The organism is Streptomyces armeniacus (genome assembly GCF_003355155.1).
Lineage (GTDB): Bacteria > Actinomycetota > Actinomycetes > Streptomycetales > Streptomycetaceae > Streptomyces > Streptomyces armeniacus.
The window spans coordinates 344959-402629 of record NZ_CP031320.1 but is presented as its reverse complement, the minus strand read 5'-3'; the positions used below and the strand labels follow the sequence as shown (position 1 = coordinate 402629).

47 protein-coding genes and 1 tRNA gene (2 of these 48 only partly in view) are annotated in these 57671 nt (G+C 73.4%); 32 read left to right on the top strand and 16 right to left on the bottom strand.

Annotated elements, in window-relative coordinates; all coding sequences use genetic code 11:
* The 7 genes from DVA86_RS01730 to moeZ all read left to right on the top strand — a co-directional run.
* A protein-coding gene (locus DVA86_RS01730; protein WP_208875153.1) for an alpha/beta fold hydrolase crosses the window boundary here: on the top strand, positions 1 to 889 show its 3' portion. 119 nt of this gene lie to the left of the window's left edge; the window shows 889 of its 1008 coding nt (coding positions 120-1008); the start codon falls outside the window, past its left edge; its stop codon occupies positions 887 to 889.
* Positions 889 to 2499 carry a DUF3152 domain-containing protein gene (locus DVA86_RS01725; RefSeq protein ID WP_208875152.1) on the top strand — a complete coding sequence of 537 codons (1611 nt, stop codon included), beginning with the start codon at positions 889 to 891 and terminating at the stop codon, positions 2497 to 2499. Before DVA86_RS01730 ends, DVA86_RS01725 begins: the two co-directional genes overlap by 1 nt.
* Positions 2500 to 2775: 276 nt before the next feature.
* A complete protein-coding gene (locus DVA86_RS01720; RefSeq protein WP_208875151.1) occupies positions 2776 to 4746 on the top strand; it encodes a DUF3492 domain-containing protein in 1971 nt (656 codons plus the stop codon).
* Complete coding sequence (locus DVA86_RS35110) at positions 4743 to 6758, top strand: hypothetical protein (protein WP_245996248.1); 2016 nt, start codon at positions 4743 to 4745, stop codon at positions 6756 to 6758. The genes DVA86_RS01720 and DVA86_RS35110 overlap by 4 nt, the downstream gene beginning before the upstream one ends.
* Positions 6759 to 7174: 416 nt before the next feature.
* A complete protein-coding gene (locus tag DVA86_RS01710; RefSeq protein ID WP_208875150.1) occupies positions 7175 to 8098 on the top strand; it encodes an NAD-dependent epimerase/dehydratase family protein in 924 nt (307 codons plus the stop codon).
* Entirely contained in the window at positions 8086 to 8838 is a 753-nt protein-coding gene (locus DVA86_RS01705; RefSeq protein WP_208875149.1) for a spherulation-specific family 4 protein, read from the top strand. Before DVA86_RS01710 ends, DVA86_RS01705 begins: the two co-directional genes overlap by 13 nt.
* A gap of 65 nt (positions 8839 to 8903) precedes the next feature.
* Positions 8904 to 10082 carry an adenylyltransferase/sulfurtransferase MoeZ gene (gene moeZ, locus DVA86_RS01700; protein ID WP_208875148.1) on the top strand — a complete coding sequence of 393 codons (1179 nt, stop codon included), beginning with the start codon at positions 8904 to 8906 and terminating at the stop codon, positions 10080 to 10082.
* A gap of 127 nt (positions 10083 to 10209) precedes the next feature.
* Here the strand turns inward: moeZ and DVA86_RS01695 are convergent, their stop codons facing one another.
* Entirely contained in the window at positions 10210 to 11832 is a 1623-nt protein-coding gene (locus DVA86_RS01695) for an alpha/beta hydrolase (protein WP_208875146.1), read from the bottom strand.
* Between the two features lie 203 nt (positions 11833 to 12035).
* Complete coding sequence (locus DVA86_RS01690) at positions 12036 to 14792, bottom strand: lysylphosphatidylglycerol synthase transmembrane domain-containing protein (protein WP_425470739.1); 2757 nt, start codon at positions 14790 to 14792, stop codon at positions 12036 to 12038.
* A gap of 194 nt (positions 14793 to 14986) precedes the next feature.
* On the opposite strand from DVA86_RS01690, the gene DVA86_RS01685 reads away from it, so the two are divergent.
* From DVA86_RS01685 to nudC, 5 genes are all read left to right on the top strand, one after another.
* Positions 14987 to 15397 carry an MGMT family protein gene (locus DVA86_RS01685; RefSeq protein ID WP_208875144.1) on the top strand — a complete coding sequence of 137 codons (411 nt, stop codon included), beginning with the start codon at positions 14987 to 14989 and terminating at the stop codon, positions 15395 to 15397.
* Positions 15398 to 15576: 179 nt separating this feature from the next.
* A complete protein-coding gene (locus tag DVA86_RS01680; protein WP_208875143.1) occupies positions 15577 to 18975 on the top strand; it encodes an ATP-dependent helicase in 3399 nt (1132 codons plus the stop codon).
* 149 nt (positions 18976 to 19124) lie between these two features.
* Complete coding sequence (locus DVA86_RS01675; protein ID WP_208875142.1) at positions 19125 to 22628, top strand: ATP-dependent DNA helicase; 3504 nt, start codon at positions 19125 to 19127, stop codon at positions 22626 to 22628.
* Between the two features lie 10 nt (positions 22629 to 22638).
* Positions 22639 to 24042 (top strand): dipeptidase, encoded by a 1404-nt coding sequence (locus tag DVA86_RS01670; protein WP_208875140.1) that lies wholly within the window; start codon positions 22639 to 22641, stop codon positions 24040 to 24042.
* Between the two features lie 73 nt (positions 24043 to 24115).
* On the top strand, positions 24116 to 25054 hold the full coding sequence (nudC, locus tag DVA86_RS01665; RefSeq protein ID WP_208875138.1) for an NAD(+) diphosphatase: 939 nt from the start codon (positions 24116 to 24118) through the stop codon (positions 25052 to 25054).
* A gap of 73 nt (positions 25055 to 25127) precedes the next feature.
* Here the strand turns inward: nudC and DVA86_RS01660 are convergent, their stop codons facing one another.
* Positions 25128 to 25748 carry an NAD(P)-dependent oxidoreductase gene (locus tag DVA86_RS01660; protein WP_208875136.1) on the bottom strand — a complete coding sequence of 207 codons (621 nt, stop codon included), beginning with the start codon at positions 25746 to 25748 and terminating at the stop codon, positions 25128 to 25130.
* A 99-nt stretch (positions 25749 to 25847) separates the two neighbouring features.
* On the opposite strand from DVA86_RS01660, the gene DVA86_RS01655 reads away from it, so the two are divergent.
* Positions 25848 to 26273 (top strand): winged helix-turn-helix transcriptional regulator, encoded by a 426-nt coding sequence (locus DVA86_RS01655; protein WP_208875135.1) that lies wholly within the window; start codon positions 25848 to 25850, stop codon positions 26271 to 26273.
* An 83-nt stretch (positions 26274 to 26356) separates the two neighbouring features.
* On the opposite strand, the gene DVA86_RS01650 is transcribed toward DVA86_RS01655, so the two are convergent.
* Positions 26357 to 26614, bottom strand: a complete 258-nt coding sequence (locus DVA86_RS01650; RefSeq protein WP_208875133.1) for a mycoredoxin — start codon at positions 26612 to 26614, stop codon at positions 26357 to 26359.
* A gap of 231 nt (positions 26615 to 26845) precedes the next feature.
* On the opposite strand from DVA86_RS01650, the gene DVA86_RS01645 reads away from it, so the two are divergent.
* The 4 genes from DVA86_RS01645 (at position 26846) to DVA86_RS01630 (ending at position 30306) form a co-directional block, all read left to right on the top strand.
* Positions 26846 to 29053: an ATP-dependent DNA helicase UvrD2 gene (locus DVA86_RS01645; protein WP_208875132.1), complete on the top strand. Its 2208-nt coding sequence runs from the start codon at positions 26846 to 26848 to the stop codon at positions 29051 to 29053.
* 147 nt (positions 29054 to 29200) lie between these two features.
* Complete coding sequence (locus DVA86_RS01640; RefSeq protein ID WP_208875130.1) at positions 29201 to 29488, top strand: hypothetical protein; 288 nt, start codon at positions 29201 to 29203, stop codon at positions 29486 to 29488.
* A gap of 132 nt (positions 29489 to 29620) precedes the next feature.
* Positions 29621 to 29983, top strand: coding sequence for a WhiB family transcriptional regulator (locus tag DVA86_RS01635; RefSeq protein WP_208875128.1), 363 nt, complete (start codon positions 29621 to 29623; stop codon positions 29981 to 29983).
* Positions 29980 to 30306 (top strand): hypothetical protein, encoded by a 327-nt coding sequence (locus DVA86_RS01630; RefSeq protein WP_208875126.1) that lies wholly within the window; start codon positions 29980 to 29982, stop codon positions 30304 to 30306. Before DVA86_RS01635 ends, DVA86_RS01630 begins: the two co-directional genes overlap by 4 nt.
* Positions 30307 to 30515: 209 nt before the next feature.
* Here DVA86_RS01630 and DVA86_RS01625 read toward each other — a convergent pair whose 3' ends face one another.
* Both DVA86_RS01625 and DVA86_RS01620 read right to left on the bottom strand, forming a co-directional pair.
* Positions 30516 to 31916: an ABC1 kinase family protein gene (locus DVA86_RS01625; RefSeq protein WP_208875124.1), complete on the bottom strand. Its 1401-nt coding sequence runs from the start codon at positions 31914 to 31916 to the stop codon at positions 30516 to 30518.
* Between the two features lie 72 nt (positions 31917 to 31988).
* Positions 31989 to 33110, bottom strand: coding sequence for a ThiF family adenylyltransferase (locus tag DVA86_RS01620; RefSeq protein WP_208875122.1), 1122 nt, complete (start codon positions 33108 to 33110; stop codon positions 31989 to 31991).
* A gap of 152 nt (positions 33111 to 33262) precedes the next feature.
* Between DVA86_RS01620 and DVA86_RS01615 the strand changes: the two genes are divergently transcribed.
* The 4 genes from DVA86_RS01615 to DVA86_RS01600 all read left to right on the top strand — a co-directional run bounded on the left by DVA86_RS01615 (position 33263) and on the right by DVA86_RS01600 (position 37099).
* The gene (locus DVA86_RS01615; RefSeq protein ID WP_208875121.1) at positions 33263 to 33814 is read left to right on the top strand and encodes a M48 metallopeptidase family protein; all 552 of its coding nucleotides are present in this window, start codon (positions 33263 to 33265) and stop codon (positions 33812 to 33814) included.
* 70 nt (positions 33815 to 33884) lie between these two features.
* Entirely contained in the window at positions 33885 to 35633 is a 1749-nt protein-coding gene (locus tag DVA86_RS01610) for a TerD family protein (protein WP_208875119.1), read from the top strand.
* 10 nt (positions 35634 to 35643) lie between these two features.
* The gene (locus DVA86_RS01605; protein ID WP_208875117.1) at positions 35644 to 36327 is read left to right on the top strand and encodes an AIM24 family protein; all 684 of its coding nucleotides are present in this window, start codon (positions 35644 to 35646) and stop codon (positions 36325 to 36327) included.
* Between the two features lie 16 nt (positions 36328 to 36343).
* Entirely contained in the window at positions 36344 to 37099 is a 756-nt protein-coding gene (locus DVA86_RS01600) for an AIM24 family protein (protein WP_208875116.1), read from the top strand.
* A gap of 76 nt (positions 37100 to 37175) precedes the next feature.
* Here DVA86_RS01600 and DVA86_RS01595 read toward each other — a convergent pair whose 3' ends face one another.
* Positions 37176 to 37703, bottom strand: coding sequence for an NUDIX hydrolase (locus tag DVA86_RS01595; protein WP_208875114.1), 528 nt, complete (start codon positions 37701 to 37703; stop codon positions 37176 to 37178).
* On the bottom strand, positions 37700 to 39223 hold the full coding sequence (locus DVA86_RS01590; RefSeq protein WP_208875113.1) for a zinc-dependent metalloprotease: 1524 nt from the start codon (positions 39221 to 39223) through the stop codon (positions 37700 to 37702). Before DVA86_RS01590 ends, DVA86_RS01595 begins: the two co-directional genes overlap by 4 nt.
* Positions 39224 to 39356: 133 nt before the next feature.
* Between DVA86_RS01590 and DVA86_RS01585 the strand changes: the two genes are divergently transcribed.
* The 4 genes from DVA86_RS01585 to DVA86_RS01570 all read left to right on the top strand — a co-directional run bounded on the left by DVA86_RS01585 (position 39357) and on the right by DVA86_RS01570 (position 42588).
* A complete protein-coding gene (locus tag DVA86_RS01585) occupies positions 39357 to 40451 on the top strand; it encodes an SDR family oxidoreductase (RefSeq protein ID WP_208875111.1) in 1095 nt (364 codons plus the stop codon).
* A 119-nt stretch (positions 40452 to 40570) separates the two neighbouring features.
* Positions 40571 to 41029, top strand: coding sequence for a molybdenum cofactor biosynthesis protein MoaE (locus DVA86_RS01580; RefSeq protein WP_208875109.1), 459 nt, complete (start codon positions 40571 to 40573; stop codon positions 41027 to 41029).
* 169 nt (positions 41030 to 41198) lie between these two features.
* Positions 41199 to 41462 (top strand): hypothetical protein, encoded by a 264-nt coding sequence (locus DVA86_RS01575; protein WP_208885611.1) that lies wholly within the window; start codon positions 41199 to 41201, stop codon positions 41460 to 41462.
* Positions 41463 to 41487: 25 nt separating this feature from the next.
* Positions 41488 to 42588, top strand: coding sequence for a YlbL family protein (locus DVA86_RS01570; protein ID WP_208875108.1), 1101 nt, complete (start codon positions 41488 to 41490; stop codon positions 42586 to 42588).
* 132 nt (positions 42589 to 42720) lie between these two features.
* On the opposite strand, the gene DVA86_RS01565 is transcribed toward DVA86_RS01570, so the two are convergent.
* Positions 42721 to 43284 (bottom strand): PPA1309 family protein, encoded by a 564-nt coding sequence (locus DVA86_RS01565; RefSeq protein ID WP_208875106.1) that lies wholly within the window; start codon positions 43282 to 43284, stop codon positions 42721 to 42723.
* A 133-nt stretch (positions 43285 to 43417) separates the two neighbouring features.
* On the opposite strand from DVA86_RS01565, the gene DVA86_RS01560 reads away from it, so the two are divergent.
* The 3 genes from DVA86_RS01560 to DVA86_RS01550 all read left to right on the top strand — a co-directional run bounded on the left by DVA86_RS01560 (position 43418) and on the right by DVA86_RS01550 (position 48458).
* Complete coding sequence (locus DVA86_RS01560; protein WP_208884295.1) at positions 43418 to 46291, top strand: UPF0182 family membrane protein; 2874 nt, start codon at positions 43418 to 43420, stop codon at positions 46289 to 46291.
* Positions 46292 to 46475: 184 nt separating this feature from the next.
* The gene (locus DVA86_RS01555; protein WP_208875105.1) at positions 46476 to 48275 is read left to right on the top strand and encodes a tetratricopeptide repeat protein; all 1800 of its coding nucleotides are present in this window, start codon (positions 46476 to 46478) and stop codon (positions 48273 to 48275) included.
* A 109-nt stretch (positions 48276 to 48384) separates the two neighbouring features.
* Positions 48385 to 48458: transfer RNA gene (locus tag DVA86_RS01550), tRNA-Met, on the top strand.
* A gap of 110 nt (positions 48459 to 48568) precedes the next feature.
* On the opposite strand, the gene DVA86_RS01545 is transcribed toward DVA86_RS01550, so the two are convergent.
* Positions 48569 to 48997 carry a Fur family transcriptional regulator gene (locus tag DVA86_RS01545; protein ID WP_208875104.1) on the bottom strand — a complete coding sequence of 143 codons (429 nt, stop codon included), beginning with the start codon at positions 48995 to 48997 and terminating at the stop codon, positions 48569 to 48571.
* Between the two features lie 151 nt (positions 48998 to 49148).
* Between DVA86_RS01545 and DVA86_RS01540 the strand changes: the two genes are divergently transcribed.
* A complete protein-coding gene (locus DVA86_RS01540) occupies positions 49149 to 50600 on the top strand; it encodes a catalase (RefSeq protein WP_208884293.1) in 1452 nt (483 codons plus the stop codon).
* A 126-nt stretch (positions 50601 to 50726) separates the two neighbouring features.
* Here DVA86_RS01540 and DVA86_RS01535 read toward each other — a convergent pair whose 3' ends face one another.
* Together DVA86_RS01535 and hisN are read right to left on the bottom strand one after the other, a co-directional pair.
* Positions 50727 to 51170, bottom strand: coding sequence for a CBS domain-containing protein (locus DVA86_RS01535; RefSeq protein ID WP_208875099.1), 444 nt, complete (start codon positions 51168 to 51170; stop codon positions 50727 to 50729).
* Between the two features lie 149 nt (positions 51171 to 51319).
* Positions 51320 to 52114 (bottom strand): histidinol-phosphatase, encoded by a 795-nt coding sequence (gene hisN / locus DVA86_RS01530; protein WP_208875096.1) that lies wholly within the window; start codon positions 52112 to 52114, stop codon positions 51320 to 51322.
* Between the two features lie 134 nt (positions 52115 to 52248).
* On the opposite strand from hisN, the gene DVA86_RS01525 reads away from it, so the two are divergent.
* Entirely contained in the window at positions 52249 to 52848 is a 600-nt protein-coding gene (locus DVA86_RS01525; protein ID WP_208875095.1) for a TetR/AcrR family transcriptional regulator, read from the top strand.
* 5 nt (positions 52849 to 52853) lie between these two features.
* Here the strand turns inward: DVA86_RS01525 and DVA86_RS01520 are convergent, their stop codons facing one another.
* The 4 genes from DVA86_RS01520 to DVA86_RS01505 all read right to left on the bottom strand — a co-directional run bounded on the left by DVA86_RS01520 (position 52854) and on the right by DVA86_RS01505 (position 56441).
* A complete protein-coding gene (locus tag DVA86_RS01520; protein ID WP_208875094.1) occupies positions 52854 to 53177 on the bottom strand; it encodes a DMT family transporter in 324 nt (107 codons plus the stop codon).
* A 134-nt stretch (positions 53178 to 53311) separates the two neighbouring features.
* Positions 53312 to 54319: a ribosome small subunit-dependent GTPase A gene (gene rsgA, locus DVA86_RS01515; RefSeq protein WP_208875093.1), complete on the bottom strand. Its 1008-nt coding sequence runs from the start codon at positions 54317 to 54319 to the stop codon at positions 53312 to 53314.
* 13 nt (positions 54320 to 54332) lie between these two features.
* Positions 54333 to 55688 (bottom strand): 3-phosphoshikimate 1-carboxyvinyltransferase, encoded by a 1356-nt coding sequence (gene aroA, locus DVA86_RS01510; protein ID WP_208875092.1) that lies wholly within the window; start codon positions 55686 to 55688, stop codon positions 54333 to 54335.
* A 39-nt stretch (positions 55689 to 55727) separates the two neighbouring features.
* Positions 55728 to 56441, bottom strand: coding sequence for a M50 family metallopeptidase (locus DVA86_RS01505; protein WP_208875091.1), 714 nt, complete (start codon positions 56439 to 56441; stop codon positions 55728 to 55730).
* Positions 56442 to 56528: 87 nt separating this feature from the next.
* On the opposite strand from DVA86_RS01505, the gene DVA86_RS01500 reads away from it, so the two are divergent.
* Positions 56529 to 57356, top strand: a complete 828-nt coding sequence (locus DVA86_RS01500; protein ID WP_208875090.1) for an SOS response-associated peptidase — start codon at positions 56529 to 56531, stop codon at positions 57354 to 57356.
* 124 nt (positions 57357 to 57480) lie between these two features.
* On the top strand, positions 57481 to 57671 hold the 5' end (the start) of the coding sequence (locus tag DVA86_RS01495) for an alpha/beta hydrolase family protein (protein ID WP_208875089.1). Its footprint extends 517 nt past the window's final position; the window shows 191 of its 708 coding nt (coding positions 1-191); the start codon lies at positions 57481 to 57483; its stop codon lies beyond the right edge, outside the window.

Sequence of the window (57671 nt, the reverse complement as noted above, 5' to 3'; positions counted from 1 at the left end):
CAACGTCCGCGCACGCGCCGCCAGGCGGGACGGACTGCCGCCCGCGCTGTACGTACACGGACTCGGCGGCTCCTCCCAGAACTGGTCCGCCCTGATGGAGCTGCTCGACGAGACCGTCGACGGCGAGGCCGTCGACCTGCCCGGCTTCGGCCACTCACCGCCGCCGGACGACGGGGACTACTCCGTGACCGGGCACGCCCGGGCCGTCATCCGGTATCTGGACGCCGCCGGCCGCGGCCCCGTGCACCTCCTGGGGAACTCGATGGGCGGCGCCGTCTCCACCCGGGTCGCCGCCGTACGGCCCGACCTCGTGCGCACGCTCACCCTCGTCTCGCCCGCCCTGCCCGAGCTGCGTCCGCAGCGCACCGCGCTGCCCACCGCGCTGCTCGCGTTCCCCGGAATCGCCCCGCTGTTCGGCCGCCTCACCCGGGACTGGACGGCGGAGCGCCGCACCCGCGAGGTGCTGGCGCTCTGCTACGGCGACCCCGGACGCGTCTCGCCCCAGGGCTTCCGCGCGGCGGTCGAGGAGTACGAACGGCGGCTCACGCTCCCGTACTTCTGGGACTCGCTGGCCGGCTCCGCACGCGGCATCGTCAACGCGTACACCCTGGGCGGCCAGCACTCGCTGTGGCGGCAGGCGGAACGGGTGCTCGCGCCGACGCAGCTCGTGTACGGGGGACGGGACCTGCTGGTGTCCTTCCGTATGGCCCGGCGGGCGAAGGCGGCGTTCCGCGACTCGCGGCTGCTGACCCTGCCGGAGGCGGGGCACGTGGCGATGATGGAGTATCCGGAGGTGGTCGCGGGCGCCTTCCGCGAGCTGCTCGCTGAGGCCGGCCGCAGACCGGACCGGACCGCCATGACATCCGAGACCCTGATGAGGGGTGCCTAGTGGGACGCCACAGCCGCAAGCGGCGCGGTGGGAGCTCCGCGAGCTCCGACACTACGGAGGGCGCCGCCGGCGCCGACGGGGCGCCGCGCGCGCCCGGCGCGGGACCGGCGGGCGCGCAGCGCCCGTCCGGGGCCCAGCGCCCCCCGGGCGCGCCGCAGCCGCCGGGACGCGGAGGGTCGCCGCGGGGCGCGACGTACGGCGGTGCGCCGTACGGGGGCGCGCACGGCGGTCCGTACGGGCCGGGGCAGGCGTACGGGCCCGGCCCGGGCGGCAGGCGGACGGGGCCCGGCGCGGGTCCGGGCGGCAGCCGGGGCGGGCCGCCGGCCGAAGGCCCGGGGACGCCCGCGCACGGCTCGAACCTCTTCGGCGGCCCGGGACCCGGCACACCGCCCGGCGGCGTACCGGGTGTATCGCCCGCCCGCGGCGGACACCCCCAGCACCGCGAACCGGGCGGCGGCTGGGGCGCGAACGGCGCGGGCCAGGGCCCGCCGACCGGCGGCCTCCCGCGGGTGGGGCCGGCGCCGGGGCAGGGGCCGCCGTCCGGTCCCCGGCAGGAATATCTGGACGCCTTCGACGACACCTCGGACGACGTCTTCGCCGCGGGCGCCCCCGAGCCGCGCATACCGGGACAACGGCGCGAGCAGCGGCACGCGCCGTCCGAACACGGCGACGAGCGCGCCGTACACCCGCTGGACGAGCGTCCGCCGTCCGGACCCGTGCGCGGCGGCCAGGCGCCGCCCGACCGCGACGAGCCGTACGCGCCGCTCGCGCCCATCGGCCCGGGGGAGGAGAAGGGCGGCCGTACGCGCACCCTCACCGGGGCGGCGGCCGCCGCCGTCACCACCGTGCTGGCCGTCGTGATCGCCGGGCAGGTCATCGGAGGCGACCCCGGCCGGGACACGCGCGCCGCGAGCACCGGGGTGGACCGCGGCTCGGACGAGGACGCCTCGCGCTCGGACGACCGCCCGGACGACCCGGCGGAGCGCCCGTCGAAACCCGCCGCACCGCGTACGTACGAGGACAAGATGGCCGCGGTCGTGCCGCTGGACCCCAAGCTCAAGGGCCCCGGAAGCTTCGCGGCGGTCCCGGGCCGGCAGAAGGGCGCCGAGGGCGGCGAGGTCATGCGCTACCGCGTCGACGTGGAGAAGGAACTCCCGCTCGACGCCGAGCTGTTCGCACAGGCAGTGCACACCACCCTGAACGACGAGCGCAGCTGGGCGCACGACGACGCCCGCAGCTTCGAGCGGGTGTCGTCCGGCGACGCCGACTTCGTCATCACCTTGGCCAGCCCCGGCACGACCGCCGAGTGGTGCGCCAAGTCCGGCCTGGACACCCGGGACCAGAACGTCTCCTGCGACTCCGCCGCCACCGAGCGGATCATGATCAACGCGTGGCGCTGGGCGCGCGGCTCGAAGACCTTCGGGGACGAGCTGATCGCGGAGTACCGGCAGATGCTCATCAACCACGAGGTCGGCCACCGGCTCGGCCGCGACCACCTGGGCTGCGACAAGCAGGGCAAGCTGGCGCCCGTGATGATGCAGCAGACGAAGTCCCTGACGACGGACGGCGAGACCTGCCGCCCCAACCCGTGGCCGCACCCGCGGGGATAGTCGCGGCGGGCGTGCCGGGCACCGTGCCGTGCGGCGCGGTCACCCGTACGGCCGCACCCGTGCGGGCGGGCGCCGGACGCACGCGCGCCGCGTGTCCGTACGCCTAGCCGCCCGGAACGCGTAACCGCAGGGAAAGTCACGGCTGTTCACCCCTTCCGGTGGTGCGACGGACAACCGTCCATCACGGTCGGGGGCCACGCGCATACGGTCAGTCGCATCACACCACTGCGGACAACCGACAGTGGCCCATGGAGACGACGGACCGGGGGTGCGCCCGTGCGCGTTGCACTGCTTACGGAGGGTGGTTACCCGTCTGCGCGCGGTGAGTCGGTGCTGTGGTGCGACCGGCTGCTGCGGGGGCTGGACAGCCACGAGTTCGAGATCTACGCGCTGACCCGCAGCGCCCGCCAGGAAGAGGCCGGGTGGTGCGATCTGCCGCGCAACGTCGCGCGCGTGTCCATCGCGCCCCTGTGGGGCGGCGCCCCCGCGGCGGAGACGCCGGCCAAGGGCGGCGGGCGCGGCGTGCACGGGCGGCGCGAACGGCGCCGGTTCGAGGGCCACTTCAAGGAGCTGGCCGACGCCGTCTGCTCGGCCGATCCGGACGACGGTTCGACGGCCCTGGCGGACCGTTTCGCCTCCGGGCTGTACGGTCTCGCCGACCTCGCCCGGCAGCACCGCGGCCTCCCCGCCGCGCTCCGCTCCGAACTCGCCGTCCGCATCCTGGAGTCCGCCTGCCGCGCCCCCGGCGCGCTGCGCGCCGCCCAGTCCGCGAAGGTCCCCGACCTGCTCGCCGTCGTGGACCGGCTGGAGCGCGCGCTGCGCCCCCTGTCGCTGGACTGGTACGGCGAGGCCGACGGCGACAGCGGCCTCGCCGCCGCCGACCTGTGCCACGCGGTGGGCGGCGGCACGGCCGCGCTCGCCGGACTGCTCGCGGCCCGCTCGTACGGCACTCCGCTGCTCGTCACCGAGTACGGCGTGCGGCTGCGCGAGCACTACCTCGCCAGCGCCGCGGACGCCGTCGCACCGGCCGCGGCGGGGGCGCCCGTACGCGCGCTGCTGGCGTCGTTCCAGGGGCGGCTGGCCCGCGAGACGTACGCGCAGGCGCAGCTGATCACCCCCGGCAACGCGCACGCCCGGCGCTGGCAGGAGCGGTGCGGAGCGCGCCGCGAGCGGCTGCGCACGGTCTACCCCGGCATGGACGCGGCGCCGTTCGCGGCGGTCGTCGAGGAGACGGCGGAGGCGGCGCCGCGCGGCGGCAGCGGCGGCGGGACCGTCCTGGTGTGGGTGGGGCGGATCGCGCCGGCGAAGGACCTCGTCGCGCTGCTGCACGCGTTCGCCGAGGTCCGCAAGGCGGTGCCGCGCGCGCGGCTGCGGATCGTGGAGACACCGGGCGCCCGCGATCCCGCCGCCGACGACTACGCGGCGCACTGTCGCGAACTGGCCGCGCAGCTCTTCCCGGACGGCGTCGCCGACGGGCGTCCCGGCCGGGCGGCGGGGCGCGCGGGCGGGCGTACGGCGGCCGGGCGTACGGGCGGGGGCGCGCGGTCCGAGGAGGCGCCGGTCACCTTCGAGGAGGTCGGCAGCCCGGCGGTGCCGACGCTCGCGGACGCGTACGCCTCGGCCGGAGTCGTCGTCCTGTCGAGCGTGGTGGAGGGCTTCCCCGTATCGCTGGTGGAGGCGATGTTCTGCGCCCGCGCCACGGTCTCGACGGACGCCGGCGCCGTGTGCGAGGTCATCGGCGGCACAGGCCTCGTGGTGCCGCAGCGGGACCCGCGCGCGCTGGCGGAAGCCTGCGTCGCGCTCCTGCGCGACCCCGCGCGCCGCGCGCGCCTGGGGGCGGCGGCCCGCGCGCGTGCGCTCGAACTCTTCACCGCCGAGCAGAACATCGAGGCCTTCCGCGGCATCTACCTCGAGCTGATGTCGCACTGCCCCGTGCGGCGCGAGAGCGCCGGCACGGCGGGCGAGGACGGCGACGCGCGCCGCCGCCTGCCGTTCGCGCGCCCCGCGGAGGCCCACGTGCCCGGCCGCTGGGCGGGCACCACGCGCGCGCAGGCGGGCCAGTCCGGCGGCGCGGTGGGGCCCTCCGCCGGGGGCCACCGGCCGAACGCGCGCACCGAACCCCAGCCGGGCGCTCCCCGCCCCGGCACCGCACCCAGCTGGGCGCGCCGTTCGGGGCGCGGCGACGCCGTACGGGGCGCCGCGCCGCCGCGGGTCGGCGTCCGGCACGGAAAGGAGGACCCGAAGTGACCCCCCACTCACCCGGCACCCCACCGCAGCCCGCCGAGTCCGCCGCGCCGGCCTCTGGCCCGCCCGTGGGGGGCGGCCCGGAAGACGCCGGCGCGGCGGGCCCGACGGGCGCAGCAGGCGGGACGCACACGGTGAGCGGCGGGCCCGCGGGCGCCGGCACGGCCGAGGACCGTTCCGGGGCGCCGGGGCCGGGAGCCGCGGCGGCGCCCGTGAACCCGGGCGCCTGGGACGCCCGTTCGTGGGTCCTCCTCGACGGCTCCGAGGTGCCGTCCGGACCGGTCACGGGCGCGGACCGGGGGCGTACGGGCGCACAGCCCGCCGCGGTCGCCCCTTCCGCCGCCTCCTCCGCCGCGGTGCCGGAGGGCGCCGCTCCGCGCGCGGGCGCCGCGGACCGTACGCACGGCAGGCCCTGCGCCGCCCCCGGAGAAGGCGCGGCAGGCCGTGTGCCCGAGGAGGCGCCGGAGCGCGGTCCGGGGCCCGAACGGCACGGCGTCGCGCCGCGCGTGGTCTGGCCCGAGGCGGGCCGGGCCGACGACATGGCGGCGTTCGACGCCGCGGGGGTGCCCGCCGTGGAGCAGACCGGCGTGACGGGACACACACCCGTACGGCCCCCCGAGTCCGGCACCGGCGCCCCGTCTGAGTCCGACGTCCGCGCCCCGTCCGAGCCCGGCACCGGCGCTGCGGACGAGGCGCGCGCGGGCGCCGCCGGGCACGCGGCCGGGCAGGGGCACGCCCCGCGCGTACGCGCTTCCGCGGACCCGGTGCGCGCGCTCATGCACCAGTACCGCGAGCTGTGCGAACAGGCCGTCGACCCGCTGGAGATCGCCGCCGGCCTGGAGGCGCGCGGCGTGACCGACCGTACGGCGACGCGCTTCCGGCACCGCGACGTTTTCTCGCTCGCCGAGGAGCTGTACGCGCGCGTGCCCCGCGCGGAGAGCACGGACGGCGGCGGCACGGGGCGTACGGGCGCCGGGCCGGGCGGAGTTCCGGGCGCACCCGGCGCTCGCGGCGGGCAGAGACGCCCGTCCGCGCCGGGTTCCGGGCGCCCTGAGCCCGGCGCGGAGCGCCTCCGCCACCGCCTCGCCGCCGCGCTCCGGCTGACCGCGGCCCGGGTGGCCGTGCCGCTGCTGCCCGGGGTGCTGTGCTCGGGCGCGTTCGCCGCGCTGGCGCTGCTGCCGGACCTCCCGGCACCCGCCCGCCAGGGCGTGGCGGTGCTGGGCACGGTGGCGACGCTCGCCGCGATGTGGTGCGCCGTACGCCCGTGCCTGCGCGGTGCCGCCCTGCCCGCCGGCTCCGTCGAGACCGGGGCCGCGGGGCCGCCCCCGGACGCCCCGCAGCCGCCGCTCCCGGTCTGGCCCGCGCTCTCCCTCTGCGCGCTGGTCGGCTACGCCCTCTACGGCGACTGGGTGCTCACCGCGCTGCTCGCGGGCGGCCCGGACCTCACCGACGCGGAGCCCACCGCCGCGTGCCGGTGCGTGCCGATCGCCCTCGCGTGCGCCGTGGCGCCCGCCGTCTGGTGCGCGCGGTTCTTCGCCGTACGCGCCCGGCGGAGGCTGGCGCGGAGCCGCAGCCTCGCCGAGTTCGCGGCGGGGGTGCGGCCGCTGCTGGCCGGTGTGGTCGCCGTGTTCACGGTGCTGCTGCTGGCCGTGCAGTCCGCCGCGGGTCTCGTGGTCGACGGGCGGCTCCCGGCCGCCGCGACACAGGCGGCGACCGGGGCGCTGGGCGTGCTGCTGTTCGTGGCGTTGCTGCTGGCCGCGCACGGGTTCCCGGAGGCGGCCGCAGGCGGGCTGGCCACCGCGTGCCTGCTGGAGGTGTTCGCGCTGGGCTCCGTGCCCGCCGCGCGGCTGCCAGGCCTGGACGTGGTGGGGGAGCCGGTGGGGCGGACGGTGGCGGAGTTCGGTCCGTCCGCCGTTCCGGCGGCGGTCTGCGCGGCCGTCACGCTGACGCTCCTGGTGTATGCCGCCCGCGCGCTGACCGGCGCGTCAGCCCACCACGGGACGGCCGCCCCGTGACGCGCGGCAGCCGCACCCGGCGGCCGGCGCGCGGCCGCATACCCCGCGCGGGGCCCGCGCCGTACGCGCACGGGCCGCCGTACGGGCACCCGCGCCTGTGCGGCGACGCGCGCCCGTACGCGTACGCGCCGCCCGGCACGCGTACGCCGCCCGGCGTGCACTGGCGACGCCGCGCACGGTCCGTCCGGCCGCCTGCCGTACGCGCCGCCCGCACGCGGACTCCGCCGGCGCGCCTCCGCGACGCCGCACCGTCCGTGCCTGCCGCGCGGCCCCGTTCCGTATCACCGTTCGACACCGTTGAGGAGCACACGTCCCATGATCGCTGAGCCGTCAGAGAGCGCGCAGGGCTCACCGAGCCCGCGCCGCTCCACCGCATCCACCGCACCCGCCCACCCCCACCAGCAGGAGGCCGCACGATGAGAGTGCTGCTGCTCGGTGCCCACGGCTACCTCGGCCGCTTCGTGGCCGACCGGCTGCTCGCCGACCCCGCCGTGACCCTCACCGCGCTCGGCCGGAGCGACGACTCCGACGTACGGTTCGACCTGTCCGCAGGCAGTCCCGGCGCGCTCACGCGCTTCCTGGACGCCGTGCACCCCGGCGTCGTCATCAACTGCGCGGGCGCGACCCGCGGCAGCGCCCGCGATCTCACCCGGCACAACACGGTCAGCGCGGCCACCGTCTGCGAGGCGCTGCGCCGCAGCGGCTGCGGCGCGCGGCTCGTGCACCTGGGCTGCGCCGCCGAGTACGGGCCGTCCCCCTCCGGTTCGTCCACGGCGGAGGACGCGCTGCCGCGCCCCGGCGGCCCGTACGGCGTGAGCAAGCTCGCCGCCACCGAACTGGTGCTGGGCTCGGGCCTGGACGCGGTGGTGCTGCGCGTGTTCTCGCCGGTCGGTCCCGGTACGCCCGCCGGTTCGCCGCTGGGGCGGCTCGCGGAGGCGATGCGCCGCGCGCTCCAGCAGGGTGACAGCGAGTTGAAACTGCCCGGGCTGGGCGTGCAGCGCGACTTCGTGGACGTACGGGATGTCGCGCGCGCCGTGCACGCGGCCTCGCTCTCGGCCGCGCAGGGCGTCGTCAACATCGCCACCGGCCGGTCCGTACGCCTCCGCGACGCCGCCTCCGTGCTGGCCCGCGTCTCCGGCTACACCGGCGCCGTGCACGAACTGGACACGCAGGCCGCCGGCCTCACCGGCGCCTCCGGCGCGTACCCGTATCCGGACGGCTGCGGCAGCTGGCAGCAGGCAGACGTGCGCACCGCACGCGACCGGCTCGGCTGGCGGCCCCGCATCGGACTGGAGGAGTCACTCGCCGACATCTGGATGGAGGCCGCATGCCGCATGTGATGACACCGGGCGTCGCGCGCCCCGCGAGCGGCACGGACGGGCGGCTCGGCTTCGGCGTGCCCGGCTACGCGCATCCGCTGCTGGCACCCCTGGAGTGGGCCGAGCTGGCCCGGCCGGGCATGTCCCTGCACTGGGCCGTGCTCAACGTGGCCCAGGGTCCCGGCGCGCGCCCCGACCCGTACTGCAGGGAGGCCGTCGACCGGCTGCGCGCGGCGGGCCGCCGGGTGCTGGGCAGCCTGGAACTGCGCCGCGGGTGCCGCCCGTTCGGCGAGCTGGTGTCGGACGCGCACCGCTTCCTGGACTGGTACGGGGTGGACGGCTTCTATCTGGCCCGCTGCCCGTGCGAGCCGGCGTACCTGCGCGAGACACGGCGTACGGCGACCACGCTGCGCGCCCTGTGCGGCGGCGGGCTGCTCGTCTTCGGGCACGGGCGGCACCCGTATCCGGGGTACGCCGAGTGCGCCGACCAGCTGGTCACCTTCGCGGGCGGCTGGCCCGACTACCGGTGGTCGCAGGCGGCGGAGTGGACCGCGGAGCTGCCGCCTGAGCGGTTCTGCCACCTGGTGCACGGGGTGTCCCGTACGCATCTGGACGAGGCGCTGCGCATCGCGCGCTGGCAGGGCGCGGGCACGGTGTGGTTCACGGACCGTACGGCGGTGGGCGGAGCGAACCCGTGGGAGGGGCTGCCCGGGTACTGGGACGAGATCGTCTCGCGCCTCGGACCAGGTGTCTCGGAATGAAAGAGCGCGTGGCAGTGTTACGAGAACATCCGTACGCCTACCGACCAACCCTTGTTGAGGTCTTCGTGTCGCTGCCACCCCTGGTCGAGCCGGCCCCCGAGCTCACCGTCGACGAGGTCCGCAGGTACTCCCGTCACCTGATCATCCCCGATGTCGGGATGGACGGTCAGAAGCGGCTCAAGAACGCCAAGGTGCTCTGTGTGGGCGCCGGCGGACTGGGCTCGCCCGCGCTGATGTACATGGCCGCGGCCGGTGTCGGCACGCTCGGCATCGTGGAGTTCGACGAGGTCGACGAGTCGAACCTGCAGCGCCAGATCATCCACAGCCAGGCGGACATCGGCCGGTCCAAGGGGGCCTCCGCGAAGGACACGGTCCTCGGCATCAACCCGTACGTCGAGGTGCGGCTGCACGAGGAGCGGCTCGACTCCTCGAACGTCATGGACCTCTTCGCGCAGTACGACCTGATCGTCGACGGCACCGACAACTTCGCCACCCGCTACCTGGTCAACGACGCCTGCGTGCTGCTCGGCAAGCCGTACGTCTGGGGCTCCATCTACCGCTTCGACGGCCAGGCGTCCGTCTTCTGGAGCGAGCACGGGCCGTGCTACCGCTGCCTCTACCCCGAGCCGCCGCCGCCCGGCATGGTGCCGAGCTGCGCCGAGGGCGGCGTGCTGGGCGTGCTCTGCGCGTCCGTCGGCTCGATCCAGGTCAACGAGGCCATCAAGGTGCTGGCCGGCATCGGCGACCCGCTGGTCGGGCGCCTGATGATCTACGACGCGCTGGAGATGACGTACCGGCAGGTCAAGGTGCGCAAGGACCCGGACTGCGCGGTCTGCGGCGAGAACCCGACGGTCACCGAGCTGATCGACTACGAGGCGTTCTGCGGCGTCGTCAGCGACGAGGCGCAGGAGGCGGCGGCCGGCTCCACCATCACTCCGAAGCAGCTCAAGGAGTGGATGGACGACGGCGAGAGCATCGACGTGATCGACGTCCGCGAGCCGAACGAGTACGAGATCGTCTCCATCCCGGGCGCGCGGCTGATCCCGAAGGACGAGTTCCTGATGGGGAACGCGCTCGGCGGCATGCCGCAGGACAAGCGGATCGTCTTGCATTGCAAGACGGGTGTCCGGTCCGCGGAAGTGCTCGCGGTGTTGAAGAACGCGGGCTTCGCGGACGCCGTCCACGTGGGCGGCGGCGTCATCGGCTGGGTGAACCAGATCGAGCCGGACAAGCCGGTCTACTGACAGGCCGCTGACCGCTCACTGACGGCTGGCAGCTGACGGCGGGCGATTGACAGTTGGCAGTTGGCAGAGCGTTCGGGCGGGCGCGGGGCGTACGAGCCTCCGCGCCCGCCCCTTCGCGTCCCCGCGGTCAGCCGCAGCTCTTGCCGTCCTCCGGCACCTTCCCCCGCAGCAGGTACGCGTCGACGGTGCCGCGTACGCACCGGTCGCCGCTCTCGTACGCGCCGTGCCCCTCGCCCCGGTAGGTGAGCTCCACGCCCACGCCCGCGCCCAGCCGGTCCTTCATCCGCCGCGTGCCGCCGTACGGTGTCGCCGGGTCGCCCGTCGTGCCGACGAGCAGCACGGGCGCGGCGCCCTCGGCCGAGACGTCCGGGCTGTTCCAGCGGCCGTCGACGGGCCAGCCGTCGCAGGCGCTCAGCGCCCACGCCGACGTGGGCCCGAAGACGGGCGAGGCGTCTCGGAAGCGGGGGAGCGCGGTGCGTACGTCGTCAGGCCCGTACCGCTGCCGCTCGTCCGCGCAGCCGATGGCGAGCAGCGACGCCTGGAGGGTGTCGTAACGGCCGCCCGCGTCCCGCCCGTTCATCGCGTCCGCGAGCATCAGCAGGGTGCGCCCGGTGCCGTCCCGCTCGGCCTCCTTCAGGCCGCCGGAGAGGTGGTCCCACAGGTCGGGCGAGTAGAGGGCCTGCGCGATGCCGGAGGCGGCGAGCGACTCCGTGAGCTTGCGGCCGCCGCCGGCGGGCAGCGGCTTGGCGTCGAGCCGCCGGAGCAGCGCGGCGATCCCCCGCTCGGCGCGGTCCGGGTCGGTGCCGAGCGGGCAGTCGGCGCCCTTCTCCGCGCAGTCGGCGAGGTAGTTCCCGAGCGCCAGCTGGAAGCCCTTCACCTGGCCGAGCGCGCTCTCCTCCGGCGACTTCGCCGGGTCCACGACGGCGTCGAACACGGCGCGGCCCACCCTGCGCGGGAAGAGGTGGGCGTAGACGGCGCCGAGTTCGGTGCCGTACGAGAAGCCGAAGTAGTGCAGCTTCCGGTCGCCGAGCACGTGCCGCATCAGGTCCATGTCGCGGGCGGCGTCGAGGGTGCCGATGTGCGGCAGTACGCGGCCGGAGTGCCGCTCGCAGCCGTCGGCGAACCGCTGCTGGCGGCTGAGCAGCCGCCGCTCCTCGGCCTTGGTGTCGGGCGTCCAGTCGGCGGCGAAGTACGCGTCGAGGCTCCGGTCGTCCAGGCAGGTCACGCCCGCGCTGCGGCCGACGCCGCGCGGGTCGAAGCTCACGAGGTCGTAGCGGGCGCGCAGCTTGTCGTAGCCGGTGCCGAAGGCGGGCAGGGCGGTCACGCCGGAGCCGCCTGGGCCGCCGAAGTTGAAGAGGAGGGAGCCGGCGCGCGGGCCGCCGCCGCTGCCGCGCCGTACGGCCGCCGCCCGCACCATCGCGAGGTCGATCGTGCCGCCGCGCGGCTCGGCGTAGTCCAGCGGCGCCTTCAGCGTCGCGCACTCCCACGGCGTGCCGTCGGGGAGGGGCGGCGGCGCGGCGCCCTCCGTACCGGCGCGGCCCTTGCAGGGCGCCCAGTCCAGCCGCTGCCCGGTGAACTCCGCCGGGAGCCGCGCGGTGGACCGTACGGCCGGTGCTTCGTCACCGGCCGGGTCCAGCGGCTCCCCGCCGCCGTCGCCCCCGGAGCCGCCGCACCCGGTGAGGGCGGCGGTCGCGGCGAGCAGGGCCGCACAGGTCAGGGCGGAGGTGCGGACGGCGGCGGGACGGAGCATGCGGCGACTCCCGGGCGCGGGTAGAGGGTGGGCGCCGCCCGCGTACGTGCCGGGTGGCCAGGAGTGTCATCCTGCGCGCCGGTGCGCCCCGCGGCGCGCGGTGTGGTGCGTACGGGTGGCGGCCCGCGCGGCCCCCGCCCGTACGCGCCCCGTGCGCGCCGCCGCCCGTACGCGCTCCCCGACCGCTACAGCGCCCCGGACCGCTACAGCGCGCCCTTCCGCGTCAGCTGCGTGAACGAGATCCAGCCCGGCAGCACCGGCAGCCAGAACGTCATCAGCCGGAACAGCAGCACCGCCGGCGTCGCGATCTCCTTCGGCACCCCGAACGTGATGAGCCCCGCGATCAGTGCCGCCTCCACCGCGCCCAGACCGCCGGGGGTGGGCGCCGCCGAGCCCAGCGCGTTGCCCGCGAGGAAGACGACGGCGACGGTCGCGTAGCTCATCTCGTTCCAGCCGAAGGCCCGTACGGACGCGTCCAGGCACATCACGAACGCCAGCGACAGCAGCAGCGTGCCGCCCAGTCCCGACAGCAGCTGCTTCGGCCGCTGCACGACGTCCAGCATGCGCGGCACGACCCCGGCGAACAGCGACCGCACCCGCTCGGAGACGAACTTCCGCAGCGACGGCACGGCCGTGACGATCAGCACCAGCACCGCCGCCGTCAGCAGCCCCGCGATGACCGTGCGGGACGGCGAGAACGTCGGCGTGTGCTCCGTGCCCGTCAGATAGCCGAAGATCATCAGCAGGACGACGTTGCTGCCCAGCCCGAACAGCTGCGACGCCCCGACGCTCGCCACCGCGTGCCCGGGCCGTACGCCCGCCCGCTGCAGGAAGCGCGTGTTGAGCGCCACACCGCCGATCGCCGCGGGGGCGACCAGCTTCACGAACGAACCGGCCACCTGCGCCAGCACGGTGCGCAGGAACGACACCTTCTCGGGCACGAAGCCGAGCAGCGCCGTCGCCGCCGCCACATAGGTGAGCGAGGAGAACAGCAGCGCCATGGCCACCCAGCCCCACTGCGCCTGCGCCACCACCTGGTCGATCTGCACGTGGCTGAGCTGCGAGAACAGGAAGTACGCGGCGAGCGCGCCGGCGATGAAGCTGACCAGGGTGCGCGGTTTGATGCGTTCGAGCCGCGCGGGCTCTATCGGGGCCTGCGGGCGGATCAGCAGCACCTGCTGCCGGATCTGTACGAGCAGATCCTCCTCGCGGGCCTCCTCCAGCGCCTCGTCGATGGCCTTCTTCTGCGCCCGCTGCTCCGCGCGCAGCGACTTGCGGTCGCTCGCCGAGCGCGGCCCGACGCTGCCCTTCGCCTCCTTCTGGCTGCGGGACGCCTCCAGGACGGCCTCCCGCTCGCGCTGCGCGCGGTCCCGGGACAGCTTCCGCAGCGTCTGCCGGGTGCTGCGGCTGAGCGCGATCGGCTGGAGCAGCGGAAGGCTGTCCGCGATCGCGTCCGGGCCGAGCACGCTGACGGCCGCCGCGACCGCCCGTTCGGCGCCTGCCCTCAGGCCGAACACCGTCAGCAACTGCGCCACGTCCATCCGCAGCAGCAGATCGCCCGCGGCGATCTCGCCGCCGCGCAGGTCCGTGAGGATGACCGTGCCGGAACGATCCACCAGCAGTGCTTCCCCCGTCAGCCGCCGGTGTGCGATGCGCCGCGACTGGAGCGCCTCGACCTGCCGCCAGGCGCGGCACATCAGCTCGTCGGTGATCTCGTCGTCCGGGAGCGAGTCGAGGCTGCGGCCGCCGGTGTGCTCGTACACCAGCATCACGGCGTCCGGGCCGAGTTCGGAGGTCGCGATGAGGCGCGGCGCGTTGGCCCCGGCGGCGATGGCGGCGTACGCGAGCAGCGCCTCCTGCTCCAGCGCCTGCCGCAGCGACTGGAGGCTGCGGCGCTGGGTGAGGCCCCGCAGGGCGAGCCGGCGCCACACGCGGTAGAAGTAGCCGTGCGCCTGCCGCTCCCGGTCGACGACGGTGACGTCGAGCGGCGGCCCGTCCTCCAGGGTGACGCGGTAGCCGCGGCCCCGGTCGTTCGTGTCGGGCTGCTCGGTGTCGGCCTCCTCCACGCGCAGCGCGCTGACCGGGTGGAACCCGACGCGGCGCAGCCCGGCGAGCAGGTTCTGGCCGGTGGGCCGCACGTTGGGGGAGCCGACGGCGTACAGCGTCGCGTACGCCACCGTCCAGCCGATCAGCACGGTGACGGTGATCGAGAAGGGCGTGGAGTAGCCCGCGATGAGCACCGCGAACGAGTCCAGCAGCAGCACGCCCCACAGCAGCACCCGCCAGCGCGGGCGGCGGGCCATGCCGACGGCCGTCATGTACGCGATGACCGGCGCCAGATAGCTGTGTACGGGTGTGGTGACGGCGCCGTCGGAGAGCGGCTTGGTCAGCGCGTCCTGGATCGAACGCGGTGCCACCTCCGTCACCCACAGGTCCGTGGCCAGCGAGATGCCGTGTGCCAGGACGGCGGCGAGCACGCCGTCGGCGATCCGCAACCCGTCCCGTTTGACCAGCCGTTCGACGGCGAACGCGACCGGGACGAGCAGGACGGCGACGCTGGCCGCCAGCCCGGTGAGGCTGATCAGCAGGGCGGGCGCCTGCTCGGTGCCCTTCTTGACGTCGTCCTCGAGACCCGCGGTGGTGCCGTGCGCGAACGCAGCGATGGTGAGCACGATGGCGATGCCGAGCAGCCCGAGCACCATCCGCATGAGGTCCGACGGGCGGTGCACGCGGGCGGGGAGCAGCGGCTCGTCGCTGTCGATGTGGTCGCCGCCGCCGCCGGCGCCGTCCGGGCCGCGGGCGCCGTCGCGGGCGCCGTCACCGTCTGCGGCGTCGTCGCGCGCGGCGTTCCCGTGCCCGTCCTGAGCGTCGTCTGCGTCCCGCGCGCGCTCGTGGGGTGCGCGCTCCTCCGGCTCGTTCAGCCGCTTCTCCCCGTGCTCGGACGTGCCGACGGCCGGCAACGCCCCCTCGTGCTGAGGCTCTGTCCCCCGCCGCGGCCCGGTCGCCGTCTCGTCCTGGTCTCGTATCACTCGTCACCGCCGGGAAGATGGTGGCACGCCCGTGCGGCCAGAGGGGGCAAGAGGGCGCATTCCGGCGGCGCGAGATTCCTAACACCGCGCCGGCGCTGTCGGTGCCGTACGGCACCATGTCCGCCATGCGAGCAAGCGAGCCGCCGGAGCCGGCCGGGCTGCCGGAACTGCCGGAACCGCCGGAACTGCCCGAGTACGCGGAACGGGTCCTGGACGTCGCCGAACAGGTCCCGCCGGGCCGCGTGCTGACGTACGGCGACGTCGCCGAGTGGCTCAGAGACGAGGACGAGGAGCGCGACCGGCGCGGCACCGGCGGCCCGCGCCAGGTGGGCCGGGTGCTGGCGCTGTACGGCGGCGCGGTGCCCTGGTGGCGGATCGTGCGCGCCGACGGCGTGCTGCTGCCCGGCCACGAACTGGAGGCCATGGAGCGGTACCGCGCGGAGGGCACACCGCTCCGCGGTGCCGGGCGCACGACGGAGGGCCACCTCCCGCGGCTCGACATACGCCGGGCCCGGTGGGACGGCGCGCACCACTGACCGCCGGTTTGGCCTGCTCACAGATACCAGCTTCCGTCATGACGCACGGACGCAGCCAGCGCGCCGCCCGTACGGGGGACACGCGTCACGCGGGGGACCCGGGGAACGCGCTGCGACTCGTGCGCACGCTGGCGTAGCGTCTGCACCACGCAGCACAGACCCTCCCCTAGGCGACCCACGTGAGCTCCTCCATCCCGTCCACGACGCACCGGCCCGCGCCACGGGCCGGCGCGTACCGCCTGGTGCGTACGCCTCCGGAGCCCGTGGATCTCCCTGCCTTGGACGCACGCCAGCGTGCGGTGGTTGACCACCGGGAGGGCCCGCTGCTCGTCCTCGCCGGGCCGGGGACGGGCAAGACCACCACGCTCGTGGAGGCCGTCGCCGAGCGCGTGCGGCGCGGCGGCGACCCGGAGCGCATCCTGGTGCTCACCTTCAGCCGCAAGGCGGCGGTCGAGCTGCGGGACCGCATGGCCGCCCGCGTCGGCGCCCCGGGCGCGCCGCAGGCGACGACGTTCCACTCGTACTGCTACGCGCTCGTACGGGCGCACCAGGACGCCGACCTGTTCGCGGAGCCGCTGCGGCTGCTGTCGGGACCCGAGCAGGACCTCTACATCCGCGAACTGCTCGCCGGGCAGCTGGAGCTGGAGGCCGGCGACCGCGCCCGCGTCGCCTGGCCGGACGAGCTGCGCGCCTGCCTGACCACCCGCGGCTTCGCCGACGAGGTGCGCGCGGTGCTCGCCCGCAGCCGCGAACTGGGCCTGGGCCCGGACGCGCTGGGCGCGTTCGCCCGCCGTACGGGCCGGCCCGACTGGGTGGCGGCGGCGGACTTCCTGGCCGAGTACCTGGACGTGCTGGACGCGCAGGGCGTCCTCGACTACGCCGAACTCGTCCACCGCGCGGTCCTCCTCGCCGCCCGCGAGGACGTCGCGCGGGAGCTGCGCGGCGCGTACGACGCGGTGTACGTCGACGAGTACCAGGACACCGACCCGTCCCAGGTACGGCTGCTCCGCGCGCTCGCGGGGGACGGGCGGACGCTGACGGCGTTCGGCGACCCGGACCAGTCGATCTACGCGTTCCGCGGCGCCGACATCAACGGCATCCTCGACTTCCGTACGAGCTTCCGCCGCCCCGACGGGCGGCCGGCACCCGTCGAGGTGCTGGAGACCAACCGGCGCTCAGGCGAGGAACTGCTCAAGGCCACCCGCGAGATCACCCGCCGGATGCCGCTGACCCGGCTCCCCGCCGACGCCGTACGCGCCCACCGCGCGCTCAGGCCGGTGCACGAGGGCGGCCGGGTCGACGCCGTGACCTGCCCGACGGCGGGCGCGGAGCTGGACACGATCGCCGACCTGCTGCGCCGCGCGCACCTGGAGGAGCGGGTGCCGTGGCGTGAGATGGCGGTGCTCGTGCGGGCGGGCGGCCGCTCCATACCGTCCGTACGGCGCGCCCTGACCACGGCGGGCGTGCCGCTCGCGATCGACGGCGACGACCTCCCGCTGCGCCACGAACCGGCCGTCGCCCCGCTGCTCACGGCGCTCCGTACGGCGGCGCGTGCGGCGTCGGCGGCACAGGGGGAGACGGCGCAAGGGGAGACGGTTCAGGCCGCGGACGGTGACGGTGACGGTGACCAGCCTGCCGCCGGTCCCCTCGACACCGAGACGGCCCTCACCCTCCTCACCTCACCGCTCGGTGGCATGGACGCCGCCGACCTGCGGCGCCTCGGCCGCGCGCTGCGCGACGAGGAGCGGGCCGCGGGCCACGCCGTGCCGCGCCCGTCCGACACGCTGCTGGCCGAGGCGCTCGCCGAACCGGAGCGCCTCGTCGCGCACGACCCGGCGTACGCGCGCGGCGCGCAGCGCCTCGGGCTGCTGCTGCGCGAGGCGCGCGACCTGCTCGCCGCGGGCGGCACCGCCGAGGAGGCGCTGTGGCGGATCTGGGACGGTACGCCCTGGCCGCAGCGGCTGGAGCGGGCGGCGCTGCGTGGCGGCGCGGCGGGGCGCAACGCGGACCGCGACCTGGACGCCGTGTGCGCCCTGTTCGCCGCCGCGTCCCGTGCGGAGGCGCGCACCGGCGGCCGGGGCGCGCTCAACTTCCTGGAGGAGATCGACGCCCAGGACATCGCCGCCGACACGCTCGCCGCACGCGCCGTACGCCCCGACGCCGTACGGCTGATGACCGCGCACCGCGCCAAGGGCCTGGAGTGGCGGTTCGTCGTCGTCGCCGGCGTACAGGAGGGCCTGTGGCCGGACCTGCGGCGCCGCGGCTCGCTGCTGGAGGCCGACCGCATCGGCCGGGACGGGCTGGCCGAGCCGCTCACCCCGGCGGCGCTGCTCGCGGAGGAGCGGCGGCTGTTCTACGTCGCGGCGACCCGTGCCAGGGAGCGGCTGGTCGTCACCGCCGTACGGGCGCAGGCGGACGACGGCGACCAGCCGTCGCGTTTCCTGACCGAGCTGGGCGTGGAGCCGCGCGCCGTCACCAGCCGGCCGCGCCGCCCGCTGTCCGTGGCGGCGCTCGTCGCCGAGTTGCGTGCCACGACCGTCGACCCCGCGGCGTCCGCCGCGCTGCGCGAGGCGGCGGCGGAGCGGCTGGCGCGGCTGGCCGCGCTGCGCGACGACGAGGGGCACGCGCTCGTACCGGCGGCGCATCCGCAGCGCTGGTGGGGCCTGTACGAGCCGACGCGCTCGGAGGTGCCGCTGCGCGACCGCGAGCAGCCGGTGGCGCTCTCCGGGAGCGCGCTGGAACAGCTCGCCCAGACCTGCTCCCTCCAGTGGTTCCTGGGCCGCGAGGTGAAGGCGGACGCGCCCGCCAGCGCGGCGCAGGGCTTCGGCAACGTCGTGCACGTGCTCGCCGACGAGGTCGCCTCCGGAGGCACGCCCGCCGATCTGGCCGTCCTGATGGAACGGCTCGACTCCGTCTGGGACGGGCTGGCGTTCGACGCGCCGTGGAAGTCCCGGCAGGAGAAGGAGAGCGCGCGTGCCGCGCTGGAACGCTTCCTGCGCTGGCACGTCATGGAGCGCGGTGAGGGCCGCCGTACGGTCGGCAGCGAGCACGGCTTCGACGTGACGCTGGAGGCGGGCGAGTTCGCCGTCCGCATCCGCGGCAGCATGGACCGGGTGGAGAGCGACGCCCAGGGGCGGGCGTACGTCGTGGACTTCAAGACCGGCAAGGCCAAGCCCAGCGCCGCCGAGATCGAGCACCATCCGCAACTGGCCGTCTACCAGCTGGCCGTACGCGAGGGCGCCGCGGACGGGCTGTTCGGCGACCGCCGCCCGGAGCCGGGCGGCGCCGAACTCGTCCACCTGCGGCTCGGCGCCCCCCGCCGGGAGGGCGGCGACGAACTGCCCGCCGTCCAGCGGCAGGAACCTCCCCCTGGGCCTTCGGCCCGGGAGGTGCCCCCGCCTGGGCCTTCGGCCCGGGAGGTACCCCCGGACGGCGACCGGATCGGCGAGCTGCTCGCGACGGCGGCGGGACGCGTCCTGGACGAACGGTTCGTCCCGACCACCGGCGCGCACTGCACCTTCTGCACCTTCCGCGGCGCCTGCTCGGCGCAGCCGGAGGGCCGCCAGATCATCGAGTGAGCGCCGTACGCCGCCGGGCGGGCGGGGCGCGAGCGGGGGCGCGCGGGGCTCAACTCCCCGCCCCGTGAACCCCGTACGGAATCCGGGCGAATCACCTGGAAACGCCACTCCCGCGCCCCTTGTCGGTGCCGACCGCTAGCGTCTCGTGTGTGCCCGTACAGCTCAGCGACCCCGAACAGCTCAAGGAACTCCTTGGCATCCCGTTCACCCCTGAGCAGACGGCCTGCATCACCGCACCCCTCGCACCGCAGGTCATCGTCGCGGGCGCCGGGTCGGGCAAGACGACCGTGATGGCCGCCCGCGTCGTCTGGCTGGTCGGCACCGGACAGGTCGCCGCGGACCGCGTGCTGGGCCTGACCTTCACCAACAAGGCCGCCGCCGAGCTCGCCGAGCGCGTGCGGTCGGCACTCGTACGGGCGGGGGTCACCGACCCCGACCCGGCCGACCCCGACCACGCGCCCGGCGAGCCGCAGATCCTCACGTACCACGCCTTCGCCGGCCGCCTCCTCAAGGAGCACGGGCTGCGGCTCGGCCTCGAACCCGGCGCCCGGCTGCTCGCCGACGCCACCCGGTTCCAGCTCGCGGCGAGCGTGCTGGCCGCGGCGAGCGGCCCGTTCGAGGGGCTGCGGAACGCGCTCAGCACGCACGTACGCGACCTCCTCGCGCTCGACGCCGAGCTGTCCGAACACCTCGTGCCGACGGGCCGCCTGCGCGCGTACGACCGCGAGCTGCTCGCCGCGCTGGACGACGCCGAGCTGACCAACAGCGACCTGCGCAAGATCCCCCAGGCGGCGCTCGGCCGCACCGAACTTCTCGGCCTGGTCGAGGAGTACCGCGCCCGCAAACGGGAGCGCGACCGGCTGGACTTCGGCGACCAGATCGAGCTGTCCGCCACGCTCGCCCGCGACGTGCCGGAGGTGGGACAGGCGCTGCGGGCGGAGTTCGGGGTGGTGCTGCTGGACGAGTACCAGGACACGTCCGTCGCCCAGCGCGTCCTCCTGGCGGGCCTCTTCGGCAACCGCACCGGGCACGCCGTGACCGCCGTCGGCGACCCGTGCCAGGCGATCTACGGCTGGCGCGGCGCCTCCGTCGCCAACCTCGACCACTTCCCCGGCCACTTCCCGCACGCCGACGGCCGCCCCGCCCCCCGCCTCGCGCTGAGCGAGAACCGGCGCAGCGGCGGCCGGCTGCTCCGCCTCGCCAACGGCCTCGCCGCCCCGCTCCGCGCCCGCCACGAGGGCGTCCAGGCGCTGCGCCCGGCGCCCGGCGCCGAGCACGCCGGGCGGGTCCGCTGCGCGCTGCTGCCGACGCACGCCGAGGAGCTGGACTGGCTCGCCGACTCGGTCGCCCACCTCGTCCGTACGGGCACGCCGCCCGGCGAGATCGCCGTCCTGTGCCGTACGGGCGGCGACTTCGCCGCGATCCAGGGCGCGCTGGTGGCCCGCGAGGTGCCCGTGGAGGTGGTCGGGCTGTCCGGGCTCATGCACCTCCCGGAGGTCGCCGACCTCGTCGCGATGTGCGAGGTGCTGCAGGACCCGACCGCGAACGCCCCCCTCGTACGCCTGCTGACCGGCCCCCGCTGGCGCATCGGCCCCCGCGACCTGGCGCTGCTCGGGCGGCGCGCGCGGCTGCTCGTACGCCGCCCCGACGAGGGGGAGCAGGACCGCGAACGGCGGCTCGCGGCGGCGGTCGAGGGCGTCGACCCCACCGAGGTGATCTCGCTGGCGGACGCGCTGGACACGTTCCTGGCCGGGGAGGGCCGTGACGGATACGGCGACGAGCTGCCGTTCTCGGCGGAGGCACGCGTCCGGTTCGCCCGTTTCGCGGCGGAGATACGGGAGTTGCGGCGCTCCCTCGCCGACCCGCTGATGGACGTGCTGCACAGGGTGCTCGCCGTCACCGGGCTGGAGGTGGAGCTGTCCGCGTCACCGCACGCGCTGGCCGCGCGCCGCCGGGAGACGCTGAGCGCGTTCCTGGACATCGCCGCCGGATTCGCGGGACTGGACGGGGAGGCGACGCTGCTCGCGTTCCTCGGCTTCCTGCGGACGGCGGCGCAGTACGAGAAGGGCCTCGACGGTTCGCTGCCCGGCGGCGAGAACACGGTGAAGGTGCTCACCGCCCACAAGGCGAAAGGGCTGGAGTGGGACGTCGTGGCCACCCCGGGACTGGTGTCCGGGCACTTCCCCAGCGAGCAGTCCCGCGACTCCTGGCTCACCCGCCCCGGCGTCCTCCCGCACCCGCTGCGCGGCGACGCCGGCACGCTGCCCCGGATCGAGGAGTGGACGGCGAAGGCGCGCAAGGACTACGACACCGAGCTGCGCGCACACCAGGCCACCGAGGAACTGCGGCTCGGCTACGTCGCGTTCACGCGCGCCCGTTCGCTGCTGCTCGGGTCGGGGCACTGGTGGGGGCCCAGCCAGAAGAAGCCGCGCGGGCCGTCCGGCTTCCTGGAGGCGCTGCGCGCGCACTGCGAGGAGGACCCGGCGCACGGCGAGGTGGAGGTGTGGGCGGAGCAGCCCGCGGAGAGCGCCACGAACCCGGCGCTGGACGAGCCCGCAGAGGAGCGCGCCTGGCCGATGCCGCTGGACCCCGCCGCGCTCTTGCGGCGGCGTGAGGCGGCGGGGCGGGTGCTGGCGCGGCTGGAGGGGCTGGATCCGGACGCGGACGCGGACTCGGGCTCGGGGGAGGAGGCGCAGGCGGGTGCCGTGCCCGCGCCGGAGCCCGCGCCCGTACGCGCGCCGGAGCCCGCCGCCGTACGCTCGCCCGAGCTCACACCCGAGGAGGCGCGGCTCACGGGGTCCTGGGACCGCGACCTCGACGCGCTCGCGGCCGAGCTGCGCCGGTCCCGCGCCACCGTGCACGACGTGCCGCTGCCCGCGTCGCTGTCCGCCTCGCAGCTGCTGTGGGTGGCCGCCGACCCGGACGGCTTCGCGCGCGAACTGGCCCGCCCCATGCCGCGCCCGCCGCAGCCCGCCGCCGCGCGGCGCGGCACGCGCTTCCACGCCTGGGTCGAGTCGCGGTTCGAGGAGCTGACCCTGCCGATGCTCGGCCCGGACGAACTGCCGGGCGCGGACGGCGCCCTCGGGGACGCGGCGGCGGAGATCGAGGACGAGCGCGATCTGGCGGAGCTGAAGGCGGCGTTCGAGCGCACCGAGTACGCGCACCGCACGCCGTACCGCGTGGAGGTCCCGTTCCAGCTCGCGCTGGGCGGCCGTACGGTCCGCGGCCGCATCGACGCGGTCTACCGCGACGGTACGGCCGCTGCGGACGGTGCGGAGGCGACGTACGAGATCGTCGACTGGAAGACGGGCCGCGGCCGGAGCGCCGATCCGCTCCAGCTCGCCGTCTACCGCCTCGCCTGGGCCGAGCAGCAGGGCGTCCCGCTGGAGGCGGTCGGCGCCGCGTTCCTGTACGTACGCAGCGGTGAGCTGGTCCGTCCGGCGTCGCTGCCTGGGCGGACCGAGCTGGAGCGGCTGCTGCGGGACCCGCCGAAGGCGGACCCGGAACTGGACCCGGGCTGGGACCCCGGACCGGACCCCGAACCGGAACCTGATCCGGACCCGGAAGCGGAACCCGAACCGGACCTGTTCCCCGAGCCCGGCCCCGCCCCAGGGGAGCGGCCGGATGCCGGGCCCGCTCCACCGGACGGTTAGGCTCTGGCCCATGAGCAGCCCCCCGGACAGCGCCGTCCGCGGCTTCGTCGACGGCGCGCGTGACACCTTCCTCGACGACCTCGCGGACTGGCTGCGCATCCCCTCCGTCTCCGTCGACCCGGCGCGGGCGGGCGACGTCCGCCGCAGCGCCGCCTGGCTGGCCGCGAAACTGACGGAGACCGGCTTCACGGACGTGGAGGTTTGGGACACCCCGGGCCACCCGGCGGTCTACGCGGAGTGGCCGTCCGACGACCCGGAGGCCCCCACCGTCCTCGTGTACGGGCACCACGACGTGCAGCCCGCCGCCCGCGAGGACGGCTGGCACAGCGAGCCGTTCGAGCCCGTGCGGCGCGACGGCCGGCTGTACGGACGCGGCGCCGCCGACGACAAGGGCCAGGTCCTCTTCCACACCCTGGGCGTCCGCGCGCACCTCGCCGCCACCGGGCGCACCGCCCCCGCGGTGCATCTGAAGCTGCTTGTGGAAGGCGAGGAGGAGGCCGGTTCGGAACACTTCCGGGAGCTGGTCGAGACACACGCGGAGCGGCTCCGCTGCGATGTGACGATCGTCTCCGACACCGGCATGTGGTCCGCGGACACCCCGACCGTCTGCACCGGCATGCGCGGCCTCGTCGAGTGCCAGATCGAACTGCGCGGGCCCGACCAGGACATCCACTCCGGTTCCTTCGGCGGCGCCGTGCCCAATCCCGCCACCGAGGCCGCCCGGCTCGCCGCCGGGCTGCACGACGCCAACCGCCGGGTCGCCGTCCCCGGCTTCTACGACGGCGTGGAGGAGCTCACCGCGCGCGACCGCGCACTCTTCGCCGAGCTCCCGTTCGACGAGGACACCTGGCTGCGCGGCGCCCACTCGTACGCCCCACTCGGCGAGGCCGGGTACACCACCCTGGAGCGGATCTGGGCCCGCCCCACCGCCGAGGTCAACGGCATCGCCGGCGGCTACCAGGGGCCCGGCGGCAAGACGGTGGTCCCCGCGCACGCCGAGCTGAAGCTGTCCTTCCGTACGGTCGCGGGCCAGCGGCCGGAGCGGATCGAGCAGCTCGTACGGAAGTGGGTGGCGGGCGCGCTGCCGCCCGGCGTACGGCACGAGATCACGTTCACGGGCGCCACCCGGCCGTGCCTCACCCCGCTCGACCACCCGGCGCTGCAGTCGGTCGTACGGTCGATGGCCCGTGCGTTCGGGAAGCCGGTCCGCTTCACTCGGGAGGGTGGTTCGGGCCCGGCCGCGGATCTGCGGGACGTGCTGGGTGTTCCGGTGCTGTTCCTGGGCATCTCCGTACCGTCGGACGGCTGGCACGCACCGGACGAGAAGGTCGAGCTGGACCTGCTGATGAAGGGCGCGGAAGCCGCCGCGTACCTCTGGGGAGACCTCGCGGCACACTGGAGCGCCGCCCCCTGAACCGACGTACGACGACACCGCCCCACGCGCCACGACCGACGACGCTGACGACGAAGGGAATCGGGAAGCCGCTGTGACCACCTGGACCGACCGCACCGCCGAACGGCCGATCACGCTGACCGGCGACGGCGGTATCGACCGCTCCGCCCACCACAGGCTGGACGAGGCGTGGCTGGCCGCGGCGTGGAGCCACCCGACGACGCGCGTCTTCGTGGTCTCCGGCGGCCAGGCCCTCGTCGAGGACACGGCGGACGGCCGTACGGAGTTGGTGACGATGGGCACGTTCGACGCGCCCATCACCGAGTCGCACCGCTACTTCCTGGGCACCGGCGACGACGGCGTGCGGTACTTCGCGCTGCAGAAGGACTCGCTGCCCGGCCGCATGGACGAGGCCGCCCGCCCCGCCGGCCTGCGCGAGGCGGGCGCGCTCCTGTCCGAACGCGACTCCGAACTCCTCGTGCACGCCGTCGCCCTGGAGAACTGGCAGCGCCTGCACCGCTTCTGCTCCCGCTGCGGTGAACGTACGGTCATCGCCGCCGCCGGCCACATCCGCCGCTGCCCCGCCTGCGGCGCGGAACACTATCCGCGCACCGACCCCGCCGTGATCATGCTGGTGACCGACGACGAGGACCGGGCGCTGCTCGGCCGCCAGGTGCACTGGCCGGAGGGGCGCTTCTCGACGCTCGCCGGCTTCGTGGAGCCCGGCGAGTCGATCGAACGCGCCGTGGTCCGCGAGGTCGCTGAGGAGGCGGGTGTGGCGGTCGGCGACGTCGAGTACGTCGGCAGCCAGCCGTGGCCGTTCCCCTCCAGCCTGATGCTGGGCTTCATGGCCCGCGCCACGTCGCCCGAAGTGCGGGTGGACGGGGAGGAGATCGAGGAGGCGCGCTGGTTCTCGCGGGACGAGCTGGGCGCCGCGATCGAGTCCGGCGAGGTGCTGCCGCTGTCCGGCATATCGATCGCGGCGCGCCTGGTGGAGCTCTGGTACGGGAAGCCTCTGCCGCGCCCGCGCTGAGTCCCGGTCGCGCTGAGTCCCGGCCGCGCTGAGTCCCGGCCGCGCTGAGTCCCGGCCACGCTGCGCCGCCCGTTCAGTACGCGACGCCGATGCGGCGGCCCGCCGCCTCGCGCTTCTCCAGCTCGTCGACGAGCGCGACGGCGTAGTCCTCGGCGCTGATGGTGCTGTTGCCCTTGTCGTCCGTCAGCAGCTCGTCGCCGCCGGTCCGGTACGTGCCCGTGCGCTCGCCGGGCTGGATGAGGGCGGCGGGGGAGATGTACGTCCAGTCGATCCCCTCGGCGCCCGCACGGATCTCGTCCAGCAGCTGCGCATGGGCCAGCGACTCCGCCTTGTACGCCTCGGGGAAGTCCGGCGTGTCCACCAGGCGTACGCCCGGGGCGACTTCGAGCGAACCCGCGCCGCCGACCACCACAAGGCGTACGCCCGCCGAGCGCACGCCCTCCAGCACTCCGCGCCCGGTGGCGAGCGTGGGGCCGATGGGGTCGCTGCCGTCGCGCGGCGGTGAGACCGCGAGTACGACGGCGTCGTGCCCGGCGGCCGCGGCGGCGACCGCCTCGGCGTCGTCGGCGTGCAACACCTTCGTGCCGTCCGTGCCGCTGCGGGTGGCCCCGGTGATCTCGTGGCCGCGGGCGCGGGCCTCGGCCGCGATCCGGCTTCCGATCATCCCGGTGGCGCCGATCAGCAGAATCCTCATGGCAATACCTCCTTGAGCGCTGTGGTCGTCAGCGTGTGAGGAGACGGTATCCATCGGATACCGGTTACTTCAAAGGACCCTTGGTGTACTTTGGAAACCATGAGAGGTGACAGCTTCGACCCGGATTGTCCGACGCGCTTGGTGCTGGACCGGATAGGCGACAAGTGGTCGGTGCTGGTCGTGCTCGCGCTGAGCGAGCGGGACCACAGGTTCACCGAACTGCGCGACCGGATCGGCGGCGTGACGGCCAAGGTGCTCACGCAGACGCTGCGCGCGATGGCGCGGGACGGGCTGCTGACCCGGCAGGTCTTCGCGGAGGTGCCGCCGCGGGTGGAGTATTCGCTGACGCCGCTCGGCCATTCGCTGGTGGCGCCGATCATGATGATCAGCGACTGGGCCGAGGAGCATGTGAGCGCCGTGATGGAGGCGCGTGACCGGCACGACGGTGACGGGCGGGACGGGCACGGGCAGGACGGCCGTACGCGGGACGGCCGTGCCACTGCCGCGGCGGCGGGGCGGGGCTGACGGGGCTGACCCCGACGGCCCCGCCCCGCCGCCGCGGTGTGCGCGTGCAGACAGCGTTCGTTCAGGACCCGTTCAGGGCCCGTTCAGGCCGCGAGCGCGGCCTTCACCTGGGCCAGCGAGGGGTTCGTCATCGTGGCGGGCTCGCCGCCGCTCTCGGGGACCACGAGAACGGTGGGGACGGTCTGGTTCCCGCCGTTCGCCTTCTCCACGAAGGCCGCGGACTCCGCGTCGTGCTCGATGTTGATCTCCGTGTACGCGATGCCCTCGCGGTCCATCTGGCCCTTGAGCCGACGGCAGTAGCCACACCAGGTGGTGCTGTACATGGTCACGGTTCCGGGCATGGGTGCTCGCGCTCCTTCGTGTGATCGGCGATGGCAGAAGGGGAACGTGCGGACCCGCGGAACCATTCCCGAGCGCTCCGGAACCCCGGGCCCATGCGCTCCGGAACCCCGGGCCCGTGCGCCCCGGAACGCCGGACCGCTCGCGGCGCCCCACCCGTATTCGTACGAACAATCCGGCCCAGCTGTGGACAACCGGCCCGGTGGTCTCCGGAGACCTGACAGCATGGTGGGGTGACTGCAGCAACGGACGCCACTCTCTTCCCGCCCACTCCCGGCCGGCCCGACCACGTGGAACCGCCGCGGGACGCCGACGCCGTGCTGGACGGGCTCGATCCGGAGCAGCGCGAGGTCGCCACGGCACTGCAGGGGCCGGTGTGCGTGCTGGCGGGCGCGGGCACGGGCAAGACCCGCGCCATCACGCACCGCATCGCGTACGGCGTGCGGGCCGGCATGCTGCCCCCGGCGAGCGTCCTCGCCGTCACCTTCACGAACCGCGCCGCGGGCGAGATGCGCGGGCGGCTGCGCCAGCTCGGTGCCACGGGCGTCCAGGCCCGCACCTTCCACTCGGCGGCGCTGCGCCAGCTCCAGTTCTTCTGGCCGCGCGCTGTGGGCGGCGAGCTGCCGCAGCTGCTGGAGCGGAAGATCCAGCTGGTGGCCGAGGCGGCCGCGCGCTCCCGTATCCGGCTCGACCGGAACGAACTCCGCGATGTCACGGGCGAGATCGAGTGGTCCAAGGTCACGCAGACCACGCCGGAGGACTATCCGGCGGCGGTGGCGAAGTCCAGCCGCGAGGCGCCGCGTGACCCGGCGGAGACGAGCAGGATCTTCGCGCTGTACGAACAGCTCAAGCGGGACCGCTCGGTGATCGACTTCGAGGACGTGCTGCTGCTGACGGTGGGCGTGCTCCAGGACCGGCCGGACATCGCCGACACCGTGCGCGGGCAGTACCAGCACTTCGTGGTCGACGAGTACCAGGACGTCAGCCCGCTCCAGCAGCGGCTGCTGGAGCTGTGGCTGGGGGACCGGGACAGCCTGTGCGTCGTCGGGGACGCGAGCCAGACGATCTATTCGTTCACCGGCGCCTCCCCGGACCACCTGCTGGACTTCCGCACCAAGCACCCGGACGCGACGGTGGTGAAGCTCGTCCGGGACTACCGTTCGACGCCCCAGGTCGTGCACTTGGCCAACGGTCTGCTCGGGCAGGCTCGCGGCCGGGCCGCCGAGCACCGGCTCGAGCTCATCTCGCAGACAGGGCCCGGCCCGGACCCGGTCTACGCGGAGTACGCGGACGAGCCCGCCGAGGCCGAGGGCACCGCCCGGCGCATCCGCGAGCTGATCGACAGCGGCGTGCCCGCGAGCGGCATCGCGGTGCTCTACCGCATCAACGCCCAGTCCGAGATCTACGAACAGGCCCTCGCCGACGCCGGTGTGCCGTACCAACTCCGCGGCGCCGAGCGCTTCTTCGAGCGCGCCGAAGTGCGCGAGGCCGGGGTCGCGCTGCGCGGGGCGGCCCGCGCGGGCGGCAACGACCCGCTGCTCGAGGACGCGGTGGACCTGCCGTCCCAGGTGCGCGCGGTGCTCACGTCCCGCGGCTGGACCACCGAGCCGCCGGCCGGCTCCGGCGCGGCCCGCGACCGCTGGGAGTCGCTCGCCGCTCTGGTGCGGCTGGCGGAGGACTTCCGCAAGGCGCGCCCGCAGGCCACGCTCGCCGATCTCGTAGCGGAGCTGGACGAGCGGGCGAACGCGCAGCACGCCCCGACCGTCGAGGGCGTGACCCTCGCCTCGCTGCACTCGGCGAAGGGCCTGGAGTGGGACGCCGTCTTCCTGGTCGGTCTCACCGAGGGCATGATGCCGATCACGTACGCCAAGACGGACGAGCAGGTCGAGGAGGAGCGGCGGCTGCTGTACGTCGGCGTCACCCGGGCCCGTACTCATCTCGGGCTGTCCTGGGCGCTGTCCCGTTCGCCGGGCGGTCGCGCCAGCCGCCGCCCGAGCCGCTTCCTCAACGGGCTGCGGCCCGGCTCGTCCGCCTCGGGCGCCCGTACGGCGGGCGGTGACGGTGGCGTCGAGCGCGGCCGGTCCCGCAAGCGCCGCGGACCGGTGCGCTGCCGTGTGTGCGGCCGCACGCTGACCGACGCGGGCGAGATGAAGCTGATGCGCTGCGAGGGCTGCCCGTCCGATCTCGACGAGGAGCTGTACGAGCGGCTGCGGGAGTGGCGCTCGGGGCAGGCGCAGCAGCTGGGCCAGCCCGCGTACTGCGTTTTCACCGACAAGACGCTGATGGCCATCGCCGAGACGGTGCCGGACAGCGAGGCGGAGCTGTCCCGGATCTCCGGCGTCGGGGCACGCAAGCTGGATCGCTTCGGGGCGGCCGTTCTGGCGCTGTGCGCAGGCGAGGAGCCCGTCACGGAGGCTGTTACAGAAGAGACGGAAAAATAGTTTGCGTGGGCAGCACGGAGCCTCATAGCCTTCCGGACATGGAGAGGGCGGGGCTTCTCGCTCCACACTTTCCATGCTGTACTGAACGCTGAACATCTTCGGACCAGCCCCGGCCGGTCCCCGAAACGCCGAGAGGAGGCGAGCCAAGTGAGCGAGATCATCCAGACCGTCAAACTGACCGATCACTCGGTCGTCGCCTCCTGCCTGCCCGTCTTCCGTCTCGTCGGCACCGGTGTGTCCGGCGTCCGCGCGGGTGGCGACATGCGGCTCGGCGGCAATGAGCGACCGACGAAGGCACTGGCGGTAGCGGCACAGGCGCAGGCGTATGTCTCCGCCTTTGCGGCGGCCAATGGTGCCGGCGAAGGAAGCCAGAAGACGCAGCAGCACACGATGTGGGCCTTCCGTGGCCACGATCCCTGGAGAGATCCAGCCTGACCGGCAAGATCAGGTCGGCACCTTCCAGGGCCGCGGAACCCACACCGGGATCCGCGGCCCTTCTGTTTGCCCCAGCCCGGCCACCAGCCGGGCCGACCAGACAACAGACACCGAAAGACGAGGAAGACGACAGTGCAGACCGAGACGCACGCCCCGTCACCGACCACCGACCTGATGCCACCTGATGCCACGGAGGACACCTTGACCGCCCCGCTCACGACTCTCACCGAGCTCGACGACGCCATCGAGCGCCTCGGTGTGGCCGTTCCCTGCCGCTCCTACGACCCCGAGGTCTTCTTCGCCGAATCGCCCGCCGACGTCGAGTACGCCAAGTCGCTCTGCCAGACCTGTCCGCTGCGTGAGGCCTGCCTCGCCGGCGCCAAGGACCGGCGTGAGCCGTGGGGCGTCTGGGGTGGCGAGCTGTTCGTCCAGGGCGTTGTCGTGCCGCGGAAGCGTCCGCGCGGACGTCCGCGGAAGAACCCGGTCGTGGCATGAACACCCCGGGAACGATCAGTCAGCCGTCGACGCACGACCCTCAGCTGCGTCACCTTCCGAAGCAGGATCCGACGATGAAGACATCCACCACCGACACCGCCGCCCGTCGCCAGACGACCGCGGAGGCGTCACCTCAGAAGAGGACCCGAGACATGCAACTCTTGCCAGAATCACTGGCGCGCGCCCATATGGACGCACGCATCCGCGAGGCCGAGTCCGAACGCAGGGCGCTGCACGTGGTGTCGGCACGCCGCTTGCAGCGCCGTGCTGAACGCGCCTCGCTGCGGGCTCGCCGCGCGATCGCCATGGCGGTCATGCAGTAAGCCTGAAGGGCAGGACAGATGACCGAGGGAGGAACCGGGGCGTTGCGCCCCGGTTCCTTCGTGTGCCGGGGGTTATCTTCGTGAAGGTGGACGAGAAGACGACCGGCAGGACGGTCTGCGCCCTCTGCGGCACTACCGCCGAGGAGACACCGGTGACATGGGTCTGCTCCGTGGAGAACGGAGACCGGCGGTACTTCTGTGAGGAGTGCTCACGCGCCCACCTCCGTGCCATCGAGGGCCGCATCGACTCCAGTTGGTGGTGACGGCTCGAAACCGGGGACCCACTCCTCGAGTTCGTCCCGCATCCGGACCGTGGCCCCCAGCTGGCACAGCACCCCGATGGTGCTGAGCGTGACGCGGTGGATCAGCAGATACGACGGCGGCAGGTTGAGCTGCTTGCCCAACTGGTGTGCGGGCGAACGCGGGTCGGCGATCCGCCCGGCCTGTTCCCGCATCCAGCCGCGGTCGAAGTCGAACGACTCCGCACGCGCGGGCTCGATGATCGGCAGCAGATAGTCCAGGACCGCCGCCGGGTCCAGCTCTATCGTCTCCTTGACGAAGCCCTCGTCGCACAGCAGGCCGTACACCTCCTCCGCTTCGCCGTCGAGCGTCATCCGCAGCGCGGTGCCGATGGTCGGCGGCAGCCCGTCTGGCAGCCGGTCCACCGTGCCGAAGTCCATGACTCCCAGGCGCCATTCGGACGGCGGGCCATCGTTCCCGGAGGGTGCGGAGCCACCGGTGAGCAGCCGGAAGTTGCCGGGGTGCGGGTCCGCGTGGAGCAGGCCCGTACGGGCCGTGCCCGCGAACAGGAACCGGGCCAGCAGCTGGCCCGCGCGGTCCCGTTCCTCCTGCCCGCCGTCCGAGATCACCTCGGACAGCGGCACGCCGTCCATCCACTCGGTCACCAGCACCTGGTCGCTCTGGTGCACCACGTCGGGCACGAACACGTCGGGGTCGTCGGCGAACTCCTCGGCGTAGGCCCGCTGCGCCTCCGCCTCCAGCTCGTAGTCCAGCTCCTCGGTCACCCGCTCCCGCAGCTCGGAGATCAGCGGCTTGATGTCCATGCCCGGGATGAGCGGCCCCAGCAGCCGTGCGAAGCGCCCCAGTTGGGCGAGGTCGGAGATCAGGGCCTCGCCCGCGCCGGGATACTGCACCTTCACGGCGACCTCGCGCCCGTCGTGCCACACGGCCCGGTGTACCTGACCGATCGACGCGGCCGCCGAGGGCTTGTCCTCGAACTCCTCGAAGAGGTCGCGCCAGTCCTCGCCGAGCCGCTCCGCCAGCACCGCGTGCACGGTGCCGGTCGGCATCGGCGGCGCCGCCTCCTGGAGCTTGGTCAGCGCCGCGCGGTACGGCCCGGCGACCTCCTCCGGCAGCGCCGACTCGAAGACGGAGAGCGCCTGCCCGAACTTCATCGCCCCGCCCTTGAGCTCGCCGAGCACCTTGAACAGCTGCTCCGCCGTGCGCTGCTGCAGCTCGTGCCCGACGAGGTCCGCAGAATAGCCGCCGATCCGCTTGCCGAGCCCCCAGGTGGCCCGCCCCGCGAACCCGAGCGGCAGCGCGGCCAGCCTGGCGGTACGGGTGACCGCCTTGCGGGGAAGATCAGACATGCGCCCCTCCAACTCCCTGACAGCACAACCGGATCGCGGCACTGCGAACACCGGAAATCCCGGGAACGCCGACTACCCCGCCATTGTGGCCTGTCCGGGCTCCCTGGCCGAGGGTGGGCGTCCCACCGTCGCCGAATCGGCACCGCAGGGACATTCACGGTGCGGAGTGAACAACTCCGTGTCGGGCAGCAGGTGGGGGAGCACGAGCCGCATGCGGTACCCGGCGGCGCATCCGCCGTCGCCGTCGAGAAAGCTCAGCGCGTAGGAGGTGACGGCCCCCGCGACCATCACCGCCAGAGCCGTGTCACACGCGGCCACCCCGGCCCGTCTGCGCGCGGCCGTGCGCCACTGGCCCACCACCAGCGGCCAGCTGGGCTCCCGTTCGGCGCGGGTGCGCATCAGGCAGCTCGCACAGGGGGTCACGCCGGGCAGCACCAGCGGCCCCACCACGCCCGTGCCCTCGATCACACCGCCGTACAGATGCGGGATGCCCGCCCGGACGAACCGCTCGGCGACGGCGGGATCCGGGGCGTACGCGTCGAGGCCGTCGCGCGGGGCGATCACCACCAGGCTCAGCCCGTCCCCGACCCGGCCCTCCGGTGTGCCCTTCCGGGACGGCCAGGGCCTGGCGCCGTTCACGGCCTTGCGCGCGGCGGCGTCGCGGCGCTCGCCCGTACGCGTCGCGGGGATGCCGCCTGGTGAGGTGTCCCAGGGCTCGACCTGGCCGCCGTCCACCACGTCCACCTGCCCGACGCCCGCGGCCGAGAGGGCGGCCGCGACCGTCGCGCCGACCCGTCCCGCGCCGCGCACCTGGACCCGTCCGGCGCGTCTGGCCGCCAGCCGGCGCGGCCCCGCGCCCGGTTCGGGGTGCACGGCGGAGAGCGAGGCGAGGTCGGGGCGCAGCCGGTCGCCGACGCTCGCCGCCGCCTGCCGGTCCGCAGTGGCGTCGTCCAGCAGACCGGCTCTGGTGAGCCGCTCCACCAGCCGGTCCGCCGCGTCGGGCGCCAGACCGAGCGCGGTCGCCTCCACGCGGAGCCGCTGCATGCTCCTGGTGCCGTCCATCAGGTCGAGGAACAACGCCGTGGTGTCGTCGACCGGCCCGAGCAGCACAGCGTGTGCGGGCGCCACGCCGTACTGAACCGTCTGCCGGTCACGCCAGCCGCGCCGCAGCGCGGGCTTGATCATCGGGTGCATGAGAACAGCATGGAGGTTCTCGGCGAAAGGCGTTCAGACTTATCCACAGGTGGGGGTTAATAGTCGTACAAGCCAGGTGCCGGCTGCGGCGTTTCCGCGTCAACCGCCCCGGAGCCGGGACTTCCGCCAGCGCCAGCGGGTAACGTCGGGGCGTGCCCGCCGACCCGCTGAACAGCACCAGCCGGAGCGCGGTCGAGGTGCGCCGCAGCGCCCGCCGCCGCCGTACGGTCTCCGCCTACCGGGAAGGCGACAGAACCGTCGTGCTCATCCCGGCCCGCATGTCGGTGGACGAGGAAGAGCGCTGGGTCGGCGTCATGCTCGACAAGCTCGCCGCGCAGGAGGGCAGGCGGCTGCTCGGCGACAGCGAGCTGGCCGAGCGGGCCAGGGACCTCTCCGAGCGCTACCTCCAGGGACGTGCCCGCCCCGCGTCCGTACGCTGGGTGACGAACCAGAACACCCGCTGGGGCTCCTGCACTCCGGCCGAGGGCAGCATCCGGCTCTCGCACCGGCTCCAGGGCATGCCGGAGTACGTGATCGACTACGTCCTCCTGCACGAGCTCGCGCATCTCCTCGTGCCGGGCCACGGGGCCCGGTTCTGGCGGCTGTTGGACGACTATCCCCGTACGGAGCGGGCCCGCGGGTTCCTCGAGGGGATCTGCGCCGCCGACCGGCTGCCGTATCTTCCTGCCGCCCGCGACGAGTGAACTGTCGGCCGCACCCGTTAGCCTGTCGCGACGTACTCATGGCAAAACGGATGGGGGACGGTCGTTACGTATGGCCAGGGAATTCCAACGCGGCCACAAGGCCAAGATCAGTGACCTGACAGCGGGAACGGATCTGTACGTCGGCGTGCAGATCGCGGGCCCCGGGCTCAGCTTCGACATCAGCTGCTTCGGCCTCGATGCCGAGGAACGGCTCTCCGACGATCGCTACTTCGTGTTCTTCAACCAGCCGAAGTCGCCCGAGGAGTCCATCCAGCAGCTCGGTGCACAGGCCGGTGACACGGAGTCGTTCCGCGTCACACTCGACCGCATCCCGCAGAACATCCAGAAGCTGACGTTCACCGCGACGATCGACGGCGCCGGGCAGATGTCGCAGGTCGGCCCCGGATACATCCGTATCGTCGCGGGCGGCGAGGAGGTCGCGCGGTACGCCTTCCAGGGCTCGGAGTTCAGCACCGAGCGCGCCGTGATGCTCGCGGACTTCTACATGAAGGACGTGTGGCGGTTCGCGGCTGTCGGCCAGGGCTTCGACGGCGGGCTGGAAGCGCTGCTCGCGAACTTCGGCGGCGAGGTCGCCGAGGAGGAGCCCGCCGCGCAGCAGGGCGGAGCGCCCGGGTTCGCGCCTCCGGGCGGCCAGGCCGGCGCACCCGCGGCGCCGCAGCAGCCCGCGCCGGGGTTCGCACCGCCGCCGGGCGGCGCGCCCGCCGCGCCGCAGGCTCCGCAGGCGCCGCAAGCACCCCAGGCGCCGCAGCCGCAGGCACCGGCCCCGCAGCAGCCGGCGCCCCAGTCGCCCGCGGCCGCGCACGCCGCCGCCCCCACCATCGCCGCTCCCATCACGCCGCCCGGCCAGCAGCCCGGCCAGCCCGTCCCGCCGCCGGGCCCGCCCGGCACACCGGGCCAGGCACCGCCGTTCGGCCAGCCCTCCGGCCAGCAGCCCCCCGGTCAGCCCCTGCCCGTGCCGCCGCCGCCCGGTGCCCCGCAGGGCGCGCCGTTCGGGCAGCCGCCCGGGCAGCAGCCCCCGGGCCAGCCGCTGCCCGTGCCGCCGCCCGGCGGCCAGCAGGGCGTGCCCGGCCAGGCCGTGCCGAACCCGTTCGGCCAGCCCGGCGCACCGCAGATGCCGCAGGTCCCGCAGGGCCCCGCGGCCGGGATGTCCGTCACGCTGGAGAAGTACCGCGAGGCGCCGACCGGGCAGCGCTGGACGCTGCAGAACGGCCAGCTCGCCCGCGTCGACCTCGGCATGGACGGCCAGCCGGTGCTCGCCAAGCAGGGCAGCATGGTGCTGTACCAGGGCAAGGTCGACTTCAGTTACAAGGGCGCCGGCTTCCGCGGCCGCGTCGTCGGCAACGCCACCGGCCAGGAGATGCAGCTGATGCGCTGCTCCGGCGGCGGCCAGGTGTTCTTCGCCGAGCAGGCCGGGAATCTGCACCCCATCGAGCTCCAGGGCGACGCGATCTGCGTGTCGGCGGAGAACGTTCTCGCGTTCGACGAGTCGCTGCAGCACGAGGTGCGGCGGATCGAGGGCCACGGCATACCGGGCGGCGCGCTGTTCACGATGCAGTTCCAGGGCACGGGCACCGTCGTCGTCAAGACCCAGGGCACTCCGGTCGTCCTGCCGGTCACGCCGACGACGTTCGCGGACGCCGACGCGGTCGTCGCGTGGTCGGCCGCGGCGCAGGTCATCGTCTCCAGCCAGGTACGGCTGCGCCGTCAGGCGTATCCGGGGCACAGCGGCGAGACCGTGAACCTCCAGTTCCGCGGCGCCCCCGGGAACTTCATCGTCGTCCAGCCCTGCGAGGTCTGAGGAGCCCGTCATGGATCAGCAACTCATCTCGGGCTACGCCCCGACCGCCCCGGCCGCCCGCATGGAGAACCACGGCACCAGCATGCTGAAGGTCGTCATGCAGTCCGGCCAGGACCTGTTCGCCCGCACCGGTTCGATGGTCGCGTACGAGGGCTTCGTGCAGTACGAGCCCAACCCGCCCGCCGTACGCCAGATGGCCTCCCAGTGGCTGACCGGCGAGGGCGCGCCGCTGATGCGGTGCCACGGCGACGGGCTGTTGTACCTCGCCGACTACGGCGCCGACGTCGTCGTGCTCAACCTCAACGAGGACAGCCTCTCCGTCAACGGCACCAACATCCTCGCCTTCGACGCCCACCTCAACTGGGGCGTCCAGCGCGTGAAGGGCATGGCCAAGTTCTCCGGGCAGGGCCTGTTCAACGTCGCGATCCAGGGCACCGGCTGGGTGGCGATCACCACCCGCGGAATGCCGGTCGTGGTCGACTGCGGCCGCGGCGCGGACGAGACGTACGTCGATCCGGACGCGCTCGTCGCCTGGTCGACGCATCTGAAGATGAAGGGCAAGCGCAGCTTCAAGGCGTCGTCGATGATCGGCCGCGGCAGCGGCGAGGCCTACCAGATGGGCTTCTCCGGCCAGGGCTTCGTCGTCGTGCAGCCCAGCGAGGACAGCACCGACCGCCTGCGGGCGCGGGGCTGAGGGGGAGGGAAACACCATGCAGAGTCCGCTTTTCGGCTACACCGAGGTCCAGTCCGCCGACCGCTACAGCCTGCAGAACGAACGGCTGCTGCGCGTCTCGCTGAGCGGCCACGAGGACGTGCTCGCCCGGCAGGGCAGCATGGTCGCGTACCAGGGGCTGCTGGAGTTCGACGGCGAGTACCAGACGCGGGGCCAGCGCCGCGACCGGGCCAGGACCGGCGAGGGCCTGGACCTGATGCGCTGCTCCGGCGACGGCACGGTCTTCCTCGCCAACCTCGCGCAGTACATCCACATCGTGGACGTCGACCACCAGGGCCTGACGGTCGACGGGCAGTACGTCCTCGCGCTGGACTCCGGCCTCCATTGGGAGGTGATCTCGGTGGACAGCCAGTACGGAGTGTCCGGCTCCGGCAAGTACAACCTCAACATCTCCGGGCAGGGGAAGGTCGCGCTCATGACCTCCGGGCAGCCGCTGATGCTGCAGATCAGCCCGGAGACGTACGCGAACGCCGACTCCGACGCCGTCGTCGCCTGGTCCAGCTCGCTGCGGGTCCAGATGCAGGCGCAGACCAGCTCGTCCGGCGTCTGGCGGCGCCGCGGCAACACGGGTGAGGGCTGGGAGCTGAGCTTCATGGGGCAGGGCTACGCCCTCGTGCAGCCCAGCGAGCTGCTGCCGCCGCAGAACGCGGTGATAGGCGGTGGCGCGGCGCAGTACGGCATGGGTCAGCAGGGCGCCCGCGGTCAGAACCAGGGCAACATCTGGTCCAACTGAGCCAGGGCCCGGGCCGGACCGCCGGCCCGGGCACCAGCCGCGGCACCGGCACGGACGGCGGCCCGCCCGCGCCCGGTCACAGCCGGGCGCGGGTGCGGTCCGTCAGCCGGGCGACGGACTCGTCGGCGACGGCCGGCACGTCCTCGTACGCGTACCAGCGCAGCTCCAGCGACTCCTCGCTGACCGCCTCCACCGCGCCCTCCGGCGCGAGCACGGCGTACTGCACGTCCAAGTGCCAGGCGCACGGCGTCAGATGGCGGTCCAGGCCGACAGGGCCGCCGGGCAGCAGCGTCAGCCCCTCGATGCCCGACTCCTCCGCGGCCTCCCGCATGGCCGCGCCCGCCAGCGTGGTGTCGACGGGCTCGCAGTGCCCGCCCGTCTGCAGCCACATCCGCAGCTTGCGGTGCAGCGTGAGCAGCACCCGGCCGCGTACGGGATCGACCACCAGCGCGCTCGCCGTGAGGTGACCGTCCCGGCAGGACCGGGACATGGCGTCCGGACGGGCCGCCAGATGGTCGAGATACGCCAGCCGCAGCCGTTCCTGGCCGCCCTCGGGCGGAGACCACTCCTTCAGCACGCGGGACGCGTCGTCGTGCAGACTCACTTCTTCGGACCGCTGTCGCCGCTGTCGCCCTCGCCGCTCCCGCTGTCGCCTTCGTCGCTCTTGCCGGTGCCGCCGCCCGAGCCGCCGCTCTCGGCCGCGTCTCCGAGCATCTTGTCCAGCTCCGAGAAGTCCAGCTGCTCGCGGTGCACGAAGCCGTCCGGGTCGTCCAGGTCCTCAGCGGTCGGCAGCATGTCCGGGTGCGCCCAGAGCCCGTCGCGCCCCTCCATGCCGCGGGCGTCCGTGAGCGAAGCCCACAGCCGCGCCGCGTCGCGCAGCCGCCGCGGCCGCAGCTCCAGGCCGATCAGCGTGGCGAACGTCTGCTCGGCCGGGCCGCCGGACGCGCGCCGCCGCCGCAGCGTCTCGCGCAGCGCGCCCGCCGACGGCAGGTGCGGCTCGGCGGCGCTGTGCACCACCGCGTCGACCCAGCCCTCGACCAGCGCGAGCGCCGTCTCCAGCCGGGCCAGCGCCGCCTTCTGCTCCGGGGTGTCCTCCGGCTGGAACATGCCCTGCTGCAGCGCCTGCTGGAGCTCCTCCGGATGCTGCGGGTCGATCTGCCCGACGACGTCCTCGAGCTTGCTCGTGTCGACCTTGATCCCGCGTGCGTACCCCTCGACGGCGCCGAAGAGGTGCGAACGCAGCCACGGCACGTGCGCGAACAGCCGCTGGTGCGCGGCCTCACGCAGCGCGAGATACAGCCGGACCTCCTCCTGCGGGACGCCCAGGCCCGTACCGAAGATCTCGATGTTCCGCGGCAGCAGCGCGGCCTTGCCCGCCGGCCCCAGCGGCAGCCCGATGTCGGTCGAGCCCACCACCTCACCGGCCAGCACCCCCAGCGCCTGACCGATCTGGGTGCCGAACATGGCGCCGCCCATGGAACGCATCATCCCGAGCAGCGGGCCCGCCATCGCCTGCATCTCCGCCGGAAGCACGTCCCCCATGGCCGCGCCCACGCGCTCCGCGACCGGGTCGACCAGGTCCTTCCACACGGGCAGCGTCGCCTCGACCCACTCCGCGCGGCTCCAGGCCACGGCCGAACCGGAACCGGAGGGCAGCGAGGTCGCGCCGTCCAGCCACAGATCGGCGAGGCGTACGGCCTCCTCGACCGCGGCGCGCTCGTTCGGTCCGACGCTCGCGTCCTTGGAACCGGCGCCCGAACCCTCGCCCTGCGACGAGTCACCGGGCACTCCCTGGGCGACGGTCTGCCGGGCGATGTCCTTGGCCATGTCCCAGTTCACCGGGCCGCCCTCGTACGACATCATCTGGCCGAGGCGCTGGAAGGCCGCGCCCAGGTCGTTGGGGTCGAACGAGCCGCCGGGGCCGCCGCCGAGCGAACCGAACATCGCGGCGAGCGGATTCTCGGCGCCGCCCTGGCCGCCGCCGAAGCCGAACGGGTTCGGCTGGCCGCCGCCGCTCTGGCCGGCGCCGCCCTGTCCGCTCTCGCCGCCCTGCTTCTTCTTGCCTTCGTCCCCGTCCTCGGGCTCCTCGGGAGGTACGCCGAATCCGAATGGGATGTCACTCACGGGTTTCCTCGGATCTGTCTCGTCGGACGGTTCGATTGGTGTGATCTGGTGGGCTCTGCCTCCAGCCTAGACACCTGTCAGGCAGGATGGAGCCTGCGCACCTCGTACCAGAAACAACCGCTGGAGACGCCCGGTGAGTTCCTCCGAGACCGACGTTCGCGCAGCGCGAACCCCAACCATCGCCGTGACCGGCGCTGCATCCGGGGTCGGTGCGCTGCTCACCGAGCGGCTGGCCGCCTCCTCGGAGATCAAGCAGGTCATCGCCCTCGACGAACGCCGAGGGGAGGTCAGCGAGGCGCAGTGGCACACGCTGGACGTCCGCGACCCGGCCATCGCCGACCGGCTGCGCGGCGACGGGCGGCCGGTGGACGTGGTCGTCCATCTCGCGCTGGACCTCGACCTGGAGACGGACCCCACCGCCCGCACCGCGTACAACGTGCGCGGCGCCCAGACCGTCCTCACCGCCGCCGCGGCCGCCGGCGTCCGCCGGGTGGTGCTGTGCACCTCGGCGATGGTCTACGGCGCCCTCCCGGACAACGACGTGCCGCTCGCCGAGGACGCCGAGCTCCGCGCCACCGCGGAGGCCACCGGCGTCGGCGACCTGCTGGAGATCGAACGCCTCGCCCGCCGCGCACCCCGCGCGCACCCCGGCCTGAACGTGACGGTCGTACGCCCCGCCATCCTCGTCGGCGGCACGGACACCGCCCTGACCCGGCACTTCGAGTCGCCGCGGCTGCTCGTCGTCGCGGGCTCGCGGCCCTGCTGGCAGTTCTGCCACATCGAGGACCTGGTGAGCGCGCTCGAGTACGCGGCGCTGGAGAAGGCCGAGGGCGAGCTGGCCGTCGGCTGCGACGGCTGGCTGGAGCAGGAGGAGGTCGAGGAGCTGACCGGCATGCGCCGCATGGAGCTGCCGTCCGCGGTGGCGCTCGGCGCCGCGTCCCGGCTGCACCGGCTGGGCCTCACGCCGTCACCGGCCGGCGACCTCGCCTACACGATGCACCCCTGGGTGGTCAGCGGCCGGCGGCTGTACGAGGCGGGCTGGCGCCCGGAGTGGACGAACGAGGAAGTCCTCGCCGAGCTGCTCGACGAGGTGTCCGGCCGCCATACGGTCGCCGGACGCCGCCTGGGCCGCAAGGACGCCACCGCGGCGGGCGCGGCGGGCGCTACCGTGGCCCTGCTGGGCACCGCGGCGCTGGTCCGGAGGGCGCGGAAGCGGCGCGGCCTGTAACGGCCTGTAGCGGACTGAGCCGCGTATCCGGCGGATCCGGGGAGCCCGCCGGGGGCCGCGGCGCACCGTACGACCTGGGGATGTTCCCGTACGCGGGCGGGTGCGGCAGCATGACCGGCATGGCACAGACGTACGAGCACCCTGGCGAGCAGGCCGCACCGGACCCGATCCGGCTGCTGGCGATCCGAGACACTCCGCTTTCGCTGGACGAGGTCTTCAAGGCGGTCGGCGACGACGCCGCGGGCGGCACGGCCCTGTTCGTGGGCACGGTCCGGAACCACGACGGGGGCACGGACGTGGCGCGGCTCGGCTACTCGTCGCACCCCACCGTGGACGCGGAGTTCCGCCGGGTCGCGGAGCGGGTGGTGGCGGACTTCCCGGTACGGGCGCTGGCCGCCGTACACCGGGTCGGGGACCTGGAGGTAGGGGACCTCGCGGTGATCGTGGCGGTGTCCTGCCCGCACCGGGCAGAGGCGTTCGACGCGTGCCGCCGCCTGATCGACGACCTGAAGCACGAACTCCCAATCTGGAAGCACCAGAGCTTCACGGACGGGACGGAAGAATGGGTGGGGGCGTAGCCCTCGTAAGGCGGCGTAGCGATTCGTTGAGCCGTGGCGACCCGAGCGGACGCGTTCCGGTTGCGTGACCGGCAGGCCGGTAACAGCGTTGGAACCTGCGAAGGTTAACCTGCTCATCAGCCGGTCGTTCCGGTTGACGCAGCTCAATGAAGCGCAACAGGAGGACTCGATGGCGGCTCTCCTCTGGCTGCTGATTCCGGTGGCGGCGGGTGTGGTCGCGAGCGTATGGGGCGGTCTCGCCGCCCGGCGCCGCACGATCGTGCCCGACGCGGACGGTGTGGCCGGATACGAACGCTTCCGGGAGGCCATGGAGCGTTCCGCCGGTCCCGCATGGGATTCCGCTCTCGCCCCCGACGCTTCACCGGACCGCGTCCCGGCCGCCGTCGTCCCGGTGCGCGGTGCCCCGGACGGACCGGCCCGGGAAGCCCGCTGACGTACCCGTCCCGTACTGTTTCGGCATGCCACGCCGCACCGCGACCATGCTTGCGTCCACGCTGCTCCTGATAGCCGTGCTCTGCGCCGCCGTGCTGATCAAAGTGCCGTACTCCGCCATGTCGCCCGGCCCCACGTACAACACGCTGGGCACGGTGAAGGGCGAGCAGGTGCTCAGCTTTCCCGGCAAGGAAGACTCCGGGAACAAGACAAGTGGTCATCTGAACATGACGACCGTACGGGTCACCGGCTCCGAGTACCGGATGAACCTCTTCGAGGCCGTCTACGGCTGGCTCGCCGACGACAACGCGGTGGTGCCGCACTCGACGCTCTACCCGACGGACAAGTCGGCGGAAGAGGTGGACGAGGAGAACGCGGAGGAGTTCAGCCGGTCGCAGGAGAGCGCGAAGGTCGCGGCGCTCAAGGCACTGGGCAAGAAGGTGGCGACCCGCGTCGTCGTGCAGTCGGTGGTCAAGGACGGTGCCTCGCACGGCACGTTGCACGCCGGCGACGTGATCAAGGCCGTGGACGGGAAGCCGGTCAAGAACCCACAGGACGTGGGCAAGCTGGTGACCAAGCACGAGCCGGGGGAGGACGTCGGGTTCACGATCGTCCCGGCGGACGAGGCGGAGGCGGCCGAGAAGGCCAAGAAGGACCCGAACACGCTGGAGGGGAAGCGGATCACGGTGCCGACGAAGAAGGCGCCCGACGACGGGCGCGCACTGGTCGGCATACAGCCGGGGACGGCGCACACGTTCCCGTTCCCCATCAACATCACGCTCGCGGACGTCGGCGGGCCGAGCGCCGGGCTGATGTTCGCCCTCGGCATCGTGGACAAGCTCACCAAGAGCGACCTGACCGGCGGCGCGTTCGTGGCGGGCACCGGCACGATCGACGCCGACGGGAAGATCGGCGCGATCGGCGGCATCCAGATGAAGACCGTCGCGGCGCGCGAGAAGGGTGCGGAGTTCTTCCTCACCCCGAAGGGCAACTGCTCCGCGGCCGCCGCCCACACGCCGGACGGACTGACGCTGGTGAAGGTCGACACGATGAGCGACGCGATGGACGCGATGAAGAAGATCCGGGACGACAAGACGTCCGAACTGCCGCGCTGTTCCGCGGGCTGAGGCCGGAACCGGCGTGGTGTACGAGGGCGGAGGGCGCGGCGGCGGCCCGTACGCGGGCACCGGCCCGTACGCGCGCCCGGACCCGTACCCGCGGCGCGGGCACCGTACGGGCCCCGGCGCCCGTACCGCCTGTCACTCCTCGAACGTGGCCGCCAGCGCGTCCGCCAGGCCCGGTACGAGGCTCGCGCCCGTCAGCACCTCGGTGGCGGCGTCCTTCTCGCGCAGCCGCAGCGCGGAGTCCCGCGCTCCGTCCCGCAGGACGGCCACCGTCATCCGCACCTCCTGGCGTTCCGGGTGCGCGGCGACCCAGTCCGCCAGCTCCCCGGAGTTCAGCCCGTCCGGTACGGACTCCTCCGCCGACGGCGGCAGCATCAGGCGTTCCACGGTCAGCGCGCAGCCCGCGACCGCGCCGGGCCAGGCGATCGTGCCGAGGAATTCGTCCAGCGCGGTGCCGGACGGGAGCGCGTCCTGTTCGACGGGTGTGTACGAGCCCGGAGCCTCGTCCTCGTCCGCTCCGGGGGCCAGTTGCTCGGCGAGTGCGGGCTCTTCGGCGCGCAGCTGCGCGGTGTCGACCAGGGCGAACAGCCGGGCGGGCTGGTCCCAGCCGAGCCCGGCGGCGTACTCGTCGATCTCGAGGACCGCGCGGGTCAGCGGGTTGCCCGCGAGGGGGGTGCCGTCGTTGGGGAAGTTGTCCATCCCCATATCGTGCACTCGAAGACCCCGGAAACGGGAACTGAGTAAAGCTTGAGTAAGTTGCCTTAGTGGGTCCTACGATGCGGGCCCGCTTCATCCACTGCGAATCTTCGAGGTGCGCACCTTGGCTTTCCAGATGCCGGACCGGGGCTCGGGCGGCCCCACCGGGCCACGGATCAGAGTCGGCCGACCATCGAGGCGCGTCCGGACTCTGCTGATGACAGTCGGCGTGCTCGCCGTCCTGGCCATGCTCTTCGTCATGTTCGCCGGGTTCTGGACCGACTGGCTCTGGTATCGCTCGGTGGGCTATCGCTCGGTCTTCACCAAGACCCTGTGGACCAAGGTCGGTCTGTTCGCCGTCTTCGGACTGCTGATGGCGGGCGTCGTCGGGCTGAACATCTGGCTCGCACACCGGCTGCGGCCGCCGCTCAGCGCGATGTCGCTGGAGCAGCAGAGTCTCGACCGGTACCGCATGGGCATCGCGCCGTACAAGAAGTGGATCCTGCTCGGGGTCACCGCCCTCGTCGGGCTGATCTCCGGCGCCTCCGCGGCCGGCCAGTGGCGGACGTGGCTGATGTGGATCAACGGCGTCTCGTTCGGGCAGAAGGATCCCCAGTTCGGCAAGGACGTGTCGTTCTACGCGTTCGACCTGCCCTGGTACCGCTTCCTGCTGAGCTTCGGCTTCGCCGCGGCCGTGCTGTCGCTGCTGGCAGCCGCGCTCGTGCACTACCTCTACGGCGGGCTGCGCATCACCAGCCCCGGCGCCCGTGCGACCGCGCAGGCCACCGGGCATCTGTCGGTGCTGCTGGGCGTGTTCGTGGCGCTGAAGGCGGTGGCGTACTGGCTGGACCGGTACGGCCTCGCGGTCAAGGGCAGCGACTTCAAGGCGACGGACAACTGGACGGGCCTGAAGTACGTCGACGCGAACGCGTATCTGCCGGCGAAGACGATCCTGTTCATCATCGCGATCATCTGCGCCCTGCTCTTCTTCGCCACCCTCTGGCGGCGCACCTGGCAGCTGCCGGTGATCGGCTTCGGGCTGATGGTGCTCTCCGCGATCCTCATCGGCGGGCTCTATCCCGCGATCGTGCAGAAGTTCCAGGTCGAGCCGAACGAGCAGGCCAAGGAGACGCCGTACATCCAGAAGAACATCAAGGCGACGCGCGACGCGTACAACATCAACGACGCCAAGGTGAACGACTACTCGGGCACCGCCAAGGCGCCGAAGAGCACGCTGCGGGACGCCGCCGACAGCGCGGCCAGCATGCGGCTGCTCGACCCGAACGTCGTGTCGCCGACGTTCCAGCAGAAGCAGCAGGTCCGTGGGTACTACCAGTTCCCGTCCACGCTGGACGTCGACCGGTACACCGACAAGAACGGCAAGGAGCAGGACACCGTCGTCGGTCTCCGTGAGATCAACACCGACGGGATCCCCAAGAAGGGCTGGATCAACGAGCACTTCAAGTACACCCACGGGTACGGCATGGTGGCCGGCAAGGGCACCGAGGTCGACGAGGACGGCGAGCCCGTCTTCACGGAGCAGGACCTGCCGCCGAAGGGCCAGATCGGCAAGTACCAGCCGCGGATCTACTACGGCGAGAAGACCTCGCAGTACTCGATCGTGGGCGGCCCGCAGCAGGAGCTGGACTACGCCGACGACAACGGCGAGAAGACGTACACGTACACCGGCGACAGCGGCGTGGACCTGTCCAACCCGGTGAACCGGGCGGCGTACGCGGTGAACTTCAACGAGCCGCGCATCCTCTACTCCGGGGCGATCGGCGAGGGTTCGCAGATCCTCTACAACCGGACGCCCAAGGAGCGGGTCGAGGCGGTGGCGCCCTGGCTGACCATCGACGGCGACCCGTATCCGGCTGTGGTGGACGGCCGGGTGAAGTGGATCGTGGACGCGTACACCACGACGAACAACTACCCGTACTCGTCCCGTACGACGCTCGGCGACACCACGGCCGACGCGCTCACGGACAGCCAGCGGTCGGTGGTCGCCCAGCAGAACCGGGTGAACTACATCCGCAACTCGGTGAAGGCGACCGTCGACGCGTACAGCGGCGAGGTCGACATGTACCAGTGGGACACCAAGGACCCGGTGCTGAAGACCTGGATGAAGGCCTTCCCGGACACGGTGAAGGACAAGAGCGAGATCAGCGACGCGCTGATGGCACATCTCCGGTATCCGCAGGACCTGTTCAAGGTGCAGCGGGAGCTGCTCACGCGGTACCACGTGACGTCGCCGTCGCAGTTCTACAGCGGCAGTGAGCGGTGGCAGATCCCGGACGACCCGACGCACAAGGGCAACGCCGTCCCGCCGTACTACCTCAGCATGAAGATGCCGCAGCAGAAGGAGCAGAGGTTCTCCCTGACGACGACCTTCAACCCGGTCGAACGGCAGACGCTGGGCGCCTTCATGGCGGTGGACGCGGACGCGTCGAGCCGCGAGTACGGCAAGATCACGATGCTCAAGTTGCCGTCGAACACCACCGTTTCAGGGCCGCAACAGGTGCAAAGCAAGATCAACTCTGATCCGGAGATCGCCAACGACCTCAACATCCTGAAGAGAGGCGACTCCGAGATCGAGTACGGCAACCTGCTGACCGTGCCCTTGGAAGGCGGCCTGCTCTACATCGAACCGGTCTACATCCGAGGGGCCGACACCAACTACCCGCGGATGAGAAAGGTCGTGGCCACCTTCGGCGAGGAGATCGCCTACGAGGACACCCTCAAGGAGGCACTCGACGGCGTCTTCCCGGCCGACGGCGACGCGGGCAAGGATCCCGGCGGCGAGGAGGATCCGGAGAAGGACCAGGACAAGGATCCGCCGCCGACCGACGACCCGTCGGCGCAGGAGGCCCTGAAGGACGCTCAGGAGGCGTACGACAAGGGTCAGAGAGCGCTGGAGAAGGGCAACTGGGAGGAGTACGGCCGGGCCCAGGAGGACCTCAAGGAGGCCCTGGAGCGCGCGGCCAACTCCCAGGGAGGCTCGACCGGTTAGCGGCGGCTGACTGAACGCGGAGCCGAAGGGCCCGGAGTCAACCGACTCCGGGCCCTTCGCTTGTGCGGGGGACTTTGCGGCAAAGGCGTTTGAGGTGTCTCTCTGTCGGGAAGTCGACAAACCGCTGAAGTGACCTCACTGGCTGCGGTATACCAGGTGTACGAGGGTTACGGGTGGTGCGACGATGGGGCTTATGGGGGACAAGGCGAGGCTTGCCGGTCCGGGCGTGGTGAACGCCCAGGACGCCGGTGCCACGAGCGTGCTCGGCGCACAACTGCTGCGCCGGGGCGATCTCGACGGCGCCGAGCCGCATCTGCGCGCTGCCACCGCGGCGGGTGACCGCGCCGCGGCCAACAACCTCGGAGTCCTCCTGCACCAGCGCGGCTACGCGGACGAGGCGGCCGGCTGGTGGCGCGTCGCCGCCGTCGCGGGTTCCGCCGCCGCCGCCCACGCACTCGGCCGGCACCACCGCGAGCGGGGCGACGAGCCCGCCGCGTACTACTGGCTGCGCCAGTCCGCCGAGTCGGGGCACGCGCTGGGCGCGTACGCCCTGGCCGACCTGCTCGAGCACCGGGGCGAGGACGGCGCGGAGGAGTGGTTCCGCGCGGCGGCCGAGCGCGGCCACCGCGAGGCGGCGTACCGCGTCGCGCAGCTCATCACCGCGCGGACCGACCGCGAGGTCGAGCGCGGCCCGGGCACCAACGGCCGCAGCACCGGCGCCGGTTCGGGCGGTGCGGGTTCCGGTGCGGGCCCCGGCGAGGCGGCGCCCACCGCGGGCTCTCCGGAGGAGGAGGCCGAGCAGTGGTACCGGCAGGCCGCAGCGCGCGGACACCGCCGTGCCGCGCTGCGGCTGGGCACCATCCTGGAGCGGCGCGGCGAGCCGAAGGAGGCGGGGCGCTGGTATCTGACCGCCGCCAAGGCCGGTGAGTCCCGTGCCGCCTGCGCCCTCGGCTTCCTGCTGCGTGACGCGGACGACGAGGAGAGCGCCGCCGTGTGGTGGCGCCGTGCCGCCGAGGACGGCGACGGCAACGCCGCGAACGCGCTGGGCGCGCTGCACGCCGAGCGCGGCGAGCGGCAGACCGCCGAGCGCTGGTACCGCGTGGCGCTCGAAGCCGGCGACGACAACGGCGCGTTCAACCTCGGCCTGCTCTGCGCGGGCCAGGGCCGTACGGCGCAGGCCGAGCAGTGGTACCGGCGCGCGGCCTACGCCGGGCACCGCGAGGCGGCCAACGCGCTGGCCGTGCTGCTGCTGCAGCGCGGCGACGCGGAGGGCGCCGAGCCCTGGTTCTCGAAGGCGGCCGAGGCGGGCAGCGTCGACGCCGCGTTCAACCTCGGCATCCTGCAGGTCGGCCGGGGCGACGACGAGGCGGCGCGCGTCTGGTACGAGCGCGCGGCGGCGGCGGGCCACGCCGAGGCGGCGCTGCAGATCGGCATCGTCACCCTCCGGGAGGGCGACACGGAGACCGCGGAGCGGCATCTGCGGTGCGCCGCGGAGGGCGGCAGCGTCGAGGGCGCCTTCCGCTTCGGCGCGCTGCTGGAGCGGAGCCAGGTGCGCCAGCCCGGCGAGGACGACGGTGACGGCGTCTCCGCCGAGCACGAGGAGTGGTACGAGCGCGCGGCCGCGCAGGGCCACCGCCGTGCGCAGGTGCGCCTCGGCATGTCCGCGGCGGCGCGTGGCGATGTGGTCGAGGCCGCACGCTGGTACCGCGAGGCGGCGGAGGCGGGCAGCCCCAACGGCGCGTTCAACCTCGGACTGCTGCTGGCCCGCGAGGGCAGCGAGCCCGAGGCGGCGCTGTGGTGGACCCGTGCCGCCGAGGCGGGGCACGGCCGCGCGGCGCTCCGGCTCGCGCTGATCAGCGCGAGACGCGGCGAGCTGGCCGACGGCCAGCACTGGTGCGCCCGCGCGGTCGAGCTGGGCCCGGACGAGGTGGCGGCCCGCGCCGCGAAACTGCGGGACGCGCTACGCGACGAGCTGTCGGCGTAGGGGCCTGCGTGCTGAGGCGCGCAGGCCCCGTTCCGTCGCCCTGACACGGCGCCGGGGAACGGATTTGCGCTGGTCGTCGGCCCGGGGTTAGAGTAAGGGCACACAACGACGCGGGGTGGAGCAGCTCGGTAGCTCGCTGGGCTCATAACCCAGAGGTCGCAGGTTCAAATCCTGTCCCCGCTACTTGGTGCTGAGGGCCCGGATCCAGGATCCGGGCCCTCAGTCATGTCGTGATCCGGTGCCGACTGTGCCTGCGGGCTGGCCGCATGCCGCGCGGGCGGTCGTACGGCCCGTCAGCCGTCCCGCTCGTCGCCCGCGCAGGAGGGGCAGAGGCCGCGGTAGGTGACCGTGGCGTCCGAGATGGTGAAGCCGAACCGCTCGCCCTCGGGCAGCGCCGCCAGCGGGTCGCCCTTCGGCTGGACGTCCCGGATTGCGCCGCAGCGGGAGCAGACCAGGTGCTGGTGCGCGTGCCGCGCGTTCGGGTCGTACCGCTTGGCGCGGCCGTCCGTGCTGACCTCGATCACTTCTCCGATGGAGACGAGCTCGCTCAGCGTGTTGTAGACGGTCGCCCTGGCGATCTCGGGCAGCCGGTCGGCGGCACGGGCGTGCACCTCGTCGGCGGTGTAGTGCACATGGTCGCCGTCGAGCACCTCGGCCACGACTCGCCGCTGCGCGGTGAGCCGCCAGCCGCGATCACGGAGTCGTTGCAGCAGGTCACTCATGACAACCAGCCTAGCAGCGCGCCGTTCCATGGCCAGAACGCGTACGGGATTCGGTCTCTTCTTGACTTAGACATTGTCCAATGTAGGATCGCGTCAGGCGAAAGCCGAGGACAGGATTGAGAAGCAGGAGGCGCATGTGACCACGCAGGACGTGACCACCGGACCGCTGACGACGGAGGCCGGGGCTCCGGTCGCGGACAACCAGAACAGCCAGACCGCGGGTGCCGGGGGCCCTGTGCTGGTCCAGGACCAGCTCCTGCTGGAGAAGCTGGCGCACTTCAACCGCGAGCGGATTCCGGAGCGGATCGTGCACGCCCGCGGCGCCGGCGCGTACGGGACGTTCACCGTGACGGCGGACGTCAGCCGGTATACGCGGGCGGCGTTCCTGTCGGAGGTCGGCAAGGAGACCGAGCTGTTCGCGCGGTTCTCGACCGTCGCGGGCAACCTCGGTTCGGCGGACGCCGTGCGGGACCCGCGCGGCTTCGCGCTGAAGTTCTACACCGAGGAGGGGAATTACGACCTCGTCGGCAACAACACCCCGGTGTTCTTCATCAAGGACGCCATCAAGTTCCCCGACTTCATCCACACCCAGAAGCGCGACCCGTACACCGGCTCGCAGGAGGCGGACAACGTCTTCGACTTCTGGGGTCTGTCGCCCGAGGCCACGCACCAGGTGACCTGGCTGTTCGGCGACCGCGGCATCCCCGCGTCGTACCGCCACATGCACGGCTTCGGCTCGCACACCTTCCAGTGGAGCAACGCCGACGGCGAGGTCTTCTGGGTCAAGTACCACTTCAAGACCGACCAGGGCATCAGGAATCTGACCGAGGACGAGGCCGCCGTGCTGGCGGGCCAGGACCCGGACAGCCACCAGCGGGACCTTCGCGAGTCCATCGAGCGCGGTGATTACCCGAGCTGGACCGTCTACGTGCAGATCATGCCGGCGGCCGACGCGGCGAACTACCGCTTCAACCCGTTCGACCTGACGAAGGTCTGGCCGCACGCGGACTATCCGCTGACCGAGATCGGCCGGATGGAGCTCAACCGCAACCCGGAGAACATCTTCGCCGAGGTCGAGCAGTCCGCGTTCTCGCCGGCCCACTTCGTGCCGGGCATCGGCCCGTCCCCGGACAAGATGCTCCAGGGCCGCCTGTTCGGCTACGGCGACGCCCACCGGTACCGCGTCGGCATCAACGCCGACCACCTGCCGGTGAACCGTCCGCGCGCGACCGAGGCCCGTACGTACGGGCGGGACGGCCTGCTGTACGACGGCCGCCACGGTGGCGCGAAGAACTACGAGCCGAACAGCTTCGGCGGCCCGGCCGAGACCCGCAGGCCGCTGTGGGAGCCGGTAGCCGTCTCGGGCGTCACCGGTGACACGGAGGCGCCCTCGCATGCCGAGGACGACGACTTCGTCCAGGCGGGCACCCTCTACCGGCTGATGTCGGAGGAGGAGAAGGAGCGGCTCGTGAACAACCTCGCGGGCGCCATGGCCGGCATCACGCGCGACGACATCGCGCAGCGCGCCATCGAGAACTTCCGCAAGGCGGACGCGGACTACGGCAAGCGGCTGGAAGCCGCGGTTCAGGCCCTGCGCGGCTGACGGCCCGCCTGCCGTAATGATCCGGAGGGACCGGACGCCAGTGGGCTCCGGTCCCTCCGGGTGTGTCCGAACGCACGTGCCGGAGACGGCCGTTGGTGCGTTACGGGTGCCGGCTTACGCGGTGCCCTACGTCGTCCCGCGGACCGAGGTGACCGTCGCCTCCGTCGTCGGCCGCTGGTCGTACCGGTCGGGGATGCCGGACCAGCAGCGCACGATGTCCCGTACGGAAACCACGCCCACCGGCTCGTGGTCGTCCAGCACGATCAGGTGCCGGAAGCCGCCGTGCGCCATCGCCTGGGCCGCCTCGGAGAGCGTCCAGCGCGGGCTGGCGAAGACGACGTCGGTGGTCGTGTGGGCGTGTGCGAGCTCCTGTTCGGGGTCCTGTCCCGCGCCTACGGCGTTCAGGACATCGCGCTCGGTGAGGATACCGATGCCGCTGGTGTCGGTGTCGAGGACGACGGCCGCGCCGACTCCTCGCGCGGACATCAGCTGGGCGGCCTGGCGGAGTGAGTGGGTGGGGCCGATGGTCAGAACCACGGTGCTCATGGCGTCCTGGACGAGCGTGGGCATGGAGTGAGCCCCTCTCGGGAATCGATTCACAAAGTCACAAGCGCTCGATTCTCATGCTCACACGCCACCTGGGGGACAGCAAGGGGGCGCGCACAGGCCCTTCTCGAGCCTCCGCGCGCCCCGGTCACAGCCGAACGCACCGCCGTCCGCTACTGGTTCAGATACCTCAGCAGCTCGTCGTGCAGCAGCCCGTTGGACGCCGCCGCGTTGCCGCTGAGCGGGCCGCGCCGGCCGTCGAGACCGGTGAAGCGCCCGCCCGCCTCGTCGACGATGATCGCGCTGGCCGCCATGTCCCAGAGCGACAGCTCGGGCTCCGCGCACATGTCCACCGAGCCCTCGGCGACCATCATGTACGGCCAGAAGTCGCCGTAGCCGCGCGTCCGCCAGCAGTCCCGCGTCAGCTCCAGGAAGCCGCCGAGCATGCCGCGCTCCTCCCAGCCCGACAGCGAGGAGTACGCGAACGAGGCGTCCCGCACCTGCGCCACCTGCGACACCTGGAGCCGCGTCGCCTGCGAGAGGCTGCGCCCCGTGTAGGCGCCGCCGCCGCGCACCGCCCACCAGCGCCGGTTCAGCGCCGGCGCGGAGACCAGGCCGACCACCGGGTGGTCGCCGCCCTCGCTCAGCTCCGTGAGCGCGATGAGCGTCGCCCACACGGGGACGCCGCGTACGAAGTTCTTGGTGCCGTCGATCGGGTCGATGACCCAGCGCCGTGGACCGTGGCCCTCGGTGCCGAACTCCTCGCCGAGCACGGCGTCTCTGGGCCGTGCACGCTGCAGAGAGGTGCGGATCAGCTCCTCGGCGGCCTTGTCCGCGTCGCTGACCGGCGTCATGTCCGGCTTGGTCTCGACCTTGAGGTCGAGAGCCTTGAACCGTTCCATGGTCGTGGCGTCAGCGGCGTCGGCCAGCACGTGGGCGAAACGCAGATCATCGTGGAAGTCCGGCATGTGCGAACAGTATCTACCGCCCCTGGTCCCGGCCACATGGCAACGGCCATGTGGGTGTGTGCGCCATCTTGACACCCTCTGCCCGCGCGTCAATTCTGTCGGCGCACGCCAGCAACGGGCGCGGGAGGCGCGGTATGCCGTCTGCACGTGAGACCTTGCTCGAGGCCGCACACGCGGCTGTGTCGGCACGCCCGTGGGCGGGCGTCCGCATGGTCGAGATCGCCGCGAGCGCCGGGGTCTCCCGGCAGACCCTCTACAACGAGTTCGGCAGCAAGGAAGGGCTCGGCAGCGCACTGGTGAGCCAGCGGGTGACGGACTTCCTGGACAGCGCAGCCGCGGTGGCCGCGCAGTCGGCACGCAAGGGCGCCGATCCGGCGGCGAGTTGCGCCGCCGCTGCCGCCTGGATGCTGCGCACGGCCCCCGGCGAACCCCTCGTACGCGCGGCCCTCACCGGCTGCTGGGGACGCCGTATGCCCTTACCCGCGCAGGAACGGCCCGCCGAGCCGGGGGAGCTGGCCGCCGAGCTGCGTGACCGGCTGGTGGCCGGGTTCGCGGCGCAAGGCGGCGGAGGCGGCAGTGCGGGCAGCGGCGCGGCGCACGACGCGGCGACGCTGAGCCGGGCGTGCGAGGCGGGACTGCGGCTCACGCTGTCGTACCTCGTGGCGCCGGTGAAGGGGCCGGAGGAGGAACTGGGCGTGCGGGTCGACGAGGTGGTGCGCGCGCTGCTGGACTGAGGGTCTCAGTGCGCCCCGCCCGACAGCTGGAGCCCGATCACGCCCACGATCACCAACGTGATCGAGACCAGCTTCAGCACCGACACCACGTCGTCCAGGAAGACCATGCCGTAGATCGCCGTGCCCGCCGCGCCGATGCCCGTCCACACCGCGTACGCCGGGCCCACGTCGAGCCGCTTCAGCGCGAGCGTCAGCAGGCCGAAGCTGCCCAGCGCGAAGGCGCAGAAGGCCACGGTGGGCCAGAGCCGGGTGAAGCCGTGCGAGAGCTTGAGGCAGACCGCGAAGCCCGTCTCGAGGATTCCCGCGACGATGACCAGCAGCCATGCCATGGTCTTTCTGCCTCCGGTGATCGGCCCGTGTGTCCCTGCCGGGCGAGCGGCGGTTCCCTGGCGGGCCACTGCGCTCCGACGCCCCGGTGCCGGCCCCCGTGGTGAAGTATGCACATGACGGTTGCCGGAAGCGATCAGTCCCCTTCTCGCCGTTCGCGCGTCGCCAGCAGCCGCCGCAGCGAGTACAGCCGGGCCGGATCGGCGTGCCCCTCCCGGACCCAGTCGTCGAGCGCGCAGTCCTGCTCGTCGTGGCTGCACGCCCGCGGGCAGCCCTCCGTGCCGGGCACCAGGTCGGGGAACGCCTGCACGACCCGCGCCGCGTCCACGTGGTGCAGCCCGAACGAGCGCAGGCCCGGTGTGTCGATCACCCAGCCGTCGTCGCCGGGCAGCGGCAGCGCGAGCGCCGAGGTGGTGGTGTGCCGGCCGCGTCCCGTGACCGCGTTGACGACGCCCGTGGCGCGCTGCCGGTCCGGTACGAGGGCGTTCACCAGCGTCGTCTTGCCGACGCCGCTGTGCCCGACGAAGACGGTGCTGCGCCCGTACAGCAGCGTGCGTACCCGCTCGGCCGCCTCGCCCTCGGCGAGTTCACCGCGGCTGGTCACCACGTGGCGTACGCCCAACGGGTCGTACGCGTCCAGCAGTTGACGGGCCGGCGCGAGATCCGACTTGGTCAGCACCAGCAGCGCCTCGAGGCCCGCGTCGAAGGCCGCGACCAGGCACCGGTCGATGAGCCGGGGGCGCGGCTCCGGGTCGGCGAGGGCGGTGACGATGGCGAGCTGGTCGGCGTTGGCGACGATCACGCGCTCGTACGGGTCGTCGTCGTCCGCCGTCCTGCGCAGCACCGACGCCCGTTCCTCCACCCGTACGATCCGGGCCAGCGTGTCCTTCTCGCCGGACAGGTCGCCGACGACGCCGACCCGGTCGCCCACCACCACGCCCTTGCGGCCCAGTTCGCGCGCCTTCATCGCGGTGACGGTGCGGCCGTCGACGAGACAGGTGATGCGGCCGCGGTCGACGGTCAGCACGAAGCCCTCCGCCGCGTCCTCGTGCTTGGGCCTGATGTGCGTACGGGGGCGGGTGCCGCGGCGCCCGGGGCGTACGCGGATGTCGTCCTCGTCGGTGTGCTTGCCGTAGCGGCGCATCGCGGCCGGCCCTCTAGGCTCTCGCTCCGAGCAGCCCGTGCCACATGTCGGGGAAGTCGGGCAGGGTCTTGCCGGTGGTCGTGATGTTCTCGACCCGTACGTCCGGCACCACGAGGCCCAGCAGGGCGCCCGCGGTGGCGAGCCGGTGGTCGTCGTACGTGTGGAACACCCCGCCGTGCAGCGGGCGCGGGCGGATGCGCAGCCCGTCGTCGGTCTCGGTGACGTCGCCGCCCAGGCCGTTGATCTCCTTGCTGAGCGCGGCCAGCCGGTCCGTCTCGTGCAGCCGCAGATGGGCGACGCCGCGCAGCACCGACTCGGACTCGGCGAGCGCGGCCACGGCCGCGATGCCGGGCGTCAGCTCGCCCACCTCGCTCAGGTCGGCGTCGATGCCCCGGATGCGCCCGGAGCCGGTGAACGTCAGCCCGCGCTCGTCCAGCACGCAACTCCCGCCCATCTCCGAGAAGATGCCGCGCAGCGCGTCACCGGGCTGGGTGGTGTGCTCCGGCCAGTCCGGGATGGTGACCCGGCCGCCGGTGACCAGGGCGGCGGCGAGGAACGGCTGCGCGTTGGACAGGTCCGGCTCGACGACCAGGTCGCGGCCGAGCAGCGCCTTCGAGGTGACCCGCCACACGTCCGGCACGCCGCCGTCCTCGGGGGCGTCGACCTGGGCGCCCGCGGCGCGCAGCATGTCGATCGTCATCCGGATGTGCGGGGTGGACGGCAGCTTGCCGCCCTTGTGCCGCAGCTCCAGGCCCTGGTTGAAGCGCGGCCCGGAGAGCAGCAGCGCGCTGACGAACTGGCTGGACGACGACGCGTCGATCTCCACCGCCCCGCCCTCCAGCGAACCGGAGCCGTGCACGGTCATCGGCAGCGCGCCGCGCCCCTCGTCGTCGATGCGCGCGCCCAGCGCCCGCAGCCCGTCGATGACGCCGTGCAGCGGGCGCTCGTACGAGCGGGGGTCGCCGTCGAAGCGGACCGGTCCGTCGGCGAGGGCCGCGACGGGCGGCAGGAAACGCATCACCGTGCCGGCGTTGCCGACCTCGACGGTGACGGGGCCGTGCAGGCCCGCGGGGATGACGCGCCACACCTCGCCGGGCTCGTCCGGCCCGCCGAGCGACGAGCTCGACGGCACGGTCTCCTCGATCTGCACGCCCATCGCGCGCAGCGCGCCGGCCATCAGCAGGGTGTCGCGGGACCGCAGCGGGCGGCGCAGCCAGCCGGGTTCGGAGGCGAGCGCGGCGAGCACCAGACCGCGGTTGGTGACCGACTTGGAACCGGGCACGGCGACGGTCGCGTCGACAGGGCCGGGGGCGAGGGGCGCGGGCCAGAGCTCGGTGTCCGTGACTGCATGTCCGGTGGGTTCGGTCATGGCTTCACTTTAGTGGCTACCGACCCGGACAAATCCTGCTCACAGGCCGAGCAGCCAGCGTCCTCCGCCGAACAGGGAGCACAGCGAGACGGCGTGGAACAGCACCAGCCACATCGCCGGCGGCACGTGCGTCAGCCTGGCCAGCTGGTCCGCGTCCGAGTCGGGGGCGCCGCCCCGGCGGCGCTTCCCCTGCAGCTCGAACACCGGGCGTACGCCCCCCAGCAGCAGGAACCACACCGCGCCGTACGCGAACGCCGCCTGCACCTGCGCGTCCGTCAGCCAGGACACCAGCAGGAACGCGCCGCAGGTGAGCACGACGGTCAGGACCCCGTACGCGTTGCGGATCATCACGAGCATCGCCAGCAGCAGCGCGGTCGCGCCCCACAGGAGCGCGGTGATGTGGTTGGCGGCCAGCAGCCAGGCGCCGCCGAGGCCGAGGAGCGAGGGGGCGGTGTACCCGGCGGCGGCCGTCAGCACCATGCCGATGCCGTGCGGCTTGCCGCGGGACACGGTCAGCCCGGAGGTGTCCGAGTGCAGGCGTATCCCGTCCAGGCGGCGACCGGTGAGCAGCGCGACCAGGCCGTGGCCGCCCTCGTGCGCGATCGTCACGGCGTTCCGTGCGAGGCGCCACACGTTGTGGGGCGTGACGACGGCGAGGGCGACGAGTCCGGTGGCGATGACCAGCCACTGGTCCGGGTCGGGCTGGGAGCCGAAGACCCGGTCCCAGAGATCGGTGATGCTCGCGTTTTCCATGTGTCGCTGCGTCCTCCCCTAATCTCGCCTTTTTCTCCCCTTGCAACGGGCGGCGGCGCTCCGCCGTGCCGTGGCAGTCTGGCACTTATGTGCGGACGCTATGCAGCCAGCAGGAAGCCCGAGGATCTGGTCGGGCTGTTCGAGGTGGAGAAGTGGCAGCCCACGGAGACCGTGGAGGCGGACTGGAACGTCGCCCCCACGAAGCAGGTCCACGCCGTGCTGGACCGCCCCGTGAAGGGCGCGGACGAGCCGCGGCCCGTGCGCCAGCTGCGGACCCTGAAGTGGGGCCTGGTGCCCGGCTGGGCGAAGTCGCCGGACATGGGCGTCAAGATGATCAACGCGCGGGCGGAGACGGTGCACGAGAAGTCCGCGTACCGCCGCCCCTTCGCCGCCCGCCGCTGCCTGCTCCCGGCCGACGGCTATTACGAGTGGGTGACCGCGAAGTCCGAGCTGGACCTCGAGCAGGAGGGGAAGAAGAAGCGCCCGCGCAAGCAGCCGTACTTCGTGACGCCGACGGACGGCAGCGTGTTCGCCATGGCCGGGCTGTACGAGTTCTGGCGCGACCGCACGCTCGCCGACGACCACCCGCAGGCGTGGTGGACGACCTGCACCGTGATCACGACGGAGGCGGAGACGACGCTGCTGGCGAACGCGACCGGGGAGTCGGACGCGCCGGGCCCGCAGTCGCTCGCGGACATCCACCCACGGATGCCGCTGATGATGACGCAGGACCGCTGGGACGCCTGGCTGGACCCGGCCCGTACGGACCCGGACGAGCTGCGCGAGCTGCTCGCGCCGCCCCCGCCGGGGCTGCTGCGGGCGTATCCGGTGTCGACGGACGTCAGCAACGTACGGAACAACGGGCCGGAGCTGCTGAAGGAGCTGGCGGCGCCGGAGGAGGAGACGCTGTTCTGAGCCGGTCCGGAGCCGCGGGCCGGAGCCGTTGTCCGGGCCGTTGTTCCGGGCCGCGTTCCGCGGCGGGCGCGCCGTACGGCAGTGCTGTACGGGGCGGGCGCGCCGGATGGGGCACGCTGGACGCATGAGCAAGCGGAAGACCGAGGCGGAGGGCGAGCCGTACGCCCGTCCGCCCGAGCCCGCCACCGAGACGGTCGCCACACCGTCCGGCGACGCCCGTATCAGCTGGTACGAGGCGCCCGACGCGCGGCTGGTGGTGGCGCTGGGCCACGGCGCGGGCGGCGGCATCGAGGCACGCGACCTGCGGGCGCTGGC

Excerpts from the sequence above, each read along its gene's own strand:
- DVA86_RS01710 (WP_208875150.1), top strand. The coding sequence starts at position 7,175 with ATGAGAGTGCTGCTGCTCGGTGCCCACGGCTACCTCGGCCGCTTCGTG.
- DVA86_RS01705 (WP_208875149.1), top strand. The coding sequence starts at position 8,086 with ATGCCGCATGTGATGACACCGGGCGTCGCGCGCCCCGCGAGCGGCACG.
- DVA86_RS01695 (WP_208875146.1), bottom strand. The coding sequence starts at position 11,832 with ATGCTCCGTCCCGCCGCCGTCCGCACCTCCGCCCTGACCTGTGCGGCC.
- DVA86_RS01685 (WP_208875144.1), top strand. The coding sequence starts at position 14,987 with ATGCGAGCAAGCGAGCCGCCGGAGCCGGCCGGGCTGCCGGAACTGCCG.
- DVA86_RS01670 (WP_208875140.1), top strand. The coding sequence starts at position 22,639 with ATGAGCAGCCCCCCGGACAGCGCCGTCCGCGGCTTCGTCGACGGCGCG.
- DVA86_RS01660 (WP_208875136.1), bottom strand. The coding sequence starts at position 25,748 with ATGAGGATTCTGCTGATCGGCGCCACCGGGATGATCGGAAGCCGGATC.
- DVA86_RS01655 (WP_208875135.1), top strand. The coding sequence starts at position 25,848 with ATGAGAGGTGACAGCTTCGACCCGGATTGTCCGACGCGCTTGGTGCTG.
- DVA86_RS01650 (WP_208875133.1), bottom strand. The coding sequence starts at position 26,614 with ATGCCCGGAACCGTGACCATGTACAGCACCACCTGGTGTGGCTACTGC.
- DVA86_RS01630 (WP_208875126.1), top strand. The coding sequence starts at position 29,980 with ATGAACACCCCGGGAACGATCAGTCAGCCGTCGACGCACGACCCTCAG.
- DVA86_RS01625 (WP_208875124.1), bottom strand. The coding sequence starts at position 31,916 with ATGTCTGATCTTCCCCGCAAGGCGGTCACCCGTACCGCCAGGCTGGCC.
- DVA86_RS01620 (WP_208875122.1), bottom strand. The coding sequence starts at position 33,110 with ATGCACCCGATGATCAAGCCCGCGCTGCGGCGCGGCTGGCGTGACCGG.
- DVA86_RS01610 (WP_208875119.1), top strand. The coding sequence starts at position 33,885 with ATGGCCAGGGAATTCCAACGCGGCCACAAGGCCAAGATCAGTGACCTG.
- DVA86_RS01605 (WP_208875117.1), top strand. The coding sequence starts at position 35,644 with ATGGATCAGCAACTCATCTCGGGCTACGCCCCGACCGCCCCGGCCGCC.
- DVA86_RS01600 (WP_208875116.1), top strand. The coding sequence starts at position 36,344 with ATGCAGAGTCCGCTTTTCGGCTACACCGAGGTCCAGTCCGCCGACCGC.
- DVA86_RS01580 (WP_208875109.1), top strand. The coding sequence starts at position 40,571 with ATGGCACAGACGTACGAGCACCCTGGCGAGCAGGCCGCACCGGACCCG.
- DVA86_RS01575 (WP_208885611.1), top strand. The coding sequence starts at position 41,199 with ATGGCGGCTCTCCTCTGGCTGCTGATTCCGGTGGCGGCGGGTGTGGTC.
- DVA86_RS01570 (WP_208875108.1), top strand. The coding sequence starts at position 41,488 with ATGCCACGCCGCACCGCGACCATGCTTGCGTCCACGCTGCTCCTGATA.
- DVA86_RS01565 (WP_208875106.1), bottom strand. The coding sequence starts at position 43,284 with ATGGACAACTTCCCCAACGACGGCACCCCCCTCGCGGGCAACCCGCTG.
- DVA86_RS01560 (WP_208884295.1), top strand. The coding sequence starts at position 43,418 with ATGCCGGACCGGGGCTCGGGCGGCCCCACCGGGCCACGGATCAGAGTC.
- DVA86_RS01555 (WP_208875105.1), top strand. The coding sequence starts at position 46,476 with ATGGGGCTTATGGGGGACAAGGCGAGGCTTGCCGGTCCGGGCGTGGTG.
- DVA86_RS01545 (WP_208875104.1), bottom strand. The coding sequence starts at position 48,997 with ATGAGTGACCTGCTGCAACGACTCCGTGATCGCGGCTGGCGGCTCACC.
- DVA86_RS01535 (WP_208875099.1), bottom strand. The coding sequence starts at position 51,170 with ATGCCCACGCTCGTCCAGGACGCCATGAGCACCGTGGTTCTGACCATC.
- hisN (WP_208875096.1), bottom strand. The coding sequence starts at position 52,114 with ATGCCGGACTTCCACGATGATCTGCGTTTCGCCCACGTGCTGGCCGAC.
- DVA86_RS01525 (WP_208875095.1), top strand. The coding sequence starts at position 52,249 with ATGCCGTCTGCACGTGAGACCTTGCTCGAGGCCGCACACGCGGCTGTG.
- DVA86_RS01520 (WP_208875094.1), bottom strand. The coding sequence starts at position 53,177 with ATGGCATGGCTGCTGGTCATCGTCGCGGGAATCCTCGAGACGGGCTTC.
- rsgA (WP_208875093.1), bottom strand. The coding sequence starts at position 54,319 with ATGCGCCGCTACGGCAAGCACACCGACGAGGACGACATCCGCGTACGC.
- aroA (WP_208875092.1), bottom strand. The coding sequence starts at position 55,688 with ATGACCGAACCCACCGGACATGCAGTCACGGACACCGAGCTCTGGCCC.
- DVA86_RS01505 (WP_208875091.1), bottom strand. The coding sequence starts at position 56,441 with ATGGAAAACGCGAGCATCACCGATCTCTGGGACCGGGTCTTCGGCTCC.
- DVA86_RS01500 (WP_208875090.1), top strand. The coding sequence starts at position 56,529 with ATGTGCGGACGCTATGCAGCCAGCAGGAAGCCCGAGGATCTGGTCGGG.